Raw genomic sequence first — 46,891 nt, forward strand, 5'->3', positions numbered from 1 at the left:
CACGAACTGGAACACCCCGATCGGCCACCCCTGGTTCCACGCGCGCAGGGCCAGCCCGAACGCCGCCGTGGACTTCCCCTTCCCCGGCCCGGTGTGCACGATCACCAGCGGCCTGTTCCGCCGCTGCCGCGTCGTCAGCCCGTCCTCCGGCACCACCGCCGGCCGTCCCTTAGGCATCCCGATCCCGCCCCTCGCCCGTCCAACCGTCCGTCCGCCCGCTCCGCCGGGGGGTCATGCCGCTCTCCGCGCGTCGCGGACCACGCCCGCCAGGCCGTCCGCGGCCTGCTCGGCCAGGCGCACGACCGGGGCGTTCAGGTGTACGGCCAGCGCGGCCGCCAGGCCGAGGCGCACCGGGCCGGACTCGCAGTCCACGACGACGCAGGCGGTCCCGGTCGCGGCGAGGACGGCGGCGGCGCGGTGGGCCTCCTCGACGGCGCGGGGGCCGGAGGTGGCGCGGCCGTCGGTGACGACGATCAGCAGCGGACGCCGGGACGGGTCGCGCAGGCGCTCGACGCGCAGCACCTCGGCGGCGCGCAGCAGCCCCGCGGCGAGCGGGGTGCGGCCGCCGGTGGGCAGGGCCCGCAGCCGGGCCGCCCCGGCCTCGACCGAGGAGGTCGGGGGCAGCGCCAGCTCCGCGCCGGAACCCCGGAACGTGATCAGGCCGACCTTGTCGCGGCGCTGGTAGGCGTCCAGGAGCAGGCCGAGGACCGCCCCCTTGACCGCGCCCATCCGCTGCCGCGCCGCCATCGAGCCGCTGGCGTCCACGGCGAACAGCACGAGGTTGCCCTCGCGCCCCTCGCGCACCGCCTCCCGCAGGTCCTCGCGGCGGATCACCAGCCCGGCCCCGGAGCGCCCGCGCCCGCGCTGGTGCGGCGCGGCGGTGCGGAGGGTGGCGGTCAGGTGCAGGTCGGCGACCCTCCCCCGGGGGGCCCGGTCGCCCGCGAGCCTGCCGTGCGGCGACCGCGCGCGGGACCTGCGGCCGGGCGCGCCGGAGCCCAGGCCGGGGACGGTGAGCAGCCGCGGCCTGACGGGGGCCTCCGCCCCGGCGACCGTCTCCCCGCCGCCTCGCGGGCCGCCCCCGCCCTGAGCCCCCCGGCCGGGCCGCGTCTCGTCGTCCCGCGAGCCGTCCTGGCCCGCGCCATCCGGGCCCGCGCCGTCCGGGCCCGCGCCGTCCGGGTTCGAGTCGTCCGGGTTCGAGTCGTCCGGGTTCGAGTCGTCCGGGTTCGAGTCGTCCGGGTTCGCGCCGTCCACCGGATCTTGGGGAGGGCCGGAGTCAGGGCGGTCGTCGCGCGGCCCGCCGCCGGGGCCCGGCCCGCCGCCGGAGCCGCCGGAGCCGCCCGGACCGTCCGGGTCGTGCGGGTCCTCGGGGTCCTCCGGGTCGTCGGGGCCCAGGCTCTCCAGCAGGTCGTCCAGCCGGGACTCGTCCAGGCCGGGCGCGTCGAACGGGTCACGGCGGCGGCGGTGCGGCAGCGCCAGCCGGGCCGCCTCGCGCACGTCGTCGGCCGTCACCTCGGCGCGCCCGTGCCAGGCCGCGTGCGCGATCGCGGCGCGCGCGGTCACCAGGTCCGCGCGCAGGCCGTCCACCTCGAACCCCGCGCACACGGCGGCGATCCGCTCCAGCTCACGGTCCGGTAGCGTCACGCGCGCCACCCGCTCCCGCGCCGCGGCGATGCGCCGCGCCAGCTCGGCGTCGTGCTCCGCCCACCGCGCCGCGAACCCCGCCGGGTCGGCCTCGAACGCCAGCCCGCGCCGCACCACCTCGGCGCGCTCACGCGGCTCCCGCGAGGCGGCCACCTCCACGGTCAGCCCGAACCGGTCCAGGAGCTGCGGCCGCAGCTCCCCCTCCTCCGGGTTCATGGTCCCGACCAGCAGGAAGCGGGCGGCGTGGCGCACCGAGACGCCCTCGCGCTCGACGTAGGAGACCCCGAGCGCGGCGGCGTCCAGCAGCAGGTCCACCAGGTGGTCGTGGAGCAGGTTGACCTCGTCCACGTACAGCACGCCGCGGTGCGCCGCCGCGAGCAGGCCCGGCTCGAACGCCTTGACCCCCTCGGTCAGCGCCCGCTCGATGTCCAGCGACCCGGCGAGCCGGTCCTCCGACGCCCCGACCGGCAGCTCCACCAGCCGGGCCGGGCGCGAGCCGTACGGCGCGGCGGGGTCGTGCGGGCCGTCGGGGCAGCCGGGGTCGGGGGCGAGCGGGTCGCAGGAGAACCGGCAGCCCTCGACCACGGGCAGGTCCGGCAGCAGCGCCGCGAGGGCGCGCACGATCGTGGACTTGGCGGTGCCCTTCTCCCCGCGCACGAGGACCCCGCCGACGCCCGGCGAGACGGCGTTGAGGATGAGGGCGAGCTTGAGGTCGGACAGCCCGACGACGGCGCTGAAGGGGTAGTTCGGGGCATTACGCAAAACGGCACGCACCGGCCAGGTGTCCTTTCCCTCGGGTGTCCACGCCCGTGGTCGGTCATACGCGACGGCCGGAGTCTCCTGGCTCCCAGATCACCGCCCGCCCCCGGTCTTCCGGCCGTAGCCGTGACCACCGCTGGGGGCGGACTCCCTGCTCACAGTTGCGGGACAGCCCCGGATTCGCACCGGGTTCCTCCGCGTCCGTCAGCCCCCAAGCATGACATACGCGGGGAAGTCGTCCCACCCCTCGCTTCCGGCGGCGGGAGGACGCGCCCTCCCGCCCGCGTGTCACCGGGCCCGCGGCGGTCAGAGGGCCAGCATGACCGGGGTGAAGACGCGTTCGCGCCGGCCGGGCAGGGGGCCGCCGCGCACCATGTGGACGTTGGTGAAGGCGACGCCGAGCCCGCGCTCCGCCGCCAGCCCGTCCAACTCGGGGTGGGAGACCTCCAGCCGGACCGGCCCCGACACGCGGGAGGCCACGTCGTCGATCAGCGCGGCGGCGGTCGCGACGTCCTCCGCGACCACCGGCCCGATGATCGTCGAGTCGGTGTTGCGCCAGGCGGCGGCGTAGGAGCGGCCGTCCTCTGCGATCCGGACCTGGGTGGCGAAGGGGAAGTACCGGGTGAGCAGGCGGATCCGCGCGGCCCCGTGCGCCGCCTCGTCCAGCGCGATGATCCGGGGCAGGTCCGCCTCGCTCGCGGGGCGGCTGACCGGCGCGTTCCCCGGCGCGCGGTAGTCGCCCGTGTAGACGGTCACCTGGTGCGTCGTCACGAAGCCGAGCCGTTCGTACAGCGGCCGCCCGAACTCGGTGGCGTGCAAGGCGAGGACCGCGCCGTCCGCCACGTCGATCAGGTGCGTCATCATCCGCCCGCCCAGCCCACGCCGCTCGTGGCGGGAGTCGACCAGGACCATGCTGATCGCGCCGAGCCGGTCGCCGTAGCGCGTGAGCGTGGCGGTCGCGATCAGCTCCCCGTCCTCGGCGCGCAGCCCGTAGATCTCGCCCACCTCGGCGAGCAGCCCCCACTTGCGCTCCTCGGGCCCCCACCGCCGGTCGGCGGCGAGCCGCATGAGCTCCGGGATCGCCTCGGGCCCGAGCCGCTGGATCAACCCGCCGCCCGGGGCGCTGGACACGACGTCGCGGAAAGCAGTCATGGGCGTCCACCCTGCCCGATCCGCCTTTCCGGGGCCAACCCGGTTTCCCCCCGCCGCACGTGCCCGGCCACGTCCCCGTGTACGGCGGCGCCGGGCGCCCCGCCGTACCACGGGGTGCCCGGCCGGCGGGCGGCGGTCCGGCGGCGGCTAGAGGGCGATCACGACCTCCAGGGTGCGGGGGCCGTGGACGCCCTCGACGCGGTTCAGCTCGATGTCGCTGGTCGCGGACGGGCCGCTGATCCACGTGAGGGGGGCCAGGGGGTCCAGTCGCTCCAGGGCGGCCGGGACCCCGTCCACGATCTGGCCGGCCGTCACCACGCACAGGTGGTAGTCCGGGACGAGCGTGAGCGCGCGCCGCCCCTGGCCGGGCCCGGCGTCCAGGACGATCGTGCCGGTGGCCGCGATCGCGACCGCGCACCCGGTGATCACGCCGTCCAGGCCGTCGAGGGCGGCCGGGGTGAGCGGGGGCTCGTCCGCGACGCGCTCGGCCTCCGTCCCGGCCAGCCACTCCTCCGGCAGGCCGGCGGGCACCGCGAGACGCCGCGCGCCCCGGGCGGCGAGGGCCGCGGCGACGGCGTCGGCGACCCCGTCCGCGGGCACGGCGCGGACCGCCGCGCGGTAGTCGCGGACGCGTTCGGCGAACAGGTCCGCCAGGTCCGCGCCGGACGCGCCGCCCCTGGCGTACGCCCTCGGGATCTCGGTCTCGGGGGCGCCGGCGACGGCCGCGCGGATGCGGGACAGGATCAGGTCGCGGGAGCTCACGGCTTGGCACCTCCGGACGTGCGCGTCCACCAGTCGCGGAAGGACTCCTCGGGGATCGGGGGAAGGTCGCGGGTGTCGGTCCAGGCCGCGCCCGGGCCGGGCAGCCGGCCGGGCACGAACCGGCGCAGCCTGCCCGCGAGGCGCTGCGCCCGCGCCAGCCGTACCTCCCTGGAGAAGAGCCAGCGGGCGGCGCGCATCCCGGCCCGCTCGGCGCGGTGCCCCCCGGCGCGCACGGCCTTGGCCCGCAGGTCCACCAGGACCGACGGGATGTCGATGGCCACCGGGCAGACGTCGTAGCAGGCGCCGCACAGCGTCGAGGCGTACGGCAGGCTGTTGTCGAGCGGCGAGTCCAGGCCGCGGAGCTGCGGGGTGAGGATCGCCCCGATCGGCCCGGGGTAGACCGAGCCGTACGCGTGGCCGCCCGCCCGCTCGTAGACGGGGCACACGTTGAGGCAGGCCGAGCAGCGGATGCAGCGCAGCGCCTGGCGGCCGACCTCGTCGGCGAGGACCGAGGTGCGGCCGTTGTCGAGCAGCACCAGGTGGAACTCCCGCGGCCCGTCGCCGGGGGTGACGCCGGTCCAGGTGGAGGTGTAGGGGTTCATCCGCTCCCCGGTCGAGGAGCGCGGCAGCAGTTGCAGGAACACCTCCAGGTCCCGCCACGTGGGCACGACCTTCTCGATGCCGACCACGCTGATCAGGGTCTCGGGGAGCGTCAGGCACATGCGCCCGTTGCCCTCGGACTCCAGCACGACCAGGGTTCCCGTCTCGGCGACCATGAAGTTGGCCCCGGAGACCGCGACCCTGGCGGACAGGAAGCGGTCCCGCAGGTGCAGCCGCGCGGCCTCGGCCAGCGCGCGCGGGTCGTCGGCGAGGTCGCGCGGGGCGTCCGGCATCTCGCGCAGGAAGATCTCGCGGATCTCCGCGCGGTTGCGGTGGATGGCCGGGACCAGGATGTGGGAGGGCCAGTCGTCCCCGAGCTGCACGATCAGCTCGGCGAGGTCGGTCTCGTAGGCGGCGACGCCCTCGGCCGCCAGCGCCTCGTTGAGGCCGATCTCCTGGGTGGCCATGGACTTGACCTTGACCACGGACGTCTCGCCGGTGGCCTTGACCAGCCCGGCGACGATCCGGTTGGCCTCGGCGGCGTCGGCGGCCCAGTGGACGGTGCCGCCCGCCCTCGTGACCGCCTCCTCGAGCTGGAGGAGGTACCGGTCCAGGTTGCGCAGGGTCTCGTCCTTGATCGCCTTGCCCGCGGCGCGCAGCTCGGCCCAGTCGTCCAGCTCCCCGACCACGGCGGCGCGCTTGCCCCGGATCGTGTGGGTGGCCTTGCGCAGGTTGAAGCGCAGCTGCGAGTCCCGTACGGCCGCCGCCGACGCCTCGGGGAACGCCGGCATGCCGAGGAAGGTGCCGCCGCTCACGCCGTCGCCTCCGTCCCCGAGCCCGTCCCCGAGCCCGCCGCCGAGCCTCTCGTCGTGCTCGCCTTCGTGCTCGTCGTCGTGCTCGTCGTCGTGCTCGTCGTCGTGCCCGGCTTCGAGTCCGTCCTCGCGCTCGTCGTCGTGCCCGTCGTCGCGGCGGGGCCCGCGGTCGTCTCGGTGCTCGCGAGGATCTCGGCCAGGTGCATCACGCGGACGCCGGTCCGCTGCCGGCCGAGGGCTCCGCCGATGTGCATCAGGCAGGAGTTGTCGGCGGCGCACAGCACCTCGGCGCCGGTCGAGGAGACGTTGCGCACCTTGTCGGCGCACATCGCGGCGGACACCGCCGGGTTCTTCACGGCGAACGTGCCGCCGAACCCGCAGCACTCCTCGGCCCCGGGCAGCTCGGCCAGCTCCAGCCCGCGCACCGCCCGCAGCAGCGCGAGGGGCTTGTCGCCCAGGCGCAGCCCGCGCAGGGAGTGGCAGGTGGGGTGGTAGGTGACCCGGTGCGGGAAGTAGGCCCCCACGTCCGTCACGCCCAGCACGTCCACCAGGAACTCCGACAGCTCGTGCACCTTCGGGACCAGGGCCGCGATCCGCCCCTCGTCCGGCGTCCCCGCCGCGAGCCTGGGGTACTGCTCGCGCACCATCGCCCCGCAGGACCCCGAGGGCACCACGACCGCGTCGTACCCCTCGAAGGTGTCCGCGAAGCGCCGCATCAGCCGTACACCGTCGTCGCGGTATCCGGTGTTGACGTGCATCTGCCCGCAGCACGTCTGCGCCTGCGGGAACTCCACCTCGTGCCCGAGCCGGCGGAGCAGCCGGACGACCGCCGCCCCCGTCCCGGGGTAGAGCGTGTCGTTGACACAGGTGATGAACAACGCGACCCGCACACCCGCTCCCGTTCCATGTCTGTGGTCAGACCACAGTACGGTTAGACCCGAAGGCGGGGCAAGGCGGGCCGGGACGGCGCTCCGGATCCGGTACGACGTGAGTGCCCGGATCACCGGTCCGGCGCGGCGGAGGCGAGGAGGGTCCGGATGACCACGTGGGAACCGGTGCGGCGGGTGCGGGCGTTCGAGGCCGTGCTCGACCGGATCGAGTCGCGCATCGCGGCGGGCACCCTGAAGGCGGGCGACCGGCTGCCGGGGGAACGCCAGCTCGCCGAGGCCCTGGGCGTCAGCCGCGCCTCCGTCCGCGAGGCGCTCCGCGTCCTGGAGGCCCGCGGCGTCCTCGTCTCCCAGACCGGCAGCGGTCCCGACGCGGGCGCGATCCTCGCGGCCGACCCCGACACGGCGCTGTCCGACGTGCTCCGTCTCCACGTCGGCCTCGACTCGCTCTCCCTGGACGAGGTGATCGGCGCCCGCCTCATGATCGAACGCTGGTCCGCCGCCGAGGCCGCCCGCGCCGCCGGCCCCGAGGCCCTGTCCCGCATGCGCGCCGCCCTCACGGCGATGGACGACGACGGCCTCACCCCGGCCGAGTTCGTCGAGCACGACACCGCGTTCCACGTGGCGGTGACCGAGGCCGCGGGCAACCGCCTCATCGCCCACATGATGCGGGCCCTGCGCGCGTCCGTCCGGCACTACGCCGTCCGCGCCGTTACGGATCTGGGCCCCTGGCCCGCCGCCGCCCAGGGCCTGCGCGCCGACCACGAGGCCATCTACCGGGCCATAGCCGAAGGCGACCCCGAGGCCGCCGCCACCGCCGCCGAATCCCACCTCCGCCGCGTCTACCCCACCACCCCACCCCCGCCCCCCTCCTGACCCACCCGCGAGCGGGTCGGACGTGGACGGATCGGCTCCGGGCCGGCAACGGAAAAGCCCGCCCTGAGAAAGGCGGGCTCATTAGAGGAACAACTCCGGCACGTGATTCCGGGGACCGGCGTCTTGTCACAGGCCACCGACGTCAAGTGCCCCGGACGCAGCCGGACCGCATCAGCCGGCGAAATCGAGACGCCTCTGGAAATCACGCCGCGAGGCGATCATTCCCACTCCGCGTTCCATGCGTTCTGCCCGACCGGCTGGAAGGCGTGGTCCGCCGTGGTCTCCGATTCGCTTTTCACGGGCGGAGGGTCATCCGGAGATAAGCGCCGGGCCGGGACAGGGAAGTGGAATGGCGTCCTGCCCGCCACACTTCCGCGGGAGTGCCGCAGGGGCCCGGCGCGGCGCGTCGGCGTCCCCTGCGGACCTCACACCTCGGAACGGCGTCCGGCCCTTCTCCGGGATCTCAGCAGCAGTACTCGCCACCGGCCGCCGCGGGAGCGGCGGTGGAGGCGATGATGCCCGCGGCGAGACCGGTGGACATGAGAACGGCCAGGACGGCAGCGGCGATTCGACGGCGCATTCAATCTCCTCAAGGATGGAGCGGCATTATCCACGCGAATGCTGCCAATGATCAAAAAGACCGTCAAGGTCCTTTCAATCCCGCGCCAACCGCCCGCCCACAGGCACGCGAACCGCCTCTGGACGGCCGATCGGCGGGACACGGGAGAGCGGCCTGCGGTTTTGCGCGGACGTCGGGGCGACTCCCGTTCCCGCACCGGCTCCGGCGAGGTAAATCGCCTCGCGCGACTTTGCGCTGATCGGCACAATCGCAGGCGCTGATCGTCAAAATTCGAGGTGAATTGACCGGAGGCCCGGGCGGAATCCCTCCCGGTTCACGCGATCCCGCCCGCCGCGCCGGTTCGCGACCGGGGGCGGGGCCGGGGAGGCTCGACCGGGGATAGTAGAACGTGTTCTAATGTGGCGGCCGGGTGGGTCGAGCGCGGGAGGCGGGCGTGGCGGACGATCTCAAGCTGGGGCTGAACCTGGGGTACTGGCAGCGCCACGCCGACGACGCGACCGAGACGGTGCTGGCGGCGGAGCGGCTGGGGTACGACTCGGTGTGGACCGCCGAGGCGTACGGGTCGGACGCGTTCACGCCCCTGGCCTGGTACGGCGCGCGGACGTCGCGGATCAAGCTGGGGACCTCGGTCGCGCAGCTCTCCGCGCGGACCCCGGCGGCGACCGCGATGACGGCGATGACGCTGGACCACCTCACCGGCGGGCGGCTGCTGCTCGGCGTCGGCGCGTCGGGGCCGCAGGTGGTCGAGGGGTGGTACGGCGTCCCGTTCCCCAAGCCGCTGGCGCGGACCCGCGAGTACGTCGAGATCATGAAGCGGATCTGGCGCCGCGAGGAGCCGGTCACCAGCGACGGGGAGCACTATCCGCTGCCGTACCCGGGGGGCGCGGGGCTGGGCAAGCCGCTCAAGCTGATCACGCATCCGCTCCGCCCCGAGATCCCGCTCTACCTCGGCGCCGAGGGCCCCAGGAACGTCGCCCTGGCCGCCGAGATCGCCGACGGCTGGCTCCCGCTGTTCGTCTTCCCCGAGAAGATCGAGCGGATGTACGGCGAGTCGCTGGCCGCGGCGGGCCCGGGCTTCGACATCGCGGCCATGGTCCACGTGATCGTCACCGACGACGTCGCCCAGGCCATCGACATCGTGAAGATGACCCTCACGCTCTACATCGGCGGCATGGGCGCGAAAAGCCGCAACTTCCACGCCGACATCATCGGCCGCATGGGCTACGCCGACGCCGCGGCCAAGATCCAGGAGCTCTACCTCGCCGGCCGCCGTGACGAGGCCTTCCGCGCCATCCCCGACGAACTCGCCGACGGCATCTCCCTGGTGGGCCCCATCGAGCGGATCCGCGAACGCCTCGCCCTCTGGCGCGACAGCCCCGTCACCAGCCTCCTGGCCATGGGCCCCCGCGACGAGCCGACCCTGAGAGCCCTCCGCGACGCCGTCCACGGCTGACCCCTCGCCTCGGCTTAGATGAGGTCGGCCAGGTGGGCGAGGGTCAGGCGTACGCCGGTGACACGTTCGGCGAGTGACAGGGCCTTGAGCAAACCCTCTTCGTCGTACTCGTCCTCCACCACGGGCAGGAGGCCGACCTCCCGCAACTCGGCGTTGAGCGCGTCGGGCCGCTCCCCCGACCGGTCGCCGGGGAAGCCGGGCGCGAACGTGGTGATCAGGCATCCGTCGGCCGCGTAGGTGAAGTCCTCGTCGAGGTTGACGTTGGTATGCACCAGGGCCGCCACAGTGCCCGGTGTCAGCGCCGCCGCTACCTTCTCCTCCTCCTCAAAGCTCCAGTCGAACACGGCGGAACCGCCGTCGGCGGCCACGACCTCCGCCGTCTCCCCGACCGTGATCCCCGCCGCGGCGAGCCGCCGCGTCACCTCCCCGGGCGGAAGCCCGCGCACGAAGAACACGTAGAGGTCCGTCGCCCCCGCCCCGTCCGTGAACGTGTCCAGCAACCAGCGGTAACCGCCGTCCCTGAGTTCCATCGGTGGGCTCCCCTCCGCGTGTCGTCTCGGCGATGCTCTCGGGTGGCCCCGACAGAACGGCTTCGCCGGGGCTCCGCCGCCGGGCGTTCGCCCTGTACGTCATGGACTGCGAGGATTGCCGGTACGGCTGTCGCGCGGGCACGGGTTCACGTCGTACGGCGGGAGCGCGCGCCACCGTGCCGTACGCGACCGGGCGCCGGAACGCCCGGCGCCGGCCGTACGGGATGGCGAGGGCCGTACGGGGCCGCGGGCGGGCGGGGTTCCGCGCGGGGCCGGGAGGCGGAGTGGATGGGAGGCGGGACCGTGGGACGGACGCTGGGGGCACGGGAGCTGAACCGGGCCTCGCTCGCGAGGCAGTTCCTGCTGGAACGGGCCGGGCGGCCGGTGGAGGAGGTGGTCTCGCACCTGGCCGGGCTGCAGGCGCAGACGCCGCACACCTGGTACGTCGGGCTGTGGTCGCGGGTGGCGGGGTTCGACCCGGGGGACGTCGTGGAGGCGATGACCGCGCGGCGGCTGGTGCGGATCGCGGCGATGCGGTCCACGATCCACCTGCTGACCGCCGACGACGCGCTGTTCCTGCGGCCGCTGACCCAGCCCGCGCTGGACCGGGACCTGTCCGGCAACTTCACGCACAAGAAGCCGCTGGCGGGGATGGACCTGGAGGCGCTGGTCGCGGCCGGGCGGGAGATCCTGGAGCGGGAGCCGATGACCAACAAGCGGCTCGGGGAACTGCTCGCCGAGCGCTGGCCGGACCGCAAGCCCGCCTCCCTGGCGTACGCGGTGCGGTGTCTCGCTCCGCTGGTGCAGGTGCCGCCGCGCGGGCTGTGGGGGCGCAGCGGGCCGATCGCGCACACGACGGCCGAGCACTGGCTGGGCCGGCCGCTGGACCCGGCGCCGTCGCCGGAGCGGATGGTGCTGCGTTACCTCGCCGCCTTCGGGCCCGCGTCGGTCATGGACGTGCAGAAGTGGTGCGGACTGACCCGCCTGGGCGAGGTGGTGGACCGCATGCGCGGTGAGCTGGTCACGTTCACCGACGAGACGGGCCGCGAGGTCTTCGACCTGCCCGGCGCCCCGCGCCCGGACCCGGACACCCCGGCGCCGCCGCGCTTCCTGTACGACTACGACAACGTCCTGATCTCCTACGCCGGCCGCACCCGCGTCGTCACGGACCACGTCAAGCGCCAGAACTACGACCCGCACGGCCCGGTCCCCCAGTTCGTCCTGATCGACGGCTTCACCGGCGGCGACTGGCGCATCACCGGCGACAAGGGATCCGCCGTGCTCACGATCCGCCCCTTCGCCCCGCTGACCTCCGCCGACACCGAGGCCCTGACGGAGGAGGGCCTGGCCCTCCTCGCCTTCGCCGAACCCCGCGCCGAGTCCCGCGACGTCCGCGTCACCGCCCCCATCTGACCGCCGCCCCGCCTCCCCGTACGGCTCCCGCCAGGCCCGCGCGAGCCGTACGGCGGTCCCGGGCGGGGGCGTCAGGGGCCGGGCGTCCCCGGTGAGAGCACGCGCGCGACCCTCTCGACGGCGCGGCCGATCTCGGCGACCGGGCAGATGGGGTCCCCCCAGCTCCACACGAAGCGCTCCCCCGCGACGCCCACGTCCTCCTTGAGCACGGGCAGCTCCGGGTGGCAGACGCGCACCACCGGCCGTTCCCGGCCGAGCAGCACCTGCGCGCTCCACCCCCGCTCCCGGAACGCCGCCCCCAGCGCCGCGACCGCCCGGCACGCGAAGTCGTGGTCGGCGAAGACCCGGACCACGCCCCCGCCCTCCCCCGCCGGGTACCGCGGCGCGCCCTCCGCGCCGGGGACGGCCGCGCCCGCCGCCAGACCCCCCGAAAGCGGCGAGCCGTCCTGGGCGGGCCCCGCCTCCCGCGTGTCCGTGGCCGTCCGGCCGCCGAGCGCCCGGTGGACGGCGAGCACCGCGCCGTCCATGTCCTCGACGTCCCCGAGCCGTTCGCCCCCCGACCAGAGGTAGCGCCCGTCCCGCGCGTCGATCCTCCGCCCGGCTCCGCCGTCCCCCACGACGAGATGGGACCCCCGCTCGTCGACGCCCACCCGCGCCGCGTACCCGTGACACCGCAACCGCCGCCCCAACGCGACGAGATCGAGGTGATCCTCACCCCATGAGCCGCGCCGCCCCAGGTGCACAGGTTCCATCGGATTACCTCCTCATGGCCGTCTTCTCTCGTTCCGCCTCCCACGATCCAAGAAGGCGATTACGATTCGTGGCGATTGGCACACGAAGTGCAATGCGGTGACGTCTGCGTGACAGCATCGGAGGCGGCGGGCTTGTCGGAGTTCAGCGAAGCACTACGCACATATCGTCAGGCGGCGGGGCTTTCGCAGGAGCGGCTGGCGGAGAGGACGAGCTTCAGCCGTTCCCTGATCGCGATGGTGGAGCGGGGCGATCGGCGGCCGACGCCGGAGTTCGCGGTCGCGTGCGACGAGATCTTGAAGACCCGGGGCGCGCTGGCCGCGATGCTCCGGCTGGAGAGGCTGCCGCCGTGGTTCGCGGAGTGGACGGACGTGGAGCGGGAGGCCACGTCGTTCAAGATCTTCACCATGGGACTCGTGCCCGGGCTCCTGCAGATCCCGGCATACGCGCGGACGGCGCTCAGCGGTGGGCGCGCCGTGGACGTCGAGGAGGCCGTGGCGATGCGCATGGACCGGCAGAAGATCTTCGAGCGGGGCGTGCGCTGCTGGGTGGTGGTCGAGGAGTCGGTGCTGCTCCGGCCCTCCGGCTCCGCCCGGGTGATGCAGGAGCAACTCGCCCACCTGATCGACATGGCCGGCCGCCTCGACGGTTTCCAGGTGCTGCCGCTCGCCCACTCCGTCCTGACCGGCACACTGGGGTCGTTCACGATTGCCAGCCTTCCGGGTGCCGAGGAAGGATGTGCTTATGTCGAGGGCGCTCCACGCGGACAAGTGACCAGCGATTCCAGCAAGATCTCCGCGCTCTCGCACAAGTTCGAGGCCGTACGCACACATGCGCTGTCACACCGCGAGTCACTGGATCTGATCAAGACCGTGGAGGAGAGATGGGCGAGATCGTGTGGCGCAAGTCCAGTCACAGCGGACAGGAGGGCGACTGCGTCGAGGTCGCGGCGACGGGCGGGCATGTGCTCATCCGGGACAGCAAGGCCCCGGACGGCGGAGTGATCGCGGTCTCGCCGGAGACGTGGCGGGACTTCCTCCGGTCCGTCAAGGGGGGCTGACCGTCGATCTCGGGCGCCTGAGCAGCGGAGGAGAGAAATGGGCGAGATCGTATGGCGCAAGTCCAGTCACAGCGGACAGGTGGGCGACTGCGTCGAGGTCGCGACGGCGAACGACCGAGTGCTCATCCGGGACAGCAAGGCCCCGGACGGCGGAGTGATCGCGATCTCCCCGGAGACATGGCGGTCCTTCTTCCGGTCCGTCAAGGAGGGGTGAGCCGGGTCCTCGTGGCGTACGGCGCGGCGCCCGGGAGGCCGGGGCCGGGCCGTACGGCGGGTTAGGCGTGGTCAGGCGGGGGTGTCCCAGGTGACGGGGAGGGCGTGGAGGCCGAGGGTGATGGAGGCGGCGCGCACTCGGACCTCGCCGGGCGGGATCGCGAGGCGCAGGGACGGGAAGCGCGCGAACAGGGCCGTGTAGGCGACGCGGAGTTCGGTCCGGGCCAGGTGGTGGCCGAGGCACAGATGCACGCCGTGGCCGAAGGCCAGGTGCCGGCCCGCCTCCGGGCGGTCCAGGCGCAGCCGCCCGGGGCCGGGGAACTCGGCGGGGTCGCGGTTGACCACCGGGAGCGCGAGCGTGACGGTCTCCCCGGCGCGGATCAGCTCGCCCTCCAGTTCCACGTCCTCCAGCGCGGCGCGGGACGGCGCGCCGAGGTGCAGGATCGTGAGGTAGCGCAGCAGTTCCTCGACGGCGGGGGCGGCCAGCGCCGGGTCGGCGCGCAGGCGGGCGAGTTCGGCGGGATGCCGCAGCAGCGCGAGCACGCCCAGCGAGATCATGCTCGCGGTGGTCTCGTGGCCGGCCACGAGGAGGATGAGGGCGATGTTGGCCAGTTCCTCGTCCGTCAGGTCCCCGTCCCGCGCGAGCGCGCCGAGCAGGTCGTCACCGGGCCGCGCCCGCTGGTGCCGGGCCAGGTCGCCCAGGTAGGCGTACAGCGCGCCCATCGCCTCGCGGGCCCGCTCGACGCTGTGCTCCAGGCTGACCATGAGGCCCGCCTGCTCCTGGAAGAACGCGTGGTCGGTGTACGGCACGCCGAGGATCTCGCAGATCACCAGTGACGGGATGGGCAGCGCGTAGTCCGCCACGAGGTCGGCGGGCGGGCCGGCCCCGGCCAGGAGATCGAGCCGCTCCCGCGCGATCTCGGCGATGCGCGGCTCCAGCGCCGCGATCCTGCGGGTGGTGAACCACCCGGTCAGCAGCCTGCGGTACCGCGTGTGGCCGGGCGGGTCCATGCTCGGGAACATCCCGGGCCGGGAGGGGGCGCGCACGTCGCCGAGACGGACCATCCGGATGGGCGCGTGCCGCAGCTCCTGCCGGGCCGAGAAGCGAGGGTCGGCGAGGACGACCCGGGCGGCGGCGTGCCCGGTGACCAGCCAGCCCAGGTGCCCGTCGGGGTACGCCATCCGGACGACCGGTGGGAGCGCGGCCAGCTCGGGAGGCGGCTCGAAGGGACCGGGGCGCTCGACGGGGAGCGTGATCGGGGTTCTCATACTTTTGAGAGTAGACTCCGATTTGAGAGCTGACTAGTGAAATCCGGTGAAGTTGTGGTCACCAGCCGGGCGGGCCAGAATCGCAGCGTGAGCGAACGGAGCACGTCCGGCCTGCGCGAACGCAAGAAGGCCAGGACCAGGGCGCTGATCCAGCGGGAGGCCCTGCGGCTGTTCCGCGAGCAGGGCTACGCGGCGACGACGGTGGAGCAGATCGCGGAGGCCGCCGAGGTCGCCCCGAGCACGGTCTTCCGCTATTTCCCGACGAAGGAGGATCTGGTCCTGATGGACCACTTCCCGCCGTTCGTCGCGGCGTTGCGGGCGGCGCCGCCCGAGCTGGGCCCCGTCGAGGCGGTGCGGGCGGCCATGCGGGAGACGCTGGCCGCGCAGACGCCCGAGGAGATCGCCGAGGGCTTCGAGCGCGAGAAGCTCATGCTCACCGTGCCCGAGCTGTGGGCGGCCAGCCTGCGCGGCGTCACCGGCGTCGTCGCCGCGCTGGAGGAGATCTTCGCCGAGCGCGCGGGCCGCCGCCGCGGCGACCCGGAGATCCGCAACGTCACCGGCGCGATCATGGGGGTCATCCTGGCCATGTGGTTCGACTGGGTGAAGGACCCCTCCATGGACGCCCCCGCCGAGCTCGACCACGCCCTGGCCCACCTCCAGGCGGGCCTCCCCCTCACCTGACCCGTCCCGCCGCGCTCCCCCCGCGACGCCGTACGGCCGCGCGCCGGCCGCGCACGCCCGGAACGGCGTACGCGCCGACGACCGGGCCCGGAACGGGGAGCACGCCGGCCACCCCGTGCCCGGAACGGCGACGGCCCCGGCGTCCGCGCGGGACGCCGGGGCCGGGGCCGGGCCGGGACAGGGAGGATCAGTCCGGGCGGGGGGCCGGGTTGGCGGTCACCGACCGGAGGAGGGGCCGGCTGATCGCGCTCGCCCCCAGGACGCCGGCGAGGCCGAGCGCCACGGTCACCGCGAGCGTCACGACGCCGGTGGTGGAACCGAGGCCGCCCGAGGCGAACGGGAGGGCGCAGAAGACCCCCGTCGCGAGCGAGCCGCCGCCCATGACCAGGAGCGGGATCAGGGTCTCGGAGCGCCGGGCCCGGTCCAGGATCGCCAGCGGGGTGCCCGCCAGGCGGAGGAGGGCGTACGTCTGGCGCCGGTCCAGGACCGAGGACGCGGCGGTGATGCCCGCGCTCACGATCGCGATGAGGAACGACACCGTCAGGACGACGACCGTGCCGGTGCGGATGTCGCCGAGCATGTAGGAGCTCACGCGATCGTCGTCGGCGAGGGTGCTGGGGACGTGGCCGGGGACGAGACCGGCCAGGGCCGTCCGCGCCGTGTCCACCCGGTCCACGCCGCCGTTCACGCTGATCTGGATCAGGCGTTCCCGGTCCCGGTCCGCCGGGCCGCCGGGCCCGTCCCCGGGCTCGTCCAGGGTCACCCGGGCGTCCAGCCCGGCCTCGCGCAGGCGGGCCTTCGCCTCCCGCACGGTCGCCTGGGCCTTGCCCGCGTCCACGCTGAGCCGCAGCCGGTCGGCGGTCCCGGTCTCGAACAGCGTCGCATCCGGGCTGGCCAGGCCGATGAACCCGGCGACGAAACCGGTCAGCGCCACGCCCGACACGGTGCGCCAGGCGGCGCGGGGGTCGTCCACGAGCCGGCGCGCGGCCAGCAGCCGGGCCGGGCCCCTGGCGGTGCGGGCGGCGACGCGGCCGATGATCCCGACCACCCACGGCCCGATCAGGTTGATGGCCAGGAACGCCGCCCCGATCACGACCGCGATGATCCCGGCCGAGGTGTCGCGGGACAGCATCGGCACCACGGCCAGCGCCGCCACGAACCCGACGAGGCGCAGCGCCCGCATCCCCGGCGGGGTCTCCCGCTTGGCCACGCCGAGCGGGCTCACCACGACGCGGCGCAGGCCGACGACCGCGCTGACCCCGACGAGCAGCGGCACCGCCGCGATCACGCCCAGCGTCGGCAGGACGCCCGGCCACAGGTCGCTGGCGAACCACGGCCCGCCCCCGATCTCGATCCCGGACAGCAGCGGCGACAGCGCGGCGTACGCCGCCAGGCCCGCCAGCGCTCCCCCGAGCGCCGTCAGCATGGCCTCGGCCACGGTCATCGCGATCACCTGGGCCGGGGTCGCGCCGACGAGCCGCAGCGCCGCGAGCCGCTGGTCGCGCCGGGCGACCGTGAGCCGCGCCGCCGCGCCCCCGAAGACGAGCAGCGGCACGACCATCAGCACGCTCGCGATGATCGCCAGGCTCCGGTAGACCATGCCGTTCATGGACTCCTGGCCGGCGAAGTCGCGGACCGGGGTGGGCGGGACCGAGGACCCGTTCGGGATCACCCGGCCGGTCGCCTTCATCGCCGGGTCGTCCCGGTCGTGCCCGGCCACGGCGACCAGCTCGCCCGGGTACACCAGCGCGTCGTCGCCCAGGATCCCGGCCGGCTTCCCGTACCGGTCGCCGAGCTGGCCGGGCGGCAGCCGCTTGACCAGCTCCGCCAGACCGGGCGACATCCACACCTCGCCCGGCTTGGGGAACGCCCGCATCCCCGCGGGCGCCGGCGCCCCCTCCGACAGCCGGGCCACGTCCACGACGACGATGACCCTGTCGCGGACGAAGTCCTGGTGCACGGCCTGCACCGCGGTCGCCGTGCCCTCCGCGGCCCTGACCGGCGTCCGCCAGGCCTCCCGGTCCGACCGTCCCTGGAAGGCCAGGTTCACGGCCACCGCGAACAGCAGCAGCGCCGTCGAGACGGCCACCGCCGCCAGGGTCAGCCCCGCGCCGAGCAGCCCGTTGCGGCCCCCGCCGCGCAGCAGCCGCCAGCTCAGCCCCAGCGTGGTCCTCACGGCCGCACCACCGGGAAGTCCTGGGTGTCGGCGCCCCTGCCCGGCCCGGCCACCGGCCGGTCGCCGCCGTACGGCTCCGCCGGGCCCGCGTTCGCGGCGTACGGCCGGGCCGGCCCGCCGTACGGCCCGCCGTTCGGCTCACGGCCCGGGAGCGGCGCCCCGGCGGCGGCCGGGACGAGGAGGCGGCCGTCGCGGACCTCGACCGTGCGGTCGCACCAGCGGGCGACGTTCGGGTCGTGGGTGACGACGATGAGCGAGGCGTGGTTGTGCTTGGTGGCCTCGACCAGCAGGCGCATGGTGTCGTGGCCGGTGGCCTGGTCGAGCGCGCCGGTGGGCTCGTCGGCGAAGACCACGGCGGGCTTGGTCACGAGCGCGCGGGCGATCGCCACGCGCTGCGCCTGGCCGCCGGACAGCTCACCGGGGCGGCGGGACTCCATGCCGGCCAGCCCCAGCGGGCCGAACCAGCGCCGGGCCGCCTCCACGGCCTTGCCGCGCGAGGCTCCCCCGAGCATCAGCGGGAGCGCGACGTTCTCCTCGGCGGGCAGTTCGGGCAGGAGCTGCCCGAACTGGAACACGAACCCGAAGCGGGTCCGCCGCAGCTCGCTGCGCTGCCGCTCCCCCATCGTGTCGATCCGCTGCCCGAGCAGCCGGACCTCCCCCTGGTCCGGCTTCATGATCCCGGCCAGGCAGTGCAGCAGCGTGGACTTGCCCGACCCACTGGGCCCCATGATCGCGAGCGCCTCGCCGGGGGCCACGGCGAGGTCGACACCGGCGAGGGCGACGGCCGACCCGAAACTCTTGGTCAGCCCGTGCCCGGAAAGCACGATTTCAGCCATGACCCCAGGTTGCCGGGGCACCGGGCCCTCGCTGATCGGCCGCCCGACCAATGCCCATCGGCCGAAAGTCGGATTCTCCCCGCGGCGCCCGCCCCGCGCCCGGCCTGCGCCCGCCCCGCGCCCGGCCTGCGCCCGGCCCGCGCCCGGCCCGCACCGTCGTCCACGCCCGCCTCCGCCTCCGTTCGCGCCCACCCGCCTCCCACGTGCCCACCCGTCTCCAGGCGCGCGCCCGCCTTCCTCCGGCCGCGTCCGGCGGGGGGTAGAGCGTCCGGCGGCGCGCGGGCGGGGACTCGTTCTCCCCCGAGCCCGGTTCGGGGACGGTGTGGCCCGTGGGGCCTGGCACAATTCCAGGGTGACGATCCGGGTGCTCATCGCCGACGACCAGGAGCTCGTGCGCACGGGGTTCAAGATGATCCTCGACGCGCAACCCGACATGGAGGTCGTGGCCTCCGTCGCCGACGGGGCGGAAGCGGTGGAGGCGGCGCGGCGGCTGCGGCCCGACGTGTGCCTGCTCGACATCCGCATGCCCCGGCTCGACGGGCTGGAGGTCACGCGCGCGCTCGCCGGGCCCGGCGTGCCCGACCCGCTGCGGGTGGTGATCGTGACCACCTTCGACCTGGACGAATACGTCTACGGCGCGCTCCGCTCGGGCGCGTGCGGGTTCCTGCTCAAGGACAGCGGCCCGACGCTGCTGATCGAGGCGGTGCGCGCGGCGGCGGCCGGCGACGCGCTGGTCTCCCCGTCGGTGACCGTGCGCCTGCTGGAGCACCTGGCGGCCCCGCGCGCCGCCGCCGCGGCGCCGGACCGGCAGCCGCGCGAGCCGCTGACCGAGCGGGAGCTCGACGTCGTACGGCTGATCGCCCGGGGCCGCACCAACCAGGAGGTCGCGGCGGAGCTGTTCGTGTCGCTGTCCACGGTGAAGACCCATCTCGGGAGCATCATGGGCAAGCTGGGCGCGCGGAACCGCGTGGAGATCGCGGCCTGGGCCTGGGAGACGGGGCTCGTCGGCAAGTAGCCGGTGAAGATTGATCCTGTCGTGTTAACGGGCGAGTCCAGCGGGATATGAGTGCTTGTGGCGGCTCCTGAGCCGCCGCCGTCTCCAGCGAAGCGCATGCCTGGGGGGAGACGAAACCATGCGCTATGCCCCGTCACCGCCCAAGGGCCCGGCCGCCCTCCTCTACGTCCTGCTCGCCGCCCAGGTCGCCGCCGTCGCCGCGCTGGCCGTCTTCGAGCACCTGCGGGGCAAACGCCTGGTCGCCGAGCTCACCGGGCTGACCGGCCGCGCCCCCGAGCCCGTCGTGGGGGCGGTCACGGTCTTCGCGGTGCTCATCATGGCCGCCGCGCTGATCACGGCCGCGACCGTCGCGTGCTTCCTCGTCTGGGTGTGGCGCGCCCGCCGCTCCGCCGAGCTGTACGGCTTCGCGCCGCAGCGCCTCGCGCGCGGGTGGGCGGTCGCGGCGTGGTTCCTGCCGGTGGCAAACCTCGTGCTCCCGGTGCTCGTGCTGGACGACCTGTGGCGGGCGAGCGCCCCCGGGGGCGACCGCCGGGCCTGGCACACCCTGCTCGCGGCCTGGTGGGCGAGCTGGCTGGCGCTGCTCGCCGTCGCCCTGGCCGGCCCCCTCGGGCTGGTCCGCGCCGCCGGGCCCGACCTCGACCTGACCGGCGTCGGCCTCATGGAGTCGGCCGCCACCGCGATCGCCGCCGCGACGGCCGCCGCCGTGGTCCGCGCGATCACGCTCCGCCAGCGCCACACCACGACCTCGCGCGAGCCGTACGGCACGGCCAGCGCCGTCCGCCTGGCGGTCCCCCGCCCCGTCCACGACGCCGCCTGACGGCCCGGCCCCGCCCGCGGCCGAGCACTCCCGCCTCCGGCCGAGCCCTCCCGCCTGCGCCTGGGCCTCCCGCCTGCGCCTGAGCCTCCCCCGGCCGACCGAGCGCTCCCCTCGCGCCGGGCACGGGGCCCGGGCACGCGGCGTGCCGGGGAGCGCGTGCCCGGCGCGAGGGGAAACCGGGGTCAGGGGGCGTAGGCGCGGAGGAAGGCGTCCGTGGCGGCGGCGGCGAGACGGTCGGCCTCGGCCCGCGGGTAGCCGGCGCCGGCGAACATCGCGTGGTTGAGCGGGATCCACAGGAGCAGGCCGACGAAGTGGTTGGCGGCGAGGAGGGGGTCTTCGCGGCGGAGGAGCCCGCGGTCCATCAGGCGCCCGAAACAGCCGGCGAGGGTGGCCAGGCCGCGCTCGAAGCCCTGTTCGTACCACGCGCGGCCCAGGTCGGGGAAGCGGTCGGCCTCGGCGATGACCAGCCGGCGCATCCGCAGCACCTCGGGCCGCAGCAGCGCGCCGAGGAAGCGGCGGGCCAGCTCGCCGAGGTCCCTCTCCAGGTCCCGGGTGTCGCCGACGGTCGCCGCGATGAGCTGGGTGATCTGGTCCACGTCCGTGGTGGTGTCCAGGATGAGCTGGGTGAAGAGCTGTTCCTTGTCCGTGAAGTGCTTGTAGACGGTCTGCTTGGAGACCGACGCGATCGAGGCCACCTCGTCCATGCTCGCGCCGACGTAGCCGTTGCGCAGGAAGACCTGCTTGGCCGCGTCCAGGATCTGCCGCCGTTTGCGCGCTGATCTGCTGTCCTCCCACGGTTCCGGCCGCGCCGTCTCCTGGAGCCCCATGCCGTCCTCCTACGTCCCGAAAAATCAGTACTAGACAGTTCCGTACTCCATCGGTACTGTACTGTCCAGTTCCGATAGTACTGAACGGTCCAGTTCCTGAGAAGACGAGGAAAGAAGATGAGCGATCTCCAGAAGCGCGTCCAGGCCACCATCGACCAGCTCGTGGAGTCGGGCGCCGAGCACGGCGTCCAGGTCGCCGTCTACCGGGACGGCGAGCAGGTCGTGGACGCGGTCGCCGGGCTCGCCGATCCCGCGACCGGCCGCGAGGTCACCTCCGGCACGCCCTTCTACAACTTCTCCATCGGCAAGGGCGCGACCGCGACCGTGGCCCACGTGCTCGCCGAGCGCGGGCTGTTCGGCTACGACACCCCGGTCGCCGAGCTGTGGCCGGAGTTCGCCCGGAACGGCAAGCAGGGCGTCACCGTGCGGCACGTGCTCACCCACACCGCGGGCGTGCCGGGCGTGCCGCTGGACAGCACGCCCGAGGACATGTGCGACTGGGACAAGCAGGTCGCCAACCTGGAGGACGCCGAGCTCTGGTGGGAGCCGGGCACGCAGATGGGCTACCACGCCTACACCTTCGGCTACCTCGTCGGCGAGATCGTCCGCCGCGCCACCGGCAAGCCGATCTCGCAGGTCCTGCTGGAGGACGTCGCCGGGCCGCTGGGCGTGGGCGACGAGCTGTACTTCGGCATGCCGGAGTCCGAGCACCACCGCCTCGCGGTGCTGGAGGACGCGCCCATGGACATGTCGGCGTTCGGCGAGATGCCCGACGACCTGCCGATGTTCAAGGCCGGCCCGATGACGCTCTTCCCGACGGCCGCGCTGGGCAACCGGCCCGACTACCTGTCGGCCGACATCCCCGCCGGCGGCAAGACCACCGCCCGCGCCATCGCCCGGATGTACGCCGCGCTGCTCGGCGAGGTGGACGGCGTCCGCCTGATCACGCCCGAGCGGCTGCGCGAGGCGACCGCCATCGCCGTGAGCGGCCCGGACGCCGTCTTCGGCTACCCGTCGGCGTGGGGCCTGGGCTACGGCGTCGGCCTGCCGAACGCCGGCTACGAGGCCACCCCGACCTGGTTCGGCATGGGCGGCGCGGGCGGCAGCGGCGCGTTCGCCGACACCGCCACGGGCACCGTCGTCGCGGTGACGAAGAACCTCCTCACCCAGGACTTCGCCACCTTCGCCACGATCGTCGACCTGGTCACCGGCTCCGGCGAGTGACCGCCGGGGGCGGTCAGGCGCCGAGCGCCTCGACGTCGCCGGAGCTGCCCTGGCTGGCGTGCCAGAGGCGGCGCGGGGCGCGGACGACACGCGGCGGGCGGTCCTCGTCGTCGCCGGACAGGTCTCCCAGGGGGACGGCCTCCAGCGGCTCGGGGGCCGCGCGGCGGGCCGCCGCCGAGGCGGCCGCCAGCTCGTGGCCGCTCATCCGGCCGGGCGGGCCGAGGTCGGAGTACGGCGAGAGGCGGTATCCGTTGGCGTACCTGATGGGCCGCCCGCCGACCCGGGCCACCGGCTCGACGGCGGTGCCCATCAGGGCGTGCACGGCGGGCAGCCCGCCCTCCCGCCAGGCGGCGTCGAGCTCGCCCAGGTCCCAGCAGCCCTCGGCGCGCAGCGAGACGGCGCGGTCGCCGGTGCGGCGGACCACCCCCCGGGCCACCATGAGCCAGGACCCGAACACCGTCGCGGCGTACCTCCCCTGCACCGACTCGAAGAACGTCAGGTCGATCGGCCCGGTGGAGTCGTCGAGCGTCGCGAAGATCACCCGCTGCCCCGACCGCACCGCCGGGGTCTGCGTCGCGACCTTCACCCCGGCGACCAGAATCGGGGCCCCCGACCGCTGCCGCAGCAGATCCTTCGACCGCACCACGCCCAGGGCGTCGAGCAGTTCGTCGTGGAAGCTCACGATGTGCCGGCTGACGTCCATCCCGAGCACGGCCAGCTCCGCCTCGACCGCCTCGGCCTCGCTCATCTCCGGCAGCTCCCCCGGCACGATCGTCTCGGTGAACCCGATCGGCATCTGCGCGCCCGGCACCAGCGCGCGTTCCAGCGCCCCCACCTGCGCGATCAGGTCCCGCCGCGTCACCCGCCCGGGCCGCCACCGGGGCCGCCCCGGGCGCACGCCGTACAGCGCGTCGGCCCCGCCGATGGAGACGATGCGCTCGGCGACGGGGCGCGAGGGCCTCGCCCGCTGCCAGAAGTCGGCGAGCGAGGTGTACGGCTGGCCCGCGACCATCCGCTCCACCTCCGCCTCGCTCACGCCCTTGACCTCGGAGAACGGCACGCGCAGGCCGTACCCGCCGGTCTCGGTGCGCTCGACCCGCCACTGCTTGCCCGACTTGGAGATGTCCAGCGGCAGGATCTCCACGCCGCACTGCCGGGCGTCGTCGAGGATCACCCGCTGCGGGTACATCCCGGGCTCGTGGGTGAGCACCCCGGCGAAGAAGGCGGCGGTGTGGTGTCTCTTGAGCCAGGCCGACTGGTAGGTGGGCAGCGCGAACGCCGCCGCGTGCGCCTTGCAGAACCCGAACGCGCCGAACGCGTCCAGCACGTGCCAGGCCCGGTCCACGGTCTCCCGGTCGTACTCCGGCAGCGCGCACGCCTCGAACCAGGCCCGGACGGTCCCGCGCCGCTCGGGGTCGCTCAGCGTGCGCCGCACCTTCTCGGCCTCCGACAGGCCACACCCGGTCATGACGTCGATGACCTTGAGCACCTGCTCGTGGAAGACGACCACGCCCTCGGTCTCGGCTAGCGCGTCCCGCAGCCTCGGATGCGGGTAGGACGCCGCCCGCCAGCCGTGCCGCGCCTCCAGGTACGGCGTGACCATGTCGGAGTTCACCGGGCCCGGCCGGAACAGCGAGATGTCCACGATCAGGTCGTGCATGGTCCTCGGCACGAGCTTGGACACCAGCTCGCGCTGCCCCGGCGACTCGATCTGGAAGCAGCCCAGCGTGCGCCCGGTCTGGATCATGTCGTACGTCGCGGAGTCGTCGTGCGGCACGGCGTCCAGGTCCACCTCCACGCCGTCCACCCGCGCGATCTCCCGCAGCGAGTAGGCCATCGCCGACTGCATGCGCACGCCGAGCACGTCCAGCTTGAGCAACCCCAGCTCCTCCACGTCGTCCTTGTCGAACTGGCTCATCGGGAACTCCAGCAGGCTGCGCTCGACCGGGGTGCGGTCGCGCAGCGTGGAGTTGCCGACGAGCACGCCGCAGGGGTGCAGCGCGATGTGCCTGGGCAGCCCGTCCAGGCTCTCGGCCAGCCGGAACACCGTCTCCACCTGGGCGCCGCCGAGGCGACTGGCGCGCAGTTCCGGCAGGTCCTGGAGCGCGGCGCGGATCTGCCGCGCCCGGATGTGCGGGAACGCCTTGGCCATCGCGTCGATCTCGGCGGGCGGCAGCCCCATCGCCGCGCCCACGTCGCGGATCGCGCTGCGGGCCCGGTAGGTCTCCATCATCGACACGCAGGCCACGCGCGCCTCGCCGTACCGCTCGTAGATCGCCCGGTAGGCGTCCAGGCGGCGCGCGGACTCCACGTCGAGGTCGATGTCGGGCAGCCCGACGCGGCCCTCGGACAGGAACCGCTCCATGAGCAGCCCGTGCGCGAGCGGGTCGACCTGGCTGATGCCGATCAGGTGGTTGACCAGGCTGCCCGCGCCGGACCCGCGGATCGCGCAGCGGATGCCCAGGCCGCGGATCAGATCGGCGATGCCGGCGACCGCGATGAAGTACCCCGACAGCCGTTTCCGCTCGATGATGTCCATCTCGTGCGCGAGCCGCTCCCTGGCCTCTCGGGACCGTTCCAGGCCCCTGGCGTACAGGCCGTCCTCGCAGCGGCGGCGCAGCAGCGGCACCGGGTCCTCGCCGATCTCCGGCAGGTGCAGCCGCCCGATCCCGAGGTCCTGTTCGGGGTCGAGGACGCACCGGTCGGAGACCGTACGGATCTCGCGGAGCAGGCGGCGGGCGGCGTCGTGGTCGGGGCCGCAGATCCGGGCGGCGACGCGGGCCATCTCCGCGCCGGACTTGAGGTAGGCGTGGTCGCCGCCGTCGTCGAGGTGGCGGGTGTGCAGCGGGACCAGCTTGCGGGTGGCGTCGAGCACGTCGGCGACCTGCGCGCCGGACGGGTCGCGGTAGCGGACGGCGTTGGTGAGGACGGCCGGGACCCCGAGCCGCCCGGCCAGGTCGAGCATCCGGGCGGCGACGTGCTCCTCGCGCGGGCCGTAGTGGTCCACCAGCTCGACCACCAGGTCGGGTACGGCGGCGCGCCAGGCGTCCAGCCGCGCGAGGGCGTCGTCGTAGCGGCGTTCGGCGACGGCGCGGCCCACGTCGGAGGCGGGCCCGACCAGGACGGTCAGGCCCCGGGCGTGCTCGGCGACGACCTCCCGGGTGACCGAGGGCCTCCCTCGCTCACCGGCGTGGGCGGCGGAGACCAGCCGGCAGAGGGAGCCCCATCCCCCGCCCCGGGCGAGCACGGTCACGCGCCGCCCCGCGGGCATCGTGAGGTCGGCGCCGAGGATCGCCCCGAGGCCGGCGTCGCGGCAGGCCAGGGCGTGCTTGACCGCGCCGTACAACCCGTCGCGGTCGGTCAGCGCCAGCCGGTCCATGCCCAGCTCGGCCGCCCGCCCGACCAGCGCGGCGGGGGTGCTCACGCCGTACCGAGGCGAGAAGGACGAGGCGACGTGCAGGTGTGCGAAGGGGTCCATGGGCTGTCGTCCCAACGGTGGTGCGGTGAGGTGGTGCGGAGGCCGGGGCGCGACCCCGGCGAGACGGCGCGGGCATCGCCGTCAGTCCCAGGCGCGCAGCAGCAGCCAGCCCTGGCTGGCGGTGTCGTAGCGCAGCTCGTAGACGCCGATCTCGCGGTCGGGGGTGGCCTCCACGCGCCAGAACCTGCGCTCGCCCGGATCGGTCTCGGACGTCCTCCACCACTCCCGGGACCTCACCCAGTGATCGAGCACGCGGCGGACGACGTAGACCCGGTCGCGCCAGACGAACCTGATCGGCTGCCCCTCGCGCGTCCACACCTCGATGGGATCTCCGTACATCCTGCTCAACGTCTTCTCCCGGCGATCTATACGATCTCTGTGTGCCCAGGGCCACCCGGGGGAAGAACAGGTAGCGTCGTCTTCGTTCGAACATACGTTCCCACAAGATCGAACAAAAGTACTAATCGCATACCTGACCAAATCTTTACAAAACGCAACGATCGCCGCACTTCGGACAGGCGAAGTGCGGCGACCGCTGGATTCCGGCTCCGGCACGGCTCACGCGGGCCGCGCCGGATCGCGACGTGTCAGATGTGGACCTGGACGGCGTCCTCGCTCTTGCGGCCGGCCTTGACGATCAGGCCGAGCGCGGCGGCGACCACGGCGACGACCGTGCTCACCGTGAAGGCCAGGTGCAGACCGTCCATGAAGGACAGGTGCGCGGCCTTGGTGATCAGCTCGGCGACCGGGGCCGGCAGGTTCATCTGCGGCGTGATCGGGGCGATGCCCATGGAGACCGGCTGCTTCATGGCCTCGATCTGCTCCGGCGGGGGCGCCGGGAGCTTCAGCGCGGTGAAGTGGCCGGGCAGCACGTCGCCGACCTTGCTCGCCATGACCGCGCCGAGCACCGCCGTGCCGAGCGAGCCGCCGACCTGCATGGCCGACTGCTGGAGGCCGCCGGCGACGCCGCTCAGCTCGGGCGCCGCGTTGCCCACGATGATCTCGGTCGCGCCGACCATGACCGGGGAGAGGCCGAAGGCCAGCAGCACGAACGGCAGCGCGGTCTGGCCGTACCCCGCGTCGATGTCCAGGCGCGAGAGCAGGAACATCGCGGTCGCGGTGATCAGCATGCCGCCCGCGATCGGGATCTTGGGGCCGAGCTTGCCGATGAGGAAGCCGGCCAGCGGCGAGGCGACGATCATGCCCGCGCTCATCGGCATCATGCGCAGGCCCGACTCCAGCGGCGACAGCCCGTGCACGTTCTGCAGGAAGAACGTGAGGAAGAACATCGCGCCGAACATCGAGAACGCGACCAGCACCATCAGCACGGTGCCGATGGACAGGGACGCCGAGCGGAACAGGCCGAGGGGCAGCAGCGGCTCCTTGGCGAACATCTGCCAGACCACGAACAGCACGGTCAGCACCAGCGCGCCGGCGAAGAAGCCCAGCGTGGCACCGTCGGCCCAGCCCCACTCGGGCGCCTTGATGATCGCCCAGATCAGGCAGAACATCGCGCCGGAGAGCAGGATCACGCCGGGGATGTCGATCCGCGAGAGCAGGCCCGCCTTGCTCTCCTTGAGCACCCAGATGCCCACCGCGAACGCGATCAGGCCGACCGGGACGTTGATGTAGAACACCGACTGCCAGCTCACGTGCTCGACGAGCAGGCCGCCCACGATCGGGCCGGCCGCGCTGGACACGCCGATCGCGGCGCCCCAGATGCCGATGGCCATGTTGAGCTTCTCGGCCGGGAACGCGGTGCGCAGCAGGGCGAGGGCGGCGGGCTGGAGCAGCGCGCCGAACAGGCCCTGCAGCACGCGGAACGCGATCAGCCAGCCGACGCCGCTGGACAGGCCGATGGCGAGCGAGGTGAGCGCGAAGCCCGCGATGCCGACCATGAACACGGCCTTGTGCCCGAACAGGTCGCCGAGCTTGCCGGCGGTGATCAGGAACACGGCGAGCGCGAGCAGGTAACCGCTGGTGACCCACTGCAGCTCCTGGATGCTGGCGCCGAGGTCGGCGGCGATCGCCGGGTTGGCGATGGCCACGACGGTGCCGTCGAGCATCACCATGATCACGCCCAGCGCGACCGCCAGCAGGGTCAGCCACGGGTGCCCGTGGCCGCGCCGTCCGGCGGGCTCCTTCGGCGGCTGGGGCGCGCCCAGCGTGGCTGCTGGCGCTTGAGACATCGGAAGTCCCCCTCAAGTCAATACAAAGCAGGCAACAGGGGCCACGGTAGTGACAGCGACTGACAAAACACAAATCATTAAGTTCCGGCAGTTGCTGACATGTGGCACACTCTGAACGAAGTGCGACGAGGAGGTGTCCAGATGGCGACGGCCGCGCCCGGCCTGCGCGAGCGCAAGAAGCGGCGGACCCGCATCGCGCTCATCGACGCGGCGCTGGACCTCTTCCTCGCCCACGGCTACGAGGCCACGACCATCGACCAGATCGTCGCGGCCGTGGAGGTGTCGCAGCGCACCTTCTTCCGCTACTTCAGCAACAAGGAGGAGGTCGCGCTCTCTGTTCCCATCGAGGTGGAACAGAATTTCCTTCGGGCCGTCCGCGAGCGGCCCGTGCACGAGGCCCCGTTCGACGTCCTCGTCGGCGCCGTCCGCGGCGCCATGCGCTCCATCGAGGGCGAGGGCCCCGAGGAGCGCGAGCGCTTCCTCAAGTCGCACGAGCTGATCGAGCGCACCCCCGTCCTCCTGGCCGGCAACGTCCGCCGGTCCATGGAGACGGAGAAGCTCATCGTCGCCGAGATCGCCCGCCGCCGCGGCCTGGACCCCGCCGCGGACCGCCGGCCCCACATGATCGTCTCGCTCTTCATGGGCGTCCTCCGCGGCACCGTCGACTTCTGCTTCGGCCCCGACGCCCATCTCGGCGGCCCCCCGACCCTCCAGTCCCTCGCCACCGCGCTGGAGGAGGGCATCGCCTTCGCCCGGGCCTCCCTGCGCCCCGGCTGGGACCGCATCTGACCCCGTTCCCCGTACGGCCCGCGCCGGCCTCCCCTTTCCCGTACGGCCGGCGCCGGCCGCCCCCGCCGTACGGCCCGCGCCGGCCGTACCGGAAAGGGGGCGAGCGGTGAGCCGGGGCGGTCGGGGCTCGCGGGCGGCCCCGGCGAGCGCGACGCCGAGGACGGGGTGGCGCGGCACGGGCGCGGGACTCCGGACCCGCCGCCGGCGAGCGGGCGGGCCGGGAGCGGGGCGCCTACTCGCCGGCCTCCAGGTCGCCTTCGAGGTCGAGGTAGGTCTGGCGGAGGGACTTCAGGGTCTCGGGGTCGGGGTTCCGCCACAGGGCGCGGTCGGCGGCCTCCAGGAGGCGTTCGGTGATGCCGCGGAGGGCCCAGGGGTTGGACTTCTCCATGAAGGCGCGGTTCTCGGGGTCGAAGACGTACTCGGCGGCGAGCTTCTCGTACATCCAGTCGTCCACCACGCCGGCGGTGGCGTCGTAGCCGAAGAGGTAGTCCACGGTGGCGGCGAGCTCGAAGGCGCCCTTGTAACCGTGCCGGCGCATGGCGGCGATCCACCGGGGGTTCACCACGCGGGCGCGGAAGACCCGGTGGGTCTCCTCGGCGAGGGTCCGCGTCCGCACCTGGTCGGGCACCGCCGAGTCGCCGACGTACGCCGCCGGGTCGGCGCCCGTGAGCGCGCGGACCATGGCGACCATGCCGCCGTGGTACTGGAAGTAGTCGTCGGAGTCGACGATGTCGTGCTCGCGGGTGTCCTGGTTCTTCGCGGCCACCGAGATGCGGCGGAAGGCCGCCTCCATGTCGGCGCGGGCCTCGCGGCCGTCCAGGCCCCGGCCGTAGGCGTAGCCGCCCCAGACGGCGTAGACCTCGGCCAGGTCGGCGTCGTCGCGCCAGTTGCGGGCGTCGATGAGCGGGAGCAGGCCCGCGCCGTACGCGCCGGGCTTGGAGCCGAAGATGCGGGTGGTGGCGCGCCGCCAGTCGCCGTGGTCCTCCGCGTCCCGCAGGGCGTGGGCGCGGACGTGGTTGCCCGGCTCGTCCAGCTCGGCCACCGCCCGGATCGCGTCGTCGATCAGCGCGATGACGTGGGGGAACGCGTCGCGGAAGAAGCCGGAGATGCGCAGGGTGACGTCGATGCGGGGACGGCCCAGCTCCTCCGCCGGGACGATCTCGAACCCGGTCACGCGGCGGGAGGCGTCGTCCCAGACCGGGCGGCAGCCGATCAGGGCCAGGACCTCGGCGATGTCGTCGCCCTGGGTGCGCATGGCGCTCGTGCCCCAGACGGTGAGGCCGACGGAGCGGGGGTACTCCCCGGTGTCGGCCAGGTGCCGGGCGATGAGCGAGTCGGCCAGCGCCGCGCCGACGTCCCAGGCGTTGCGGGACGGGATGGCCTTGGGGTCCACCGAGTAGAAGTTGCGGCCGGTCGGCAGGACGTTGACCAGGCCCCGGGTGGGCGAGCCCGACGGGCCCGCCGGGACGTAGCCGCCGTCGAGGGCGTGCAGGACCGAGTCGATCTCGCCGGCGGTGGCCTCCAGGCGCGGGACCACCTCGTCCGCCGCGAACTCCAGCACCCGCGTCACGTCCGGCACGTCCTCGCCGAGCACGTCGCGGGTCACGCGGGCGGCCGTGCGCGGGTCCCAGTCGCCCACGTCCATCGCGACGACCAGCCTGCGGGCCAGCTCCTCCAGCTCGTCCACGAGGTCGGAGTTGCGCCGCCGCGCGCCGGAGCCGGAGTCGCCGGCGAGGGCGCCCGGGTCGGCGAGGAGGGCCTTCTCGTCCCAGCCGCGCGAGGCGGCGACGGCGGCGCGCAGGCCGGGGAGGGCGCCGGCGCGGCCGCCCCAGACCTGGGAGGCGCGGAGCACGGCGAGGACCAGGTTGACCCGGGCCTCTCCGGCGGGGGCCTGGCCGAGGATGTGCAGCCCGTCGCGGATCTGGACGTCCTTGATCTCGCAGAGGTAGCCGTCCACGTGGAGCAGGAAGTCGTCGAAGTCCGCGGGCTCCTCCTCCACGTGCAGGTCGTGGTGGAGCTGCGCCGCCTTGATCAGCGTCCAGATCTGGGCGCGCACGGCGGGCAGCTTGGCGGGGTCGAGCGCCTGGACGGTGGCGTACTCGTCGAGGAGCTGCTCCAGCTTGGCCAGGTCGCCGTAGGAGTCGGCGCGGGCCATCGGCGGGACCAGGTGGTCCACGACGGTGGCGTGGCCGCGCCGCTTGGCCTGCGTGCCCTCGCCCGGGTCGTTCACGATGAACGGGTAGACCAGCGGCAGGGGCCCGAGCACGGCGTCGGGCGCGCACCCGGCGGACAGGCCCAGGCCCTTGCCGGGCAGCCACTCCAGGGTGCCGTGCTTGCCCAGGTGGATCACCGCGTCGGCCCCGAAGGTCCGGTCGAGCCAGCGGTAGGCGGCCAGGTAGTGGTGGGACGGTGGCAGGTCCGGGTCGTGGTAGATCGCGACCGGGTTCTCGCCGAACCCCCGCGGCGGCTGGATCATCAGCACGACGTTGCCGAACCGCAGCGATGCGAGGACGATGTCGTCGCCGTCCACGTAGAGCGAGCCCGGCGGCTCCCCCCAGTGCTCGGTCATCGCGGCCCGCAGCGGCTCCGGCAGCGTCGCGAACCACTCCCGGTAGTCGGCCAGCGGCACCCGCGCCTGGGCGTCCCTGAGCTGGTCCTCGGTCAGCCACTCCACGTCGTGCCCGCCCGCCGCGATCAGCGCGTGGATCAGCGAGTCGCCGTCCTCGGGGTATCCGCCGACGGTGTACCCCGCCTCGCGCAGGGCGTCCAGCAGGAGTACGGCGGACGCGGGCGTGTCCAGCCCCACCGCGTTCCCGACCCGGGCGTGCTTGGTGGGGTAGGAGGACAGGACCAGGCCGATCCTCTTGTCGGCGTTCGGCCGGTGCCGCAGGCGGGCGTGGCGTACGGCCGTGGCGGCGACCCGCCGGGCCCGCTCGGGGTCCGCCACGTAGACCGGGATGCCGTCGGGGCCGTTCTCCTTGAACGAGAACGGCACGGAGATCAGCCGCCCGTCGAACTCCGGGATCGCCACCTGCATCGCCGCGTCCATGGGGGTCAACGCCGCGTCCGACTCCTCCCACGCGCGGCGGGAGGAGGTCAGGCACAGGCCCTGGATCACCGGGACGTCCAGCTCGGCCAGCGCGCCGGCGTCCCAGGCGTCCTCGTCGCCGCCCGCGCTCGCGCCCGCGGCCACGCTCCCGCCGCCGGCGAGCACGGTCGCGACCAGCGCGTCGGCCGCGCCCAGCAGGCCGAGCAGCCCGGGGTCGGCCCCGCGCAGCGATCCGCAGTAGACCGGGAGGGCGTTCGCGCCCTCGGCCTCGACCGCCTCCGCCAGCGCCTCGACGAACCCGGTGTTCCCGGAGAGCTCGTGCGCCCGGTAGTAGACGATCCCCACGGTCGGCCGCCCCGGCTCCCGGACGCGCTCGCGCACGCCGTACGCCGGCATGGTCTCGGGCGGGGCGAAGCCCTCCCCGGTGAGCAGCACGGTGTCGGACAGGAAGCGCCGCAGCTCGCGGAGGTTGCCCACGCCGCCCTCGCGGAGGTAGCCGAGAGCCTCGGCGGCCACGCCGGCGGGGACGGTGGACAGGGCCATCAGCTCGGCGTCGGGGTCGGCCTCGCCGCCCAGCGCGACCAGCGGGACCCCGCTCGCGCGCAGCGCCTCGACGCCCTCCGGCCAGGTCTTCACCCCGCCCAGCAGCCGCAGCACCACCACGTCGGCGCCCGCGGCCAGCGAGGACGCCTCGTCCGGGCCCGTCCGGGCCGGGTTGGCCACGGCGTATCCCCCGGCCGCGCGCGCGGCGAGCAGCTCCGTGTCGGCGGTGGACAGCAACAGAACGCGCGCGGCCACGGACGCCCCTCCCCGATCGACAACGAACCGCTCGAATCGTAACGCTCCCGGCCCGGCCGGACGCCGCCCGGACTCCCGCCGCCCGGGCCACGGCGGACCGCCCGCCGCCGGAGGATCGCCCCGGAAGACGACCCCGAGGACGGCCCGGCGCCGGTCTCGGGGGCGGCCGTGGGGCGGCCCTGGGGCGGCCCTGGGGCGGGCACATCCAGTGAACATCCCGGCACCGGCAGTTCCCGTCGTCGCGGGGCGGCGGGCGGGGGCATTGCCGGGTCCCCGGGGCCTGCTTAGTGTGACGGCAGGGGGTGGGCCTGATGGCGCGTCCGGAGATCGCCTTCGTGTTCGGCGGCGGGGGCCTGCTGGGCGCGCACGCCGCCGGCATGCTGCGGGCGCTGAACGAGGCCGGGGTCAAGGCCGACCTGGTGATCGGGTCGTCGGTGGGCGCGATCAGCGGGGCGTTCGCCGCGGCGGACCCGGCCATGGCGGTGGAGCGGCTCGACCGGTTCTGGCGGGCCGGGATCGTACGGCGGGCCTACTCCTCGGCCGCGCCGGGACGCCCGCCCTGGTGGCCGGCCGCGCCCCGGTCGAACTCCGGGCTGCGGCGGCTGCTGCGCGCGTTCCTGCCGGTCCGGCGGATCGAGGAGCTGGCGGTGCCGTACCGCTGCGTGGCCTCGTGCGTGGAGACGGCCTCGGCCCGCTGGTTCGCGCGGGGGGAGCTGGCGCCCGCGGTGCTGGCGTCGGCGGCGGTGCCGGGGCTGCTGCCGCCGGTCGAGGCGGGCGGCGAGCACCTCGTGGACGGCGGGCTGGTCGAGGCGCTGCCCGTCCGCGAGGCGGTACGGCTGGGCGCCCGGACCGTCTACGCGCTGCACGCGCCCCGGATCGAGCGGGGGCTGACCCCGCCGGTCCGGCCGGGGGAGACGGCGCTCGTGGCGTACGAGATCGCGCGGCGGCACCGGGCCGCGGCGGAGGTCGCGGAGGTCGGCGCGGCGCGCCCTGACGTGGCCGTCCACGTCCTCCCGTGCGACGTCGGGCACGCCGCGCCGCCGTCGCATTACCGAGATCTCGTGTCGGGCTGCGTGGAACGGGCATATCACGCGTCGAGCGCCTACCTCGCCGAGCACGAGCACGCACGCTGACACGGACATCGCACGAGGCAGGCGCCCGCGAGCCGGCGGCCGGGCACCGGGAGGCGCGCTCCCGGCACCCGGCCGTCCGCCCGCCGCGCCCGGCGGGGACGTGGCGCGCGGAGCCCGCCCGCGAAGGGCCGTCCAGGCGGGACGGTCGAGGCGGGACCGTCTAGGCGGGGTCGTTCGCGGCGCGGCTGTCGGCGCCGCGGCTGTCGGCGCCGCGGTTGTCGGCGATGTGGTTGGCGGCGACGTATCCGAAGGTCATCGCGGGGCCGATGGTGGCGCCGGGACCGGGGTACGTCTCACCCATGACGGCCGCCGAGCAGTTGCCCGCGGCGTACAGGCCCTCGATCGCCGAGCCGTCCTCGCGCAGGACGCGGGCGTGCTCGTCGGTGACCAGGCCGCCCTTGGTGCCGATGTCGCCGGGGACGACCGGGACCGCGTAGAACGGGGCCTTGACCATCGGCAGCAGGTTGGGGTTGGGCAGCGTCGGGTCGCCGTAGTACCGGTCGTACGCGCTGTCGCCGCGGCCGAACTCCTCGTCCACGCCCCGCCGCGCGAACGCGTTGAACCGCTCGAACTGCGCCTTGAGGTTCCCCGCCGGCACGCCGATCAGCGCGGCCAGCTCCTCGACGGTGCGCGCCCTCTTGACGAACGTCCGCCACCGCTTGGGGAACGGCTGGCCCGGGAAGAGCCCGAGGAACAGGTACCGCGACTTGGCCCGCGCGTCGAGGATCATCCACGCCTTCGGGGTCCCGGTGGCGTACATCGTGTCCACGAACTCGTGGTACGGCACGGCCTCGTTGACGAAGCGCTCACCGCGCTCGTTGACGATCATCATGCCGGGGATGCCGCGGTCGGCGACCAGGAAGAACGGCCGCTCCCCCGGCGGGACGACGCTCGGCGCGCCCCACACCCGGTCCATCAGGTCCAGCGCCGCGCCCGCCTTCAGGCCCGCCTCGATGACGTCGCCGGTCTGGCCCTCGGCGGCCGAGCTCCAGCGCTTGTCGGTGGGCTTGGGCAGGTAGCGCTCGCGCATCTCCTGGCTGGAGGAGAACCCTCCGGCGGCCAGGATCACGCCGTGCCGCGCCCGGATGCGCTCGCCCGCCGCGACGACGCCGGTGACCCGGCCGTCCTCGATGACCAGCTCCTCCAGCGGCGCGTTGAGCCTCAGCTCCGCGCCCGCCTCGGCCAGCGACAGCCGCATCCGCGCGATCAGCGCCTCGCCGAGGGAGAGGTACCGCGCGCCGGTGAGCAGCGCGCGCACCGCCCGCAGGCCCACCTTGAGCGAGGTGCGCTTCCCGATCCAGGTGCGGGTGATCATGTTCAGCTTGTGGAACTCGTAGGAGTTGATGGTCAGCCCGTACGTCGGGAGACCGGCGCGGCGCATGCGCGCGAACTCCGGGCCGAGCCTCTTGCCGTCGAACACGACGGGCTCGGCCGACCGCCCCTCCGGACGCCCGCCCGGGCGCTCGGGGTAGTAGTCGGAGTAGCCGGGGGTGTACTCGAACCGCACGTGGCGCGTCTTCTCGTGCATGAACCGGACCATCTCCGGCCCCTGGTCGAGGTAGGCGTCCTTGCGCGCGGCCGGGACCCGGTCGCCCACGGTCGCGTCGAGGTACCTGCGGGCCTCCTCGCGGCTGTCCGGCGGCAGGCAGAGGTTGCCCGGCACCCAGATGGCGCCGCCGGAGAGCGCGGTGGAACCTCCGTACTTGCCGGTCTTCTCCAGAACGAGCGCGGAGAGCCCACGGTGCCGGGCGGTGATCGCGGCGGCCATCCCGGCCGCCCCCGAACCGACAACGACGACGTCGTAGCTGCTGTCCCAGCCCATCGCCGCCTCACTTCCCTGAGTTGTCACTGTCTCACGGCGAGACACGTTTGTCTCACCTAAGATAACTGGTGATGAGCATCACCGATTCCCGCCCGGGCGACGGCGTCCGCGAGCGGATCCTGCGCGCCGCCGCCTCGGCGCTGCGCTCCCACGAACGCGCGGGCATGGCGGAGATCGCCACCGCGGCGGGCGTGGGCCGCGCCACCCTCTACCGGCACTTCGCCAGCCGCGAGGACCTCCTCGTCGAGCTGGGCCGCTTCTCCGCGGCCGAATGCGTGCGCGCCCTGGAGGCCGCCCGGCTCGACGCCGTGCCGGTCCCCGAGGCGGTCGCCCGCGCCAACCGGGCGGTCCTGTCCGTCGGGCGCGCCTACTGGGTCGTCAGCGTCCATGCCCCGGACCTGTGGCCGGAGGAGCGCGCCGTCGGCGACCGCCTGGACCTCCTCGCCCGGCGCGGCCAGGAGGACGGCGTGCTGCGCCGCGACATCCCCGCCGACCACCTCGGCGCCCTCCACGGCAGCCTCATCGTCGGCGCCCTCACCTACGAGCCCCTGATCGCCCTGGGCGTCGAGGAGGCCGCGGACACCATCACCAAGCTCTACCTCTCCGGCGCCGCCGCCTGACCGGGCCGTACGGCGGGAGCGTGACTGACCGGGCCGTACGGCGGGAGCGCGCGGCGGCCGTACGGCGAGCGGAGGACGGCGACCCCCGGGCGCGCGGGGTCCGGCGTGAATCCGGGGTGCGGGGCCGGGGCGCGGCGCCGATAATGACCGGATGCCCGATCGGAGCGCGAGCTGGGACGCGGCGCTGGGGCGCCTGTACGACGTGTTCGCGCGGGTGCCGAGGCCCGCGCGGGTCCCCGGGTGCCCGCACTGCGCCGGGCCCGGCGAGGACCGCCGCCTGCTCGACGGGCCGGTCGCGGCGATCGGCGCCGGGGACCTGGCGCGATACGCCGCCAAGGCCCTGACCACCTGGGGCGGCGAGGCCGAGTTCCGGTACTTCCTGCCGCGGCTGCTCGAATGCGCGGCGGCGGACGCGTTCGGCTACCCGGACCCCGAGATCGTCTTCGGCAGGCTGGCGGCGGCCGGATGGGCGGAGTGGCCGGGCGAGGAGCGCGCGGCCGTCACCGCGTTCCTGGACGCCTGGTGGGACGAGACTCTGCGGCGGCACCCGTCCTCGCCGGGGATCGGCACGGTGCTGTGCTCCCTGGCCGCGACCGGCCTGGACCTCGGTCCCCGCCTGCGTGCCCTGCGCCCGCTCGCCACCGAGGCGGCGATCGCGCACCTGCACGACCTCGCGACGGAGGAGCTGTCCGGCGGACGGCTCACGAACCCCTTCTGGGACCGCTCCTCGCCCGGCCACGCCGTGGTGCTCGCCTGGCTGACGGGCGGGCCCGCCGCCGAGGCCGCCGAGGCCGCATTCGCCCGCGAGACCCGGGAGCCCGTGCTGGAACTCCTCGCGGCCGCCCGCCCCCACCTCGGCCCCGGCGCCTGACCCCGCGCGCCCGCCGCCGCGTGCCGAGGCCGCACTGCCGGGCTCAGGCCGGGCGGCTGGCTCAGGCCGGGCGGCTGGCGCGGGCCGGGCGCGGCCGTGGTCAGGCGGGGGCGCCAGGCGGGACGAAGGGGAGGCCGGGCGGGGGGCCGGACTCGGCGAGGCGGAGGATCGCGGCGGTGTCGAGGTGCCGCTCGACCAGGTCGGCGAGGGCGTCCAGGCGGGCCTCGCGGAGCGCGCGGAAGGAGACGTCCGGGGCGGGGGTGAAGTCGCGGCCGGCCAGCGCCGCCACCTCGCGGAGGAAGGCGCGGCGGAAACCGTCGTTCTCGAAGGCGCCGTGCCAGGTCGTGCCCCAGACCGAGCCCTCCCGGCAACCGTCGAGGAAGGGCTCCGCGCCCGGGTCGCGGGTCACCAGGCCGTGGTGGATCTCGTAGGCCGCCACCGGCCGGCCGTACGCCACGCCCTCGGGCCGGGCCAGCGTCTTCTCCCGCGCGAACTCGACGTCGGCCGGGAGCAGCCCCAGGCCCTCGACCAGGCCCGCGCCGGATTCGACCTCGTCGCGGATCGTCCTGGCGAGCATCTGGTAGCCGCCGCAGACGCCCAGGACCGGGCGCCCGGCCTTGGCGCGCTCGGCGATCGCCAGGTCGAGGCCGCGCCCCCGGAGCCAGGCCAGGTCGGAGACCGTGGCGCGGGAGCCGGGGAGGACCGCGAGGTCGGCGTCGTCCAGTTCGCCGGGCGAGGTCACGTAGCGCACGACCACGCCGGGCTCGCTCGCCAGCGCGTCCACGTCGGTGAAGTTGGAGACGCGCGGCAGCCGCACGACCGCCACGCGCAGGGTCTGCCCGCCGTACGGCGCGAGCGCCACGGGGTCGGCGAGGCCGAGGGAGTCCTCGACGTCCATGCCCGGCACGTCCGCCCAGGGCAGCACGCCGAGCACCGGCCGGCCGGTCAGCGAGCGCAGCATGTCCAGGCCCGGTTCGAGCAGTTCGGGCGCGCCCCGGAACTTGTTGATCACGAACCCGGCGACGAGCGCCTGGTCCTCCGCCGACAGCAGCGCGAGCGTGCCGAACAGCGACGCGAACACCCCGCCCCTGTCGATGTCGCCCACCACCAGCACCGGCAGGCCCGCCGCCCGGGCCAGGCCCATGTTGGCGATGTCGCCCGCCCGCAGGTTGATCTCCGCCGGGCTGCCCGCGCCCTCGCACACCACCACGTCGTACTCCGCGCGCAGCCGGCCCAGCGACTCCAGGGCGATCGCGCGCAGCCGGTCGCGGTACGCGCCGTACCCCACCGCGTCCACGTCGGCGAGCGGCTTCCCGAGCACCACGACCTGGCTGCGCCGGTCGCTCCCCGGCTTCAGCAGGATCGGGTTCATGTCGGCGGACGGCTCGATCCCGGCGGCCGCTGCCTGCATCGCCTGCGCCCGCCCGATCTCGGCCCCGTCGGCGGTCACGAACGAGTTCAGCGACATGTTCTGCGCCTTGAACGGCGCGACCCGCACCCCGCGCCGCGCCAGCCACCGGCACAACCCCGCCGTGATCACGCTCTTGCCCGCGTCGCTGGTGGTGCCCGCGACGAGCAGCGCCCCGCGCACGCTCACGCCCCGCCCCTCCTCGGCGCGCGTACGGCGGCGCGCGCCTCTCGTGATCGCAGTACGGCCGCGCCCGCCGCCAGGGCCGTCGCGGCGGCGGAGACCGCGCGCGCCAGCCGTACGGTGCGGCGGATGTCGGCGACCCCGGGGCGGGGTCCTTCGCCCAGCTCGGGGCGGTGCTCGGTGCGCCCGGCGTAGACGTTGGTCCCGCCCAGGCGCACGCCCAGGGCCCCCGCGAACGCGGCCTCGCAGCGGCCCGCGTTGGGGCTCGGATGGCGGTGCCCGTCGCGCCGGAGGACGGCGAGCGCCCGCCGCGCCGACCCGCCCGCGAGCGGGGCCGCCAGCGCGGCGAGCACGCCGGTGATCCGCGCGGGCGCGAGGTTGGCGAGGTCGTCCAGGCGGGCCGAGGCCCACCCGAAACGTTCGTACCGCGCCGACCGGTGCCCGACCATCGCGTCCAGCGTGTTGACCGCCCGGTAGGCGACCAGCCCCGGCACCCCGGCGACGGCCCCCCAGAACAGGGGCGCGACCACGGCGTCGGAGGTGTTCTCCGCGACCGACTCCACGGTCGCGCGCGCCAGCTCCTCGGGCCCGAGCTTCGAGGGGTCCCTGCCGCACAGGTGCGGCAGCCGTTCGCGCGCCGCCGCGAGGTCCCCGCGTTCCAGCGCCTCCGCCATGGCCAGGGCCTCGCGGGACAGCGAGGCGCCGCCGACGACGGCCCAGGTCGCGGCGGCGACGGCCGCCACCTCCCCGAACCCGGACCCGAGCCCGCCGCGGTCCCCGCGCGTGGGCCGGTCCCCGCGCGCGGGTTCAGAGGGGAGGCCGCCGGTCCGCCGCGTGCCGTGGGAGCGGGTGACGGCGGCCGCCGCGAGGGCGGGGGCGGCGACGGCGATCAGCGTGAAGAGCGCGCCGCGGGCGCGGGAGTCGGCGTGGACGCGCCGTTCCAGCGCCGAGACGGCGGTGCCGTACAGCGCGACGGGATGCCCGCGGCGGGGGTCGCCCAGGACGGCGTCGAGGGCCATGCCGGCGACCAGCCCCAGCGCCCGGGACGGGCGAAACGCAAGGGACGGGGCCTGCGCGCCGGTCGCGGGCGGCACCCCGGGGAGGTCAGAGGGCGGCATCGAGGCGGTCCCGGTTGCGGTCGAACCAGTCGAGGGCGCGCAGGATGCGGTCGCCCGCCCCGTCGGCCCACATGCGGGCCCACGCCCCGCCGAGGACGTCGGCGCGCTCGCGCATCGCCTCGTAGGACCGCTCGAAGCGCAGCCGCACCAGGTCGAGCAGCCTGGAACGGTCCTCCAGGCCGTACGCGTCGCAGAACAGGCGCAGCCGGGGCCCGACGTAGGTGAAGCGCTGGGCGGCGTCGCGGTCGGCGGGGTGCGCGATCGGGGCCCAGTGCCGCAGGGTCGTGACCACGTCGAACAGGCGCGTGGTGGGCCGGGCCATGTCGAAGTCGATCAGCGCGTACGGCGACCCGCCCCGGAAGACGACGTTCTCGGGGGTGACGTCGCAGTGCCCGATCAGCTCGGGGGCGGCGTCGTCGTTCGAGGCGACCTTCTCCCACACCGCGCCCTCGGGCGGCGTGAACCCGGCCACCACGTCGTGGTAGCGCCGCAGCAGCCGCGCCAGCTCCGCCAGCGCCTCGTCGGAGGCCGCGAACGCGGGCATGGGCCGCAGCGCCGTCACGCCGGGCACGTAGGTGAGGATCTCGCGCCCGCGCTCGTCGAACCCCAGCACCCGGGGCGCGCCCTCGAAGCCCGCCTCCTCCAGATGCCGCAGCAGCGCGTGCACGGCGGGAGTGGACTCCCGCACGGGCCGCCGCACGGTGTCCCCGACCCGCACCACGCCCTCGGTCACATCCCCGCCCCCAAGCGGAATCTCCCCAGGCACCCGGACGAACATAAGGGTTCACCCTAAACGCTCATTCCTACCCCGCGGTCCACGCCCCCACACCCCGCGCCCCTGTCTCTTTCCGTCCCGTTTCCCACCCCGGGCATCGCCCCAGCTCAGCGCCGTGGGCGCGGACCGGCGGCGGCGTACGGCTCCCGCCCGGGCGGGGCGGGAGCCGTACGGGATCAGACGGACCGCCGGGCGGGAGCCGTACGAGATCAGACGGACCGCTGGTAGGCGCGGAAGGCGCGGGTGGCCAGGAAGCCGAGCACCAGGGACAGCGCCGCCAGCCAGGCCAGGCGGAGCAGGACGGCCCGCCAGTCGGGGGCCGCGGACAGGGCCTCGCGGGAGGCGGTGACGGCCCAGTCCACCGGGTTGACCGCGGAGGCGGCCCGGATCCACCCGGGGGCGGCGTCCGGGGCCATGAACGCCGACGAGGTGAACGTCAGCGGCAGCGCCAGGAACTGCGACGCGCCGATCAGCGACTCGCGGGTGCGCACCAGCAGCGCCAGGGCGTTCGACAGCGAGCTGAACGCCGCCGTCAGCAGCACCACCGCCGCGAGCGTGACCGCCACCCCGGCCGCTCCCCCGGCGTACGACGCGCCGAGGGCCAGGCCCATGACGAAGATCGCGAGCGCCTGGACCACGCCGCTGCACGCCTGGTACGCCAGCGTCCCGACCATGAACGCGCCCCGGCGCGCCGGCGTCGTCAGCAGCCGGTCCAGAATGCCCCGGCCCATGTCGTCGATGAACGCCATCCCGGCCCACCCGGCGGAGAAGACCACGGTCATGACGACCACGCCCGGGACGAGATAGGCGATGTAGGACCCGCCGCCGAACCCGGGCAGCTCGGCGACCCGCTCGAAGAGCCGCCCGAACAGCAGCAGCCAGACGAGGGGCTGCACGAGCGAGACGACCAGGAAGGCGGGCTGCCGCGCCATCGCGCGGAGCCCCCGCATCGTGAAGTGCCCGGAATGGACCGCGAGGGCCTTCACGCCGCCACCTCCTCACGCGCGTGCCCGGGAGCGGACGCCTCGCCGAAGGTCCGGCCCGTGTGCCGCAGGTACACGTCGTCCAGCGACGGCCGCGACACGCGCACCGACGCCACCCGCACCCCGGCCGCGTCGAGCGCCGCGAGCACGTGCGGCACCGCCGAGGCGCCGTCGTCGGCGCGCGTGTGCAGCGCCCGCCCGGCCGCCACCACGTCCCGCACGGCCCCGACCCGCGCGATCGCGGCGAGCGCCGCCTCGACCGAGCCGGTCCCGTCGAGGTCCACGTGGACGGCGTCGCCCCGCAGCTCGCTCTTGAGCTCGTCCGGGGAGCCCTCGGCCACGACGCGGCCCCGGTCCACGATCGCCAGGCGCGCGGCCAGCCTGTCCGCCTCGTCCAGGTAGTGGGTGGTGAGCAGGATCGTCAGCCCCTCGTGCGCGGCGAGCCGGGCGATCTCCGTCCACAGGTCCGCCCGCGCCTCCGGGTCCAGCCCGGTCGTGGGCTCGTCCAGGAACAGCACGCGCGGCCGGTGGACGAGGCCCATGGCCACGTCGAGCCTGCGCTGCATGCCCCCGGAGTACGTCCGGGCCGGGCGCCCTGCCGCCTCGGCCAGCCCGAACCGCGCCAGCAGCTCGTCCGCGCGGCTCCTCAGCTCGCGCCGGGGCATGCCGTACAGCGCGCCCTGGAGCAGCAGGTTCTCCCGGCCGGTGGCCATGGGGTCCACGCTGACCTTCTGCGTGACGCAGCCGATGGCCCGCCGTACCCGCCCGGGGTGGCGCAGCACGTCCTCTCCCGCCACCAGCGCCGACCCGGCGTCCGGGCGGGCGAGGGTGGTGAGGATCTTGACGGTGGTGGACTTGCCCGCGCCGTTCGGCCCGAGCAGCCCGAAGACGGTCCCGGCCGGGACCTCGAAGGACAGGCCGTCGACGGCCGTGACCTTCCCGTAGCGCTTGACCAGGTCCCTGACCTGGACGGCCCTTGATGACATGTGAACCTCCGTGTTGCCGGAGGTCCCGCCCGGGCACGTAGGCTTGACGTGCGAACGGAGCGTCTCGCGCCCGCGCGGGACCGCTTCTGCGCCCCGGCCCGGTGTTGCAGCACCGGCCGGGGCCTCTTTCATTTCCTGTGCGGCGTCACACCGCTCCCGTACGGCGTCACACCGCTCCTGTACGGCGTCACACCGCTCCCGTACGGCGTCACGCCACGGCCGGCCGGGCCGCGCCGTGCGCGCCGGCCGGAGTCGTGGGGGCTCCGCGCGACCGCGGGAGCCCGGTCCTCATCCACGGTCGCGCTCCTCGTGGAGCCGCCGCCACAGGGCCAGGTCCTCGAAGGTGCCGTCCCGGATCTCCTTGACCAGCCCGTCGATCCAGTCGCGCTCGGCCCGCAGCAGCACCTGGTGGTACTCCGACTCGATCAGGAAGGCGCGGGACATGTCCAGCTTGCGGAGCATGGACTCGATCGTGTGCAGGGTGAGCGTCAGCCGTTCCCGGCGCTGCTCCAGGAGGGTGACGACGGTGTCCGGCGGGAGCAGGCCCATGAGCGAGAGCGCGGCCTCGAAGGAGGTGTACTCCTTGACCGGCACGCCGATCAGCTCGCTCAGCCAGCTCTGCATCTCCAGCTCGCCGGGCTCGGTGAGCGCGTACACCGTGCGCTCGGGGCGGCGGCCCTCCCGCGTGACCTCCTGCGGCTCGATCAGGCCGTGCTTCTCCAGCGACTGCACGACGGTGTAGAGCGAGCCGTAATTGATCTTGATGGAGTGCTCCTTGCCGCGTTCGCGCAGCGTGGTCGCCATCTCGTAGGGGTGCATGGGCCGTTCCCACAGCAGCCCGAGCACGGCGAGCGCGAGCGGATTGCCCCGTTTGCGTGCGACCATCCGCGCCTCCCAAGCGACTCCGGTCCGGCCTCCTCGGCCCCGAATACTCTGAGCCGAGTATTCGCCTCCGGATGTCCTTCGTCAACCCCACTCCCGCCGTACGGCCCGCCTCCGGGCCCGAGGGGCGTACGGCGGGGCCGCGCACTCCCTTGGCGTACGGCGGGGGGCCACGCGCCTCCCTGGCGTACGGCGTGAGGCGCGGGCTCCCGGCGTACGGCGTGAGGCGCGGGCTCCCGGGGCGTACGGGATCGGCGGGGCGCGGGGCGGATGCGCGGACGGGGGACGGACCCGGTAGAACGGCTTCATGCGTTATCAGCGACTTGGCAAGACCGGCATGAAGGTCTCCCGGATCTGTCTCGGGATGATGAGCTACGGGGACAAGGCCTGGCGGGACTGGGTCCTCGACGAGGCGGCGGCCGAGCCCTTCGTCCGGCTCGCCGCCGAGGCCGGGATCAACTTCTTCGACACCGCCGACATGTACTCCGACGGCGTGAGCGAGGAGATCACCGGGCGGCTGCTGCCCAAGTTCTTCCCGCGGCGCGAGGACTACGTGCTGGCGACCAAGGTGTTCTGGCCCACCGGCAGCGGGCCCAACGACCAGGGGCTGTCGCGCAAGCACGTCATGGCCTCGATCGACGCCTCGCTGCGGCGGCTCGGCACCGACCACGTGGACCTGTACCAGATCCACCGGTGGGACGACCACACGCCCATCGAGGAGACCATGGAGGCCCTCCACGACATCGTGCGCGCGGGCAAGGCGCGCTACATCGGCGCGTCCTCGATGTACGCCTGGCAGTTCGCCAAGGCCCAGCACGTCGCCGAGGTGAACGGCTGGACGAGGTTCGTGTCGATGCAGAACCACTACAACCTGATCTACCGCGAGGAGGAGCGGGAGATGATCCCTCTCTGCCTCGACCAGGGCGTGGGCCTGCTGCCGTGGAGCCCGCTCGCCCGCGGCCTGCTCGCGCGCCCCGCCGGGGAGCGCACCACCCGCCGCGAGTCCGACGGCATGATCGACTGGTGGTACGCCACGGCCGAGCCGGCGATCTTCGACCGCGTCGGCGAGCTGGCGGAGAAGCGCGGGGTGTCCCGGGCGCGGATCGGCCTGGCGTGGGTCCTGGCCAAGCCGGGCGTGACCGCCCCGATCGTCGGCGCGACCAAGCCGCATCACCTGGAGGAGGCGATCGCGGCGACCGAGCTGGAGCTCACGCCGGAGGAGATCGCCTACCTGGAGGAGCCCTACAAGCCCCAGGCCGTCCAGGGCCACTGACCGGTCGTACGCCGGGGTCCCGCGCGCGCCGTCCCCCGGCGTACGGCGGGCGGAGGTGCGGCCGGGCTTTCCCGGAGGACGGAGCCGGGCCTTTCCGGGAGGACGCGGCCGGGCCTTCCGGGAGGGGCAAGCGGCCTCTCGGGAGGTGCGGTCGGCCTCGCAGGAGGGCGGCTGAGCCTTTCCGGGAGGACGCGGCCGGGCTTTCCCGGCGGGCGGTTGGGCCTTTGCAGGGGCGGGGGCCGGGGCGGATAGTTGAGGGCGGCGCGTTCTTTGGAGGTGCTGCCGTGGCGGCGACGATCCCGCGGACGACCAGGCCGGCCCCCACGCGCAAGGGCTCGATCCTCGCGTCGTGGCTGTCCAGCACGGACCACAAGGTGATCGGTCATCTCTACCTGATCACCTCGTTCGTGTTCTTCCTGCTCGCCGGCGTGATGGCGCTGGTGATCCGGGCGGAGCTGGCCTCGCCGGGGATGCAGTTCGTCAGCCGCGACCAGTACAACCAGCTCTTCACCGCCCACGGCACGGTGATGCTGCTGCTGTTCGCCACGCCGCTGTTCGCCGGCTTCGCCAACGAGATCATGCCGCTCCAGATCGGCGCGCCGGACGTCGCGTTCCCGCGGCTGAACATGTTCTCGTACTGGCTGTTCCTGTTCGGCGGGCTGATGGTCTTCGGCTCGTTCGTCACGCCCGACGGGGCGGCGAGCTTCGGCTGGACGGCGTACACACCGCTCTCGACGACCGTGGGCGAGCCCGGCATCGGCGGCGACCTGTGGATCATGGGGCTGGTGCTGTCAGGGCTCGGCACGATCCTGGGCGCCGTCAACTTCGTCACCACGATCATCGGGATGCGGGCGCCCGGGATGACGATGTTCCGGATGCCCATCTTCACCTGGAACACGCTGGTCACGTCGCTGCTCGTGCTGATGGCGTTCCCGGTGCTGGCGGCCACGCTGCTCATGCTGGAGTCCGACCGCAAGCTCGGGTCGCACATCTTCGACTCCGAGACCGGCGGGGCGATGATCTGGCAGCACCTGTTCTGGTTCTTCGGGCACCCCGAGGTCTACATCGTGGCGCTGCCGTTCTTCGGCATCATCACCGAGGTCATCCCGGTCTTCAGCCGCAAGCCGTTGTTCGGCTACACCGGCATGGTGGGGGCCACGATCCTCATCGCCGCGCTGTCCATGGCGGTGTGGGCGCACCACATGTTCGCCACCGGGCAGGTGCTCCTGCCGTTCTTCTCGTTCATGACGTTCCTGATCGCCGTGCCGACGGGCGTGAAGTTCTTCAACTGGATCGGCACGATGTGGCGGGGCCATCTCACGTTCGAGACGCCGATGCTGTTCGCGATCGGGTTCCTGGTGACCTTCCTGTTCGGCGGCCTGACCGGCATCATCCTGGCGTCGCCGCCGCTGGACTTCCCCGTCACCGACACCTACTTCGTGGTCGGCCACTTCCACTACGTGCTCTTCGGCACGGTCGTGTTCGCGATGTTCTCCGGCTTCTACTTCTGGTGGCCCAAGTGGACCGGCCAGATGCTCGACGACCGCGTCGGCAAGGTCCACTTCTGGACCCTCTTCGTCGGCTTCCACACGACGTTCCTGGTCCAGCACTGGGTGGGCGTCGAGGGCATGCCCCGCCGGTACGCCGACTACGGCCCGGACGACGGCTTCACCCTCCTCAACCAGATCAGCTCCGTCGGCGCCTTCCTCCTGGGCCTGTCCACCCTCCCCTTCCTCTGGAACGTCTGGCGCACCTGGCGCCGCGCCCCCAAGGTCCAGGTGGACGACCCCTGGGGCTACGGCGGCAGCCTGGAGTGGGCCACCTCCTGCCCCCCGCCCCGCCACAACTTCACCTCGCTCCCCCGCATCCGCAGCGACCGCCCCGCCTTCGACCTCCACTACCCCGCCGCCGCCCGCCGTACGGAGGGAACCGAGATCGACGCGGTCAAGGGCGAGGACCCGCCGGCCCGCGAAGCCGAACACTAGCTCGCGTTCTCCCCCCTCACCCGGCGAAGATCCGCGATACTGATCGCACCGCGACCCGCCCACCGAGACACGCAGGCCCCCTCGGATACCCCCACACTCCCCCGATCATGCACAATTAGGCGGGAGCGCCCTTAGCTCAGCTGGACAGAGCACCGGACTTCTAATCCGACGGTCGCAGGTTCGAATCCTGCAGGGCGCGCGATCACTGCCAGGGAA

37 protein-coding genes, 1 tRNA gene, 2 pseudogenes and 1 riboswitch (1 of these 41 cut by a window edge) are annotated in these 46,891 nt (G+C 74.2%); of the genes and pseudogenes, 17 read left to right on the plus strand and 23 right to left on the minus strand.

The features are described 5' to 3' along the window. The 6 genes and pseudogenes from cobO to D5H75_RS35045 all read right to left on the minus strand — a co-directional run. Positions 1-177: the start of a cob(I)yrinic acid a,c-diamide adenosyltransferase gene (gene cobO / locus D5H75_RS35020; RefSeq protein ID WP_119930885.1), read on the minus strand. It extends 426 nt beyond the left edge of the window; 177 of the gene's 603 nt are visible here — the first part of the coding sequence; the start codon lies at positions 175-177; its stop codon lies off the left edge, out of view. Between the two features lie 54 nt (positions 178-231). Then, positions 232-2,415, minus strand: a complete 2,184-nt coding sequence (locus tag D5H75_RS35025) for a putative cobaltochelatase (protein ID WP_242454693.1) — start codon at positions 2,413-2,415, stop codon at positions 232-234. Positions 2,416-2,474: 59 nt separating this feature from the next. Continuing rightward, positions 2,475-2,596, minus strand: a riboswitch (cobalamin riboswitch). Between the two features lie 110 nt (positions 2,597-2,706). Continuing rightward, entirely contained in the window at positions 2,707-3,552 is an 846-nt protein-coding gene (locus D5H75_RS35030) for a GNAT family N-acetyltransferase (RefSeq protein WP_119930887.1), read from the minus strand. 147 nt (positions 3,553-3,699) lie between these two features. Next, entirely contained in the window at positions 3,700-4,314 is a 615-nt protein-coding gene (locus D5H75_RS35035; protein ID WP_119930888.1) for a LutC/YkgG family protein, read from the minus strand. After that, on the minus strand, positions 4,311-5,705 hold the full coding sequence (locus tag D5H75_RS35040) for a lactate utilization protein B (RefSeq protein ID WP_119930935.1): 1,395 nt from the start codon (positions 5,703-5,705) through the stop codon (positions 4,311-4,313). Before D5H75_RS35040 ends, D5H75_RS35035 begins: the two co-directional genes overlap by 4 nt. Before the next feature lie 194 nt (positions 5,706-5,899). After that, a pseudogene (locus D5H75_RS35045) lies at positions 5,900-6,616 on the minus strand ((Fe-S)-binding protein); the annotation flags it as partial. Between the two features lie 147 nt (positions 6,617-6,763). Here D5H75_RS35045 and D5H75_RS35050 point away from each other — a divergent pair. Both D5H75_RS35050 and D5H75_RS35055 read left to right on the plus strand, forming a co-directional pair. Next, positions 6,764-7,489 (plus strand): FadR/GntR family transcriptional regulator, encoded by a 726-nt coding sequence (locus D5H75_RS35050; RefSeq protein WP_119930890.1) that lies wholly within the window; start codon positions 6,764-6,766, stop codon positions 7,487-7,489. Positions 7,490-8,502: 1,013 nt separating this feature from the next. Next, positions 8,503-9,522: an LLM class F420-dependent oxidoreductase gene (locus D5H75_RS35055; RefSeq protein WP_119930891.1), complete on the plus strand. Its 1,020-nt coding sequence runs from the start codon at positions 8,503-8,505 to the stop codon at positions 9,520-9,522. 14 nt (positions 9,523-9,536) lie between these two features. Here the strand turns inward: D5H75_RS35055 and D5H75_RS35060 are convergent, their stop codons facing one another. Further along, the gene (locus D5H75_RS35060; RefSeq protein WP_119930892.1) at positions 9,537-10,052 is read right to left on the minus strand and encodes a DUF6461 domain-containing protein; all 516 of its coding nucleotides are present in this window, start codon (positions 10,050-10,052) and stop codon (positions 9,537-9,539) included. A gap of 303 nt (positions 10,053-10,355) precedes the next feature. On the opposite strand from D5H75_RS35060, the gene D5H75_RS35065 reads away from it, so the two are divergent. Beyond that, positions 10,356-11,465 carry a winged helix DNA-binding domain-containing protein gene (locus tag D5H75_RS35065; protein ID WP_242454694.1) on the plus strand — a complete coding sequence of 370 codons (1,110 nt, stop codon included), beginning with the start codon at positions 10,356-10,358 and terminating at the stop codon, positions 11,463-11,465. A 71-nt stretch (positions 11,466-11,536) separates the two neighbouring features. Here the strand turns inward: D5H75_RS35065 and D5H75_RS35070 are convergent, their stop codons facing one another. Continuing rightward, complete coding sequence (locus tag D5H75_RS35070) at positions 11,537-12,217, minus strand: hypothetical protein (RefSeq protein ID WP_147425385.1); 681 nt, start codon at positions 12,215-12,217, stop codon at positions 11,537-11,539. Positions 12,218-12,325: 108 nt separating this feature from the next. On the opposite strand from D5H75_RS35070, the pseudogene D5H75_RS43710 reads away from it, so the two are divergent. From D5H75_RS43710 to D5H75_RS35085, 3 genes and pseudogenes are all read left to right on the plus strand, one after another. Next, a pseudogene (locus D5H75_RS43710) lies at positions 12,326-13,072 on the plus strand (helix-turn-helix domain-containing protein); the annotation flags it as partial. 26 nt (positions 13,073-13,098) lie between these two features. Continuing rightward, complete coding sequence (locus D5H75_RS35080) at positions 13,099-13,275, plus strand: DUF397 domain-containing protein (protein ID WP_119930896.1); 177 nt, start codon at positions 13,099-13,101, stop codon at positions 13,273-13,275. Between the two features lie 37 nt (positions 13,276-13,312). Continuing rightward, the gene (locus D5H75_RS35085; protein WP_119930897.1) at positions 13,313-13,489 is read left to right on the plus strand and encodes a DUF397 domain-containing protein; all 177 of its coding nucleotides are present in this window, start codon (positions 13,313-13,315) and stop codon (positions 13,487-13,489) included. 71 nt (positions 13,490-13,560) lie between these two features. On the opposite strand, the gene D5H75_RS35090 is transcribed toward D5H75_RS35085, so the two are convergent. After that, the gene (locus D5H75_RS35090) at positions 13,561-14,757 is read right to left on the minus strand and encodes a cytochrome P450 (protein WP_119930898.1); all 1,197 of its coding nucleotides are present in this window, start codon (positions 14,755-14,757) and stop codon (positions 13,561-13,563) included. 87 nt (positions 14,758-14,844) lie between these two features. Between D5H75_RS35090 and D5H75_RS35095 the strand changes: the two genes are divergently transcribed. Further along, complete coding sequence (locus D5H75_RS35095) at positions 14,845-15,438, plus strand: TetR/AcrR family transcriptional regulator (protein WP_119930936.1); 594 nt, start codon at positions 14,845-14,847, stop codon at positions 15,436-15,438. A 187-nt stretch (positions 15,439-15,625) separates the two neighbouring features. Here the strand turns inward: D5H75_RS35095 and D5H75_RS35100 are convergent, their stop codons facing one another. Next, positions 15,626-17,614: an FtsX-like permease family protein gene (locus D5H75_RS35100; protein ID WP_242454695.1), complete on the minus strand. Its 1,989-nt coding sequence runs from the start codon at positions 17,612-17,614 to the stop codon at positions 15,626-15,628. Continuing rightward, positions 17,611-18,450 (minus strand): ABC transporter ATP-binding protein, encoded by an 840-nt coding sequence (locus D5H75_RS35105; RefSeq protein WP_119930899.1) that lies wholly within the window; start codon positions 18,448-18,450, stop codon positions 17,611-17,613. Before D5H75_RS35105 ends, D5H75_RS35100 begins: the two co-directional genes overlap by 4 nt. Before the next feature lie 352 nt (positions 18,451-18,802). On the opposite strand from D5H75_RS35105, the gene D5H75_RS35115 reads away from it, so the two are divergent. Beyond that, the gene (locus D5H75_RS35115) at positions 18,803-19,465 is read left to right on the plus strand and encodes a response regulator transcription factor (RefSeq protein WP_119930901.1); all 663 of its coding nucleotides are present in this window, start codon (positions 18,803-18,805) and stop codon (positions 19,463-19,465) included. Positions 19,466-19,583: 118 nt separating this feature from the next. Beyond that, entirely contained in the window at positions 19,584-20,282 is a 699-nt protein-coding gene (locus D5H75_RS35120; RefSeq protein WP_119930902.1) for a DUF4328 domain-containing protein, read from the plus strand. 182 nt (positions 20,283-20,464) lie between these two features. On the opposite strand, the gene D5H75_RS35125 is transcribed toward D5H75_RS35120, so the two are convergent. After that, positions 20,465-21,109 carry a TetR/AcrR family transcriptional regulator gene (locus D5H75_RS35125; RefSeq protein ID WP_119930903.1) on the minus strand — a complete coding sequence of 215 codons (645 nt, stop codon included), beginning with the start codon at positions 21,107-21,109 and terminating at the stop codon, positions 20,465-20,467. 117 nt (positions 21,110-21,226) lie between these two features. On the opposite strand from D5H75_RS35125, the gene D5H75_RS35130 reads away from it, so the two are divergent. Further along, positions 21,227-22,333 carry a serine hydrolase domain-containing protein gene (locus tag D5H75_RS35130; protein ID WP_119930904.1) on the plus strand — a complete coding sequence of 369 codons (1,107 nt, stop codon included), beginning with the start codon at positions 21,227-21,229 and terminating at the stop codon, positions 22,331-22,333. Positions 22,334-22,346: 13 nt separating this feature from the next. Here D5H75_RS35130 and D5H75_RS35135 read toward each other — a convergent pair whose 3' ends face one another. From D5H75_RS35135 to D5H75_RS35145, 3 genes are all read right to left on the minus strand, one after another. After that, on the minus strand, positions 22,347-25,811 hold the full coding sequence (locus tag D5H75_RS35135; protein WP_119930905.1) for a DNA polymerase III subunit alpha: 3,465 nt from the start codon (positions 25,809-25,811) through the stop codon (positions 22,347-22,349). A gap of 81 nt (positions 25,812-25,892) precedes the next feature. Beyond that, complete coding sequence (locus D5H75_RS35140; RefSeq protein WP_119930906.1) at positions 25,893-26,150, minus strand: DUF6504 family protein; 258 nt, start codon at positions 26,148-26,150, stop codon at positions 25,893-25,895. 248 nt (positions 26,151-26,398) lie between these two features. After that, positions 26,399-28,000, minus strand: a complete 1,602-nt coding sequence (locus D5H75_RS35145) for a DHA2 family efflux MFS transporter permease subunit (protein ID WP_119930907.1) — start codon at positions 27,998-28,000, stop codon at positions 26,399-26,401. A 141-nt stretch (positions 28,001-28,141) separates the two neighbouring features. On the opposite strand from D5H75_RS35145, the gene D5H75_RS35150 reads away from it, so the two are divergent. Next, positions 28,142-28,789, plus strand: coding sequence for a TetR/AcrR family transcriptional regulator (locus D5H75_RS35150; protein WP_202638803.1), 648 nt, complete (start codon positions 28,142-28,144; stop codon positions 28,787-28,789). 232 nt (positions 28,790-29,021) lie between these two features. On the opposite strand, the gene cobN is transcribed toward D5H75_RS35150, so the two are convergent. Then, positions 29,022-32,636: a cobaltochelatase subunit CobN gene (gene cobN, locus D5H75_RS35155; RefSeq protein ID WP_202638804.1), complete on the minus strand. Its 3,615-nt coding sequence runs from the start codon at positions 32,634-32,636 to the stop codon at positions 29,022-29,024. Between the two features lie 311 nt (positions 32,637-32,947). Here cobN and D5H75_RS35160 point away from each other — a divergent pair, with 311 nt between their 5' ends. Beyond that, a complete protein-coding gene (locus tag D5H75_RS35160; protein ID WP_119930938.1) occupies positions 32,948-33,769 on the plus strand; it encodes a patatin-like phospholipase family protein in 822 nt (273 codons plus the stop codon). A 160-nt stretch (positions 33,770-33,929) separates the two neighbouring features. On the opposite strand, the gene D5H75_RS35165 is transcribed toward D5H75_RS35160, so the two are convergent. Beyond that, positions 33,930-35,591 carry an FAD-dependent oxidoreductase gene (locus D5H75_RS35165; RefSeq protein WP_119930910.1) on the minus strand — a complete coding sequence of 554 codons (1,662 nt, stop codon included), beginning with the start codon at positions 35,589-35,591 and terminating at the stop codon, positions 33,930-33,932. A 71-nt stretch (positions 35,592-35,662) separates the two neighbouring features. Between D5H75_RS35165 and D5H75_RS35170 the strand changes: the two genes are divergently transcribed. Both D5H75_RS35170 and D5H75_RS35175 read left to right on the plus strand, forming a co-directional pair. Beyond that, entirely contained in the window at positions 35,663-36,211 is a 549-nt protein-coding gene (locus D5H75_RS35170; protein ID WP_119930911.1) for a TetR/AcrR family transcriptional regulator, read from the plus strand. Positions 36,212-36,362: 151 nt separating this feature from the next. Then, entirely contained in the window at positions 36,363-37,082 is a 720-nt protein-coding gene (locus D5H75_RS35175) for a hypothetical protein (protein ID WP_119930912.1), read from the plus strand. A gap of 100 nt (positions 37,083-37,182) precedes the next feature. On the opposite strand, the gene D5H75_RS35180 is transcribed toward D5H75_RS35175, so the two are convergent. The 6 genes from D5H75_RS35180 to D5H75_RS35205 form a co-directional block, all read right to left on the minus strand. Then, positions 37,183-38,673 carry a cobyric acid synthase gene (locus D5H75_RS35180; protein WP_119930939.1) on the minus strand — a complete coding sequence of 497 codons (1,491 nt, stop codon included), beginning with the start codon at positions 38,671-38,673 and terminating at the stop codon, positions 37,183-37,185. 2 nt (positions 38,674-38,675) lie between these two features. Next, positions 38,676-39,791 carry a cobalamin biosynthesis protein gene (locus D5H75_RS35185; protein ID WP_119930913.1) on the minus strand — a complete coding sequence of 372 codons (1,116 nt, stop codon included), beginning with the start codon at positions 39,789-39,791 and terminating at the stop codon, positions 38,676-38,678. Further along, positions 39,778-40,557: a phosphotransferase gene (locus tag D5H75_RS35190; protein WP_242454696.1), complete on the minus strand. Its 780-nt coding sequence runs from the start codon at positions 40,555-40,557 to the stop codon at positions 39,778-39,780. The genes D5H75_RS35185 and D5H75_RS35190 overlap by 14 nt, the downstream gene beginning before the upstream one ends. A 218-nt stretch (positions 40,558-40,775) precedes the next feature. Further along, positions 40,776-41,552 carry an ABC transporter permease gene (locus D5H75_RS35195; RefSeq protein WP_202638805.1) on the minus strand — a complete coding sequence of 259 codons (777 nt, stop codon included), beginning with the start codon at positions 41,550-41,552 and terminating at the stop codon, positions 40,776-40,778. Beyond that, positions 41,549-42,535: an ATP-binding cassette domain-containing protein gene (locus D5H75_RS35200; protein WP_119930915.1), complete on the minus strand. Its 987-nt coding sequence runs from the start codon at positions 42,533-42,535 to the stop codon at positions 41,549-41,551. Before D5H75_RS35200 ends, D5H75_RS35195 begins: the two co-directional genes overlap by 4 nt. 288 nt (positions 42,536-42,823) lie before the next feature. Further along, positions 42,824-43,420 carry a PadR family transcriptional regulator gene (locus tag D5H75_RS35205; RefSeq protein ID WP_119930916.1) on the minus strand — a complete coding sequence of 199 codons (597 nt, stop codon included), beginning with the start codon at positions 43,418-43,420 and terminating at the stop codon, positions 42,824-42,826. Positions 43,421-43,724: 304 nt separating this feature from the next. Here D5H75_RS35205 and D5H75_RS35210 point away from each other — a divergent pair, with 304 nt between their 5' ends. The 3 genes from D5H75_RS35210 (at position 43,725) to D5H75_RS35220 (ending at position 46,874) form a co-directional block, all read left to right on the plus strand. Further along, entirely contained in the window at positions 43,725-44,690 is a 966-nt protein-coding gene (locus D5H75_RS35210) for an aldo/keto reductase (protein ID WP_119930917.1), read from the plus strand. A 284-nt stretch (positions 44,691-44,974) separates the two neighbouring features. After that, positions 44,975-46,675 carry an aa3-type cytochrome oxidase subunit I gene (gene ctaD / locus D5H75_RS35215; protein WP_119930918.1) on the plus strand — a complete coding sequence of 567 codons (1,701 nt, stop codon included), beginning with the start codon at positions 44,975-44,977 and terminating at the stop codon, positions 46,673-46,675. A gap of 125 nt (positions 46,676-46,800) precedes the next feature. Further along, a tRNA-Arg gene (locus D5H75_RS35220) sits at positions 46,801-46,874 on the plus strand. Positions 46,875-46,891 lie beyond the last annotated feature (17 nt).

The sequence above is a fragment of the Bailinhaonella thermotolerans genome (assembly GCF_003594875.1).
In the GTDB taxonomy this organism is placed as follows: Bacteria; Actinomycetota; Actinomycetes; order Streptosporangiales; family Streptosporangiaceae; genus Bailinhaonella; species Bailinhaonella thermotolerans.

Excerpts from the sequence above, each read along its gene's own strand:
- D5H75_RS35050 (WP_119930890.1), top strand. The coding sequence starts at position 6,764 with ATGACCACGTGGGAACCGGTGCGGCGGGTGCGGGCGTTCGAGGCCGTG.
- D5H75_RS35120 (WP_119930902.1), top strand. The coding sequence starts at position 19,584 with ATGCGCTATGCCCCGTCACCGCCCAAGGGCCCGGCCGCCCTCCTCTAC.
- D5H75_RS35165 (WP_119930910.1), bottom strand. The coding sequence starts at position 35,591 with ATGGGCTGGGACAGCAGCTACGACGTCGTCGTTGTCGGTTCGGGGGCG.
- D5H75_RS35060 (WP_119930892.1), bottom strand. The coding sequence starts at position 10,052 with ATGGAACTCAGGGACGGCGGTTACCGCTGGTTGCTGGACACGTTCACG.
- D5H75_RS35105 (WP_119930899.1), bottom strand. The coding sequence starts at position 18,450 with ATGGCTGAAATCGTGCTTTCCGGGCACGGGCTGACCAAGAGTTTCGGG.
- D5H75_RS35085 (WP_119930897.1), top strand. The coding sequence starts at position 13,313 with ATGGGCGAGATCGTATGGCGCAAGTCCAGTCACAGCGGACAGGTGGGC.
- D5H75_RS35080 (WP_119930896.1), top strand. The coding sequence starts at position 13,099 with ATGGGCGAGATCGTGTGGCGCAAGTCCAGTCACAGCGGACAGGAGGGC.
- D5H75_RS35040 (WP_119930935.1), bottom strand. The coding sequence starts at position 5,705 with ATGCCGGCGTTCCCCGAGGCGTCGGCGGCGGCCGTACGGGACTCGCAG.
- D5H75_RS35160 (WP_119930938.1), top strand. The coding sequence starts at position 32,948 with ATGGCGCGTCCGGAGATCGCCTTCGTGTTCGGCGGCGGGGGCCTGCTG.
- D5H75_RS35205 (WP_119930916.1), bottom strand. The coding sequence starts at position 43,420 with ATGGTCGCACGCAAACGGGGCAATCCGCTCGCGCTCGCCGTGCTCGGG.
- D5H75_RS35200 (WP_119930915.1), bottom strand. The coding sequence starts at position 42,535 with ATGTCATCAAGGGCCGTCCAGGTCAGGGACCTGGTCAAGCGCTACGGG.
- D5H75_RS35145 (WP_119930907.1), bottom strand. The coding sequence starts at position 28,000 with ATGTCTCAAGCGCCAGCAGCCACGCTGGGCGCGCCCCAGCCGCCGAAG.
- D5H75_RS35150 (WP_202638803.1), top strand. The coding sequence starts at position 28,142 with ATGGCGACGGCCGCGCCCGGCCTGCGCGAGCGCAAGAAGCGGCGGACC.
- D5H75_RS35185 (WP_119930913.1), bottom strand. The coding sequence starts at position 39,791 with ATGCCGCCCTCTGACCTCCCCGGGGTGCCGCCCGCGACCGGCGCGCAG.
- D5H75_RS35030 (WP_119930887.1), bottom strand. The coding sequence starts at position 3,552 with ATGACTGCTTTCCGCGACGTCGTGTCCAGCGCCCCGGGCGGCGGGTTG.
- D5H75_RS35090 (WP_119930898.1), bottom strand. The coding sequence starts at position 14,757 with ATGAGAACCCCGATCACGCTCCCCGTCGAGCGCCCCGGTCCCTTCGAG.
- D5H75_RS35135 (WP_119930905.1), bottom strand. The coding sequence starts at position 25,811 with ATGGACCCCTTCGCACACCTGCACGTCGCCTCGTCCTTCTCGCCTCGG.
- D5H75_RS35170 (WP_119930911.1), top strand. The coding sequence starts at position 35,663 with ATGAGCATCACCGATTCCCGCCCGGGCGACGGCGTCCGCGAGCGGATC.
- D5H75_RS35210 (WP_119930917.1), top strand. The coding sequence starts at position 43,725 with ATGCGTTATCAGCGACTTGGCAAGACCGGCATGAAGGTCTCCCGGATC.
- D5H75_RS35130 (WP_119930904.1), top strand. The coding sequence starts at position 21,227 with ATGAGCGATCTCCAGAAGCGCGTCCAGGCCACCATCGACCAGCTCGTG.
- D5H75_RS35125 (WP_119930903.1), bottom strand. The coding sequence starts at position 21,109 with ATGGGGCTCCAGGAGACGGCGCGGCCGGAACCGTGGGAGGACAGCAGA.
- D5H75_RS35175 (WP_119930912.1), top strand. The coding sequence starts at position 36,363 with ATGCCCGATCGGAGCGCGAGCTGGGACGCGGCGCTGGGGCGCCTGTAC.
- D5H75_RS35140 (WP_119930906.1), bottom strand. The coding sequence starts at position 26,150 with ATGTACGGAGATCCCATCGAGGTGTGGACGCGCGAGGGGCAGCCGATC.
- D5H75_RS35070 (WP_147425385.1), bottom strand. The coding sequence starts at position 12,217 with ATGGAACCTGTGCACCTGGGGCGGCGCGGCTCATGGGGTGAGGATCAC.